This is a genomic window from Streptomyces pseudovenezuelae (genome assembly GCF_029892565.1).
Classification (GTDB): domain Bacteria; phylum Actinomycetota; class Actinomycetes; order Streptomycetales; family Streptomycetaceae; genus Streptomyces; species Streptomyces pseudovenezuelae_A.
In genome coordinates this window covers 1-56,104 of record NZ_JARXVH010000001.1, presented here as the reverse complement: position 1 = coordinate 56,104, position 56,104 = coordinate 1, and the positions used below count along the sequence as shown (strand labels likewise).

The following is a 56,104-nucleotide window of genomic DNA, read 5'->3' as shown; positions in this document are numbered from 1 at the left end:
CCAGGTCGCCCAGGACCCCGCTGCCGCCGCGCTCACGCTCGTAGCGCCAGGTCAGGGCGCCGTCGGGGTGGGCCGCGTAGTCGCTGAAGAGCCGGATGCGGACGTGGGTGACCGTGCCGATCGCGCCGGAGGAGATGAGCTCGCGGGCGGCCTCGACGGCGGGCGCGTTGCGGTAGTTGAAGCCGACCGCACCCTGGACGCCGGCCTTGGCGACCGCGTCGGCCACCGCCCCGGCGTCCGCCGGGGTCAGGCCCACCGGCTTCTCGATCCAGATGTGCTTGCCGGCCTCGGCCATCGCCACACCGATCTCGCGGTGCAGGAAGTTCGGGGCGGTGATGCTGACCGCCTGGACCCTCGGATCCCGCGCGACCTCGCGCCAGTCGCGGGCCGTCGAGGCGAACCCGAACTGCGCGGCGGCCTCCTCGGCCCGGCCGGGCACCTCCTCGGCGACCGTCACCAGCTCCGGACGCAGGGGCAGCCGCGGATAGTGGTGCAGGACGCGGGCGTACGCCTGGGTGTGCACCCGGCCCATCCAGCCGAACCCGACGACGGCGACACCGAGCGAATCCACCATGACAGCCCCTCTTTGGACCGGTCCACAATCTGTCCAGCCCACCCTGAAGCCCCTGCTCCGTCACTGTCAACCCTCGCCGGACCCTTTGACAAGCCGCGACGGCTCATGGAACGGTCCAGAACATGAGACCGCCGACGATCCGCGACGTGGCCGAGCGGGCCGGCGTGTCCAAGTCGCTGGTCTCGCTCGTGCTGCGCGGCTCCGATCAGGTGCGCCCCGAGAGGCGGGAGGCCGTGCTGCGGGCGGTACGGGAACTCGGTTACCGGCCCAACGCCGCCGCGCGCAGCCTCAGCGAACAGCGCACCCGCACGGTCGGCGTGCTCCTCAACGACCTGCGCAACCCGTGGTTCGTCGACCTCCTCGACGGCCTCAACTCCCTGCTGCGCGACAACGGCCTGCACATGCTGCTCGCCGACGCCCGCCTGAATCGCCGCACGGGCGACGACCTCGCCGGCCCCTTCCTGGACCTGGGCGTGGACGGCCTCGTGGTGGTCGGCACCCTCCCGGATCCGGCCGTGCTCGGCACGATCGCCGAGCGGATGCCGGTCGTGGTGGCGGGCGCCCGGGAGCCGGTGCTGCCGGGCGTGGACGTCTGCGCGGGCGACGACGAGAGAGGCGCGCGCCTGGTCACCGAGCACCTCATCGGGCTCGGCCACCGCCGGATCGCGCACATCGCCGGGTACGGCGCCGTCGGCGAGCTGCGGCGGCGCAGCTTCGAGGCGACGATGCGGGCGCACGGCCTCGCGGACGGGGCCCGGGTCGAGGCCGGCGACATGACCGAGGAGGGTGGCTACCGCGCCGCCGTCCGGCTGCTCGGCCGCCAGGACCGGCCCACCGCGCTGCTCGCCGTCAACGACATCGCCTCCGTCGGCGCCCTCTCGGCGGCCGAGGAACTGGGGCTGCGGGTCCCCCGGGACGTGTCCGTGACGGGCTACGACAACACGAGCATCGCGCGGCTGCGCCACGTATGGCTGACCACCGTCGACACGGCTCCGCACGAGGTCGGCCGCCGCGCCGCCCGCTGCCTCCTGGACCGCTTCGAGACGCCCGGGGGAGCGGGCCGGGTCCACCTGGCCGCGCCGACCCTCAAGATCAGGGGCACCACCGCAGCACCCCCGACCACCCTCACAGATTGATCGCGTACGCCTTCCGCAGCGTCTCGTGCACCGTCCACGTCGTACGGTCGCCCGCGTGCAGCACCGCCAGGTCCCCGGGCCCGACCCGCAGCGTTGCCCCGCCCTCGACCTCGATCGTCGCCGACCCGCTGATCACCACGAACAGCTCGTCCGCCTCGGTGTCCGTGACGACCCCCGGCGTGATCTGCCAGACGCCCCGGATCTGCCGCCCGTCCGCCGACTCCCAGACCACCTTGCTGGTCACCTCGGGCGTTCCGGAGACGATCTGCGCGGGGTCGAGGGGCTCGGGTTCGAGCTCGGTGTCGGGGATGTGGAGTACGAAGCTGTCGGTCATACCCGGACCCTAGCGAGCTCGTCCGCCGACCGGGCGTGGACGGTGTGTGCGGTATCGGCCCAGGTGGGAGGAGACTTCGTCGGGCGGGCCCGGACTGGCGGGGCGGCCCGGGCCGGGTGATCGTCGATGGCATGACGGACTCCACGGCGGTCGTCCCCGCGCCGCGCCGGCACGACACGCGCGAGGCGATCCTCTTCGGCGGTGTCTACGGCTCCGTACTGGCCTGCTCGATGGTCGCGGCACTCACCCAGTACGGCCACACCTCCCAGGACAGCCGCCTCTACGACGCCGCCTGGCTGCTGGTGACCGCGGCAGCCTCCGCCCTCGCGCACGGTTACGCCCACTACATCGCCGAGCGCGGCCCGCACCGCCGCTGGGACGCCCTGCGCGTCCTCGGCGACGAGTGGCCCCTGGTCACGGCGGTGCTGCCGACGGTGCTGGTGCTCGCCGGGGCCGGCTGGGGCTGGTGGCCGGCGGACGACGTGGAGTACGCGGCGTTCGCCCTGAACATCGTGCTGCTGTTCACGCTGGGTCTGGTGACGGCCCGCTGGTCGCACCGCTCCTGGCCGGTCGCCGTGGCCATCGGGGCGGTGGACGCGCTGCTGGGCGTGGTCGTGGTGGTGGCCAACGCGGTCATCAAGTAGCCCGTGCCCGGGATGAGTTGTCCGGATACGGCGGACGGCCGCCGCCCGCCGGAGCGGGACGACGGCCGTCTGTACGGCGGTTGTGGTCGAGCGGGTGTCAGGCCTTCGCCGTGACGGCCTCGGGCCGGTCGTCCGACTCGGTCGCCGCCGGGGCCGGTGCCTGTCGGCGCGGGATGAAGGAGGCGACGAGGAAGGCGAGCAGCGCGGCTCCGGCGCCGATGGCCATGACGACCTTGAAGCCGCTCTCCGACGGGAGGGCGTGACCGCCGAAGTCGGTGGTCATCTGGGCCAGGATGACGCCGGCCAGCGCGCTGGCGAAGCTGGTGCCCAAGGAGCGCATCAGGGTGTTGAGGCTGTTGGCGGCGCCGGTCTGGGACGGGTCGACCGCGCCCATGATCAGGGCGGGCAGGGCGCCGTAGGTGAAGCCGACTCCGGCGCCGATGATGCAGGAGACCAGGACGAGGTGCCAGACCTCGCTCATCAAGGCGATGTTGAGGGCGTAGCCCGAGGCGACGATCAGCGCGCCGATCATGAGGGTGACCTTGGGGCCCTTGGCCTTGGTGACCCGCGCGGACACGGCGGACATGGCCATCATGACCAGGCCCTGCGGCGCGAGCACCAGACCGACGGTCAGCATCGACTTGCCCAGGCCGTAGCCGGTCTGCTCGGGCAGCTGCAACAGCTGGGGCAGGACCAGGGACATCGCGAACATCGAGAAACCGAGGGCGATCGAGGCCAGGTTGGTGAACAGCACCTGCGGCTTGGCGGTCGTCCGCAGGTCGACCAGCGGCTGCTTGGATCGCAGCTCCCACCAGCCCCAGGCCAGCAGGATCAGTACGGCGGCGGCGCCCAGGCCGAGGGTGGTGCCGGAGGTCCAGCCCCAGTCGCCGCCCTTGGAGACGGCGAGCAGCAGGGAGAGCAGACCGGCGGACAGTCCGAGCGAACCGACCAGGTCGAAGCGGCCACCGGTACGCACCCTGGACTCGGGCACGATCAGCAGCACCATCACGAAGGCGACGGCACCCAGCACGGCCGAGGCCCAGAACAGGAGGTGCCAGTCCCACTTGTCGGCGATGAACGCCGCCGTGGGCAGCCCCAGCGCACCGCCCACACCCAGTGAGGCACTCATCAGTGCGGTGGACCCCGCCAGCCGGTCCGCGGGCAGCGCGTCCCGCATGATGCTGATGCCCAGCGGCACCACGGCGGCCGACAGACCCTGCAGAGCGCGACCGATGATCATCGGAACGAGCGAGTCGGCGAAAGCGCAGACCACGGAGCCGGACACCAGCAGCACGATGCTGACCAGCAGCATGCGCCGCTTGCCGATCATGTCGCCGAGCCGGCCGACGACCGGCGTGGCCACCGCCGCTGCCAGCAGGGTGGCGGTGACCGCCCAGGCGGTGTTGGACGCGGAGGCGTGCAGCAGGGTGGGCAGCTCCGGGACGATCGGGATGACCAGGGTCTGCATCAGCGAGACGACGATTCCGGCCAGGGCCAGGACCGCCACCACGGCGTTCGGCTTCGGCGGGGCGGCGGTCCCCGCGTCAGCGGGTCGGGTCAGGGCGTCGGACATGGCTGGGCCTCCGGCAAGGGGTCATTGCTTGACTTACGCAAGCATAAACAGAATTGATTGACTTAAGCAAGTGGGTGTTTTGTGGGGCGGCTCCCCGGGCGGCCGGGGCTACATGGAGAGGGGGGCTCAGTCGGCTGAGGTTCGCTCCAACTGGTGGGCGCCAAGGGGAAGTTCGACGATGACCTCGAAGCCGCCGGTGGGTCGTGGGCCCACTCGGATGTGTCCGCCGACGGAACGGGCCCTCTCGTGCATGCCTATGACGCCGTAGCCGCCTGGGGGAGAGCCGGTGCCCGACCTCGCCCCGCCGCCGTTGGCGACCGTCACCGTCAGCCGGTCCCGCGTGTAGACGAGCCGCACCTCGGCCGAGTGGACGCCGGCGTGCTTGGTGACGTTGGTGAGGGCCTCCTGCACGATGCGGTACGCCGTGAGGTCGGCGCCGGTGGAGAGGGGACCGGGTTCGCCTTCGGTGCTGACGGTGACCGCGAGCCCGGCGTTCTCGAACGAGGCTGCCAGCTCCGGGAGTTGGGCCAGCCCCGGGGTGGGCTCAGGGGGCCTGTCCGCGTTGCCCGTGAGCTTGTCGGTGTCGCCCTCGCGGCGCAACAGGCCGACGGTGGACTTGAGTTCGCGTAGCGCCGAGGCGGTCGTCCCGGTCAGATCGGAGGCGATCCGCACGGCCTCGTCCGGCCGTCCCGGCAACTGCCGGGCGACGGCGCCTGCTTGGAGGTTGGCCAGCACCAGGTGGTGGGCGACGACGTCGTGGAGATCGCGGGCGATGCGCATCCGTTCCTCCGTGACCCGGTGCCGTGCCTCCTCCTCCCGGGTGCGCTCGGCGTGTTCGGCGCGGGCCCGCTCCGCATCCAGATAGGCCGCTCGCAGCCGGGTCACCGTGCCCAGGGAGGTCGGCAACAGCAGCCACGCGGCCGGCCCGAGCAGCCTCAGCACCAGCGGCTCGCCGGCCGGGCCGACGAGTACGCCCGTGCCCACCAGCAGCGCGATCCCGGTGACGGTGAACGTGTTGGCGGTCCTGCGGTCGGTGCCGACGGCCAGCGAGTACAGGGCCACCATCAGCGGCGCGAGGAGCAGCACCGTGAGGAGGTAACCGAGCGCGGCCGCGGCCATCGCGCACCCGAGGGTCAGGACGACGGTGGCGCGGGGCCGGTAGCGGCGCCAGAGCAGACCGACACAGGAGACGCCGGCCAACAGCACGCCGGGCCACCACGCCACCCCGAGGTCACGCCCCGGCAGCGTGATCAGGCTGCCGGGGAACGAACAGGCGAAGAGGGCGACGGCGACGACCGCGTCGACGGTACGGGGGCGGCGGGACGGGGGAGGCTGCAGGTTGTCGGTCATGGAGGTGGGGTTCCTGTGCGAGACACCGAGGGTCCTGGGGGTCGGGGGGGCTGAGGAGCGGTGTGGGGGTGGGTGACGTGGACGTCGACACAGGCGTCGGTGGGACCGGCGTACGACCGTCCGCGCCGCTCGCGGATGCCGCTGCCGCGATCTGACGTAGCGCCGACACCGCTGACCTCGGCCTGCGGAGGCACGGCCTCACGGCGCCACTCCGCCTCACTCGCCCCACGAGACGAGACCGTTGCGCCGTCGGGCCACTGCAGGCGTCCGATCCGCGCAGGCCGTCAAGAATCCTCGCGTCCGCGCTGTGGAACCCACCGGACCGGCACATGCGCGTGCCCCCCATGCCGTACGGCGACGGCGCCCCTCCAGGCGAACGGAAGACACCCGCCCCCCCCGGCGGAGCCCTAGGCGTCGAACGTGACGACGACCTTCTCCGCCGCCCCCGGCGTCAACGCGAGTTCGAAGGCGTGCTCGGCCTCCGTGAAGGGGATGCGGTGGCTGATCAGCTGGGCGAAACGCTCGTGGTGCTCGACGAGTTCGGGGGTGACCTCGAAGATCTCGGTCGGATAGCCCTGCGAGGCGATCAGGGTCAACTCGCTGCGGAGCATGCCGCCGAGATCGATGTCCGCGCCCTTCTTCTGTACGGCGACCATGACCAGCTTGGCGCCCCACTTGGCGGAGTCGATCGTGGTGTTGACGACGGCCGCGACACCGGCGGCGTCGATGTAGATGTCCGTGCCGGCCCGGGGCTGTCCGAGCGCGTTGGCCGCCTGGCCGTGCAGCTCCGTCAGCCGGGCGGTGACATCTTCCTCGGCGGAGTTGATGACGGCGTCCGCGCCGACGGCCAGCGCGGTCTCCAGTCGCTCGGGGATCACGTCGGCGACGACCACGTGCTCCACCCCGCGCAGCTTCAGCCAGATCGTCGCACCCAGCCCGATGGGCCCGGCGCCGAAGACCACGACCTTGTCGGCCGGCTTCGCCTCGGAGCGGTTGACGCAGTGCCGGGCGACCGCCATCGGCTCGTTGAGCGCGGCGACGTCGAAGGGCACGGTGTCGGGGAAGAGGGTCACCGTCCTGCCGATCTCGGCGTCCTCCAGGAGCAGGTACTCGCTCAGCGCGCCGTGCTCGCCGCCGCACCCGATGATGCCGGAGGGCACGCCCTGCGGATTGACCACCACCCGGTCGCCGACCTTCAGGTCCGTCACCTCGGCGCCCACCTCCACGATCTCGCCGGCCGGCTCGTGGCCCAGCGGGATGGAGCGCATCGAACCGTCGGCTCCGGCGGGCATGCCACCGATGTGCAGGAAGAAGGTGTCGGTGCCGCAGATGCCGCAGGCGCGCACCTTCATCAGGACGTCCTTCGGGCCCGGCACGGGACGCTCGACGTCCACCACGGCGATGTGGTTCCGGTCGCCGGTCTTGACGGACTTCATGGTGGCCATGGGGAGACTCGCTTTCTGGAGGCACTGATAACGGGACGCACCGAAAAGAGGTGTCGCCGGGCCCGGCGCCGGACGGGGGGAGTGTTCCGGTCGCCGGGCCCGTCGACTGCGCCGTTCCCCGTCCCCACGGGTTCGGCGCACTGGAGCCGCATCCGCTAGATGCGGCCCCGGCCTGGGTGGATGAGGGTGGGCGGGTCAGATGGGCTGGCTTGCTTGACTTAGGCAAGCATAGTTGGATTACTTAAGTCAAGCAACCATTCACTCGTCCTGGATATTGCTTAAGTTAGGCAAGTGGATCTAGTCTGGCCCGTATGCCCGCACCCCGATCCGCCCCGGCACCCGTCTCCGCGACCGTGGTCGAGATCGAGCAAGTCCTCAGCCGGATCACGTACTTGGCCGGCCGGGCCCGGCAGCACGAGCGTCTGATGACGGTGGCGGGGCTGGATCTCGACCGGGCCGCGGTGACGATCCTGCGGAACATCGCCGAGAGTGAGCCGCTGCGGCCCGGGGTGCTGGCGGTGCGGCTGTCCGTCGAGGCGTCCCATGTCACCCGCCAGTTACGGCAGCTGGAGCGGGGCGGCTATGTGGTCCGTGTCGTCGATCCCGACGACCGCCGGGCCCAGCGCGTCCAGCTCACCGACCTCGGTCTCGCCGCCGTCCAGCGGATCCGGGAGGCCAGCAGGCGGGGCATGGCACTGGCCCTGGCCGGCTGGTCCGACGAGGACCTGGAACAACTCGCCACGCTCTTCCACCGGTTGACCGACGATTTCGTCGCCCACGCGGAGGACCCGCTGCCGAAGGTCGTCCCTACCGCCCGCTGACCCGGAGGCCGTACGACGAAGGGCCCGGCGGCCCTGACATACCGCCGGGCCCGCCCGTCAGCTCTTCGACCTGCGCCGCGTGCAGCTCATGTCGCGGCCGTTCGTGCTCTCGCACCACAACTGGGTGCCGGACTTGAACGGCGCGCCCGCCCAACGGAAGGCGTCGTCAGCCGTCTTGCCCTTCGGGGTGTACGCCACGTAGTTGGCGGCGTTGTCCTTGTCGCCGGTGCCGGCGTACTTCACCTGCTGGGGGTAGGGATACACCGGCCGCGTGTAGGCGGCGGAACCGTCGCTGTCGAGCTTCGCCGCCGTGACCGCGCCCGGGGCCTTGTCGGACTCCGTCCAGTCCATCAACGGGGACAGGAAGTCGACGCTGGTCGCCCCGTAGCCGCCGGAGCAGTGGAACATGCCGGGGACGGTGTAGAAGCGGTAGAACCGGTCGGCCGTCGCGCTGCCGACCGTGTCGAGCACCGCCTGGCGGTAGGCGATCGAGCCGGTGGGCGGGATGTAACCGTCGGCGAGGCCGTGCCACATGATCAGCTTGCCGCCCGACTTGTAGAACGGGGTCAGGTCGGGGTCGGTGGCGTCGTAGATGCCGGCGAACTCCTTCATGGTCTTCTCGAAGCTTCGCTTGGTGAACAGGTCGGCGGTCAGCTCCAGTTGAGGCTTCGCCGTCCAGGTGCCCAGCCAGCGCAGGAAGCCCGAGCCGATCCGGTACATGAAGAGGTCCTGTTGCGTCTGACCGTCCTTGGGGATGACCAGCCCCGCCCACTGCGGCTCGGAGCCCTTGGCCTCGCCGCCGCTGTAGAGGTGGGTGCCGTCCGGGGCCGTCACGCCCCGGTAGATCTTCTGTACGACGGTGACCTGCTCGCCGGTCAGGCAGTTCGCGGCGTCCTCGTCGTCCGGGCACCGGAGCGCGGCCGGGTCGAAGTCGCAGGCGTCCGGGTCCTGGATGGTGCCGTTGCCGATCCCCTCGTCCGCGCACTTGGCGATGACCGCCGCGTGCAGCATGTCGAGCTTGGCGGCGGGGAGGATCACCGAGCCGTCGGCGCGGAAGTCGACGGTGCCGAGGTAGGCCTCCTCGAACCCGTTGAGGGCCGTCTGGTTGAAGGCGGGCGCGCCGGCCTGGATCCCGTCGAAGTCGTCGGGGTGGCGCTGCGCCTCCAACAGGGCCTCGCGGCCGCCGTCGGAGCAGCCCGAGTAGTAGGAGTAGGCGGGCCGGGCGCCGTAGAAGGACTTGACGATCGCCTTGGAGGCGACGGCGACGACGTGCTCGGAGCGGTAGCCGAAGTCCACCTTGAGCTGCGGGTCGGTGGCCCAGACGTCGGCGCCGCCGGTGCCGGTGTGCCCCTCGTCGTCCTGGCCGACGACGAAGGTGCCGTCGGTGAGCGGGGCGCAGCCCGCGGTGGCGGCGGGGGAGGTGGTCACGTTGACGTTGCCGCAGTAGCCGCCGCAGCCGAGTTGGAGGTAGCGCCCGCGGTAGGTCTGCGTCGGCAGCCGCAGCTCGAAGTGGATCTGCGGGGCGACGACTCCGGTGACCTTGCAGTACTCGTACTTGTTGGTGGCGCTCTTGGCGACGACGGTGGCCGCGGTGATGCTCGTGGCGGCGCCGTCGAGCCTGCTGAAGTCCTGGGCCGCCAACTGGGCGCAGGTCAGCGTGGGTTGGGTGACGGGCAGGTCCCGGCCCGCGGTGGTCGTCACGGTGGTGGGGCCGGCGGAGCTGGTGGGGGCCACCAGGACCGCCGTGACGGTGAGCGCGGCCGCGGCGACCGCGGCCAGGAGGGCGGCTCTGGCACGGGACGGGCGGTACGACAGGCGTGGTCGCCTCATGCGGGTTCCTTTCCGGAGGGAGGCGGAAGGATCTGACTGGCGGCGCCGCCCAGGGAACGTAGCGCTCCTGTCTTCGTGCGGGCAATACGGCAGACAAAATTGTTGACAATCTTGTTTGGCTAGATTTAGGTTCGACAAGCACTCACTCAGGGAGGGCACGATGCTCAAAGAAGCCCGTCCGAGCACCGGGGAGCAGGCCAAGCAGCATGCGCTCGCGCAGCTGCGGCAGGCGATCCTGCACGGCGAGATGGCACCGGCACAGCGACTGGTGGAGAACGAGCTCGCCGAGCAGTTCGGTGTGACCCGGGCCAGCATTCGTGCGGCACTCATCGACCTGGAGTCCCAGGGACTGGTCGAGCGGATCCGCAACCGGGGTTCGCGGGTGCGGGTGGTGACCGTGGAGGAAGCGGTCGCCATCACCGAGTGCCGCATGGTCCTCGAAGGACTGTGCGCGGCCAAGGCCGCCACTCTGGCCAGCGACGAGCAGCTCGCCGAACTCACGGTGCTGGGCACGGCGATGACCAAGGCCGTGGCCGACGGTGAGCCGGTGACCTACTCCGAGCTCAACCAGGAGCTGCACGCCAAGGTCCGGGAGTACTCGGGCCAGGCGACGGCCGTGGACCTGCTGGAGCGGCTCAACGCCCAACTGGTGCGTCACCGCTTCCAGTTGGCGTTGCGCCCGGGGCGTCCGCAGCACTCCCTGAACGAGCATCTGGCGATGATCGAGACGATCAGGTCCAGGGATCCGCAGGCGGCCGAGGCGGCCGTCCGCGCCCATCTCATCAGCGTGATCGAGGCGTTGCGCGACTGATCCGCGCCGAGGAACGCACGGGGCGGGCGCCCACCTGTCCACAAGGAGACTGCAGCAATGACCCAGGCCAACGCGCCCGCCACCCCACGGTCCACGCTCGTCGTCACGGCGCACGCCGGGGATTTCGTGTGGCGGGCGGGCGGCGCCATAGCCCTGGCCGCCGCCCGCGGGGAGAAGGTCACCGTCGCGTGTCTGACCTTCGGTGAGCGCGGTGAGTCCGCCAAGGCGTGGCGGGAGGGCAGGCAGTTGGCGGAGATCAAGGCGCTCCGCCGGGAGGAGGCCGAGCGCGCCGCCGCCGCCCTGGGCGCCGAGGTCCGCTTCTTCGACGCCGGCGACTACCCGCTGGTCGCCACCGCCGAGTTGACCGACCAACTCGTCGCCGTCTACCGCGAGACCCAGCCGGACGTGGTGCTCACGCACCCGACCGAGGATCCGTACAACGGCGACCATCCGGCCGCCAACCGGATGGCGTTGGAGGCCCGCATCCTCGCGCAGGCCATCGGCTACCCGGGCGAGGGCGACATCATCGGCGCCCCGCCGGTCTTCTTCTTCGAGCCGCACCAGCCGGAGATGAGCGGCTTCAAGCCGGAGGTCCTGCTCGACATCACCGAGGTGTGGGACACCAAGCGCAAGGCGATGGAGTGCCTCGGCGCCCAGCAGCACCTGTGGGCCTACTACACCGACCTCGCCGTCCGCCGCGGTGTCCAGCTCAAGCGCAACGCCGGCCCGAACCTGGGGCTCGCACACACCACCATGGCCGAGGCGTACATGCGGCCGTTCCCGCAGATCGCGAAGGAGTTGGCATAGCCATGGGCGGTGTGATCGTCACCAACCCGCCGAAGGCGGACGCCAAGGACGTCGACGCGCTGGCCGGCTTCGGCGTGGCCACCATCAGCGAGGCGATGGGCCGCACCGGTCTGCTGGGACCGTCAATTCGCCCTGTCCAGCAGGGAGTTCGGGTCGCGGGCACCGCGGTCACCGTGCTCGGCTGGCCCGGCGACAACCTCATGATCCATGCCGCCGTGGAGCAGTGCGGCGAGGGCGACATCCTGGTCGTCACCACCATCTCCCCTTGCACGGACGGCCTGTTCGGCGAGCTGTTCGCCACCGCGCTGCAACACCGCGGGGTGCGCGGCGTCGTCCTCAACACGGGCATCCGCGACACCCAGGAACTGCGCGACATGGGCTTCCCCGGCTGGTCCCGCGCCGTCTCCTCCCAGGGCACCGTCAAGGCCACCGGCGGCTCGGTCAACGTGCCGATCGCCATCGACGGCCAGGTCGTCCGCCCCGGTGACGTGATCGTCGCCGACGACGACGGCGTGGTGGTCGTACCGCGCGAGACGGCCCGCGAGAGCGCCGAGAAGTCGGAGGCCCGCGAGGCCAAGGAGGCCGCCACCCGCGCCGCCTTCCTGGAAGGCCAACTCGGCCTGGACCGCTACGGGTTGAGGGAGACGCTGCAGCGGCTCGGCGTCGAGTACAAGACCTATGAGGAGTACGCGGGGGAGCGGCCGTGACCGGCGGGCCCGAGGAGGTCCGCTGCATGCTGATGCGCGGCGGCACCTCCAAGGGCGCCTACTTCTTGGCCGAGGACCTGCCGGCGGACCCCGCCGAACGCGACGACCTGCTGCTGCGCGTCATGGGCAGCCCCGATCCGCGCCAGATCGACGGACTGGGCGGCGCCCACCCGTTGACCAGCAAGGTGGCGGTCGTCTCCGCATCGGCCGACCCCGAGGCGGACGTCGACTACCTGTTCCTGCAGGTCGCCGTCGACCGCCCCGAGGTCACCGACCGGCAGAACTGCGGCAACATCCTTGCCGGGACAGGCCCGTTCGCCGTGGAGCGGGGGCTCGTGGCCGCCGGTGCCGGCGAGACGTCCGTCCGCATCCGCATGCTCAACACCGGGGAACTCGCCATCGCGACCTTCCCCACCCCGGGCGGGCGGGTCGACTACTCCGGCACCGCGGAGATATCCGGCGTGCCCGGCACCGCGGCGCCCGTGGTGATCGAATTCCCGCAGGGCAGCAGCCCGTTGCTGCCGACGGGACGCATCCGGGACGTGATCGCCGGCACCGAGGTGACCTGCGTCGACAACGGCATGCCGGTCGTCCTGATCCCGGCCGCCGCACTGGACGTCACCGGCTACGAGGCGCCCAAGGACCTGGAAGAGGACCTCAGCCTCGCCGAACGGCTCCGGGAGATCCGCCTGGAGGCCGGCAAGCTGATGGGCCTCGGTGACGTCGAGGGCACCACCGTGCCCAAGCTCAGCCTGCTCGCACCGCCCACGGACGGCGGCGCCGTCATGACCCGCACCTTCATCCCGGTGCGTTGCCACACCTCGATCGGCGTCCTGGGCGCCGCGAGCGTGGCGGCGGGGCTGCTGCTGCCGGGCGGGGTGGGGGAGGACATCGCGGAAATACCCGTACAAACAGAAGTGTCCGCACAAAGTGACCGAATTCGCATCGAACATCCCAGTGGATTCCTGGACATCGAAACTAGCGTGGCCCCCGGGTCCGGTGACGCCGCTCCCGTGGTCCCCAGGACCGCCGTGGTGCGCACCGCACGCAAGATCTTCGACGGCACGGTCTTCCCCCGGCCTGCCGCCACCGCCCCAACTCCCGCACCCGTACGACCCCTTGGAGGCAACGATGGCTCCGCCGCTCGGTGACATCGCCCATATCGGCCACGCCCAGCTCTTCACCCCGGACCTGGACGCCAGTGTCGCCTTCTTCACCGACTACCTCGGGCTGACTGTCAACGGGCAGGACGGCGACACCGTCTACCTGCGGACCTTCGACGACTACGAGCACCACAGCCTGGTCCTCACCGCCCGCGAGCAGCCCGGCCTCGGCCGGCTCGCCCTGCGCACCTCCGGCGAGGAGGCCCTCCAGCGCCGGGTGACGGCGATCGAGGAGGCCGGCGGCAGCGGCAAGTGGGTCGAGGACGAGCCGGGGCTCGGCAGGCTCTACCTGACCACCGACCCGGACGGCCACGAGCACGCCCTGTACTGGGAGAGCGAGTACTACCAGGCCCCCGACGGGCTGAAGCCCGCGCTGAAGAACCAGCCGCAGGCCAAGCCCAACCGGGGCGTGGGTGTACGGCGTCTGGACCACATCAACTTCCTCGCCGCGGACGTGCTGTCCAGTGCCGAGTTCCAGCAACAGGTGCTGGGCGCCCGGCCGACGGAGCAGATCCGGCTCGACAGCGGCCGGATCGCGGCGCGTTGGCTGACGTACACCAACAAGTCGTACGACGTCGTCTACACCGAGGACTGGACTGGTTCGACCGGTCGGCTGCACCACATCGCCTTCGCGACCGACACCCGCGAGGACATCCTGCGCGCGGCCGATCTCGCCATCGACACAGGCGTGTTCATCGAGACGGGCCCGCACAAGCACGCCATCCAGCAGACGTTCTTCCTGTACGTCTACGAGCCGGGCGGCAACCGGATCGAGCTGTGCAACCCGCTCACCCGCCTCGTCCTGGCGCCCGACTGGCCGCTGATCACCTGGACCGAGGAGGAGCGGAAGAAGGGGCAGGCCTGGGGGCTGAAGACCATCGAGTCCTTCCACACGCACGGGACGCCGCCGGTCGGCTGAGCGGTGCGCGAGAGCCACCCCGAGCAACTGTCGATGAGATTGTTGACAAAAACGTTGACTATCCACGGGGTGACTCCTTAGCGTCTGGCGCACCACGCACGAGAGGTAACCAACGATGTCTTCCTCCCCCTCCGCTTCCCCGTCCCCCTCGCCCGCCCTGTCCGTCCGCGGCAGCAGACTGGCGTTGATCGTCGTCGGCCTGTGCTGGCTGGGCGTGCTCTTCGACGGGCTCGACATGTTCATCTACGGCTCGGTGCTGCCGCACCTGCTGGAGACGAAGACCTTCGGGCTCACCGCCGACCAGGCCGGCGACCTCGGCAGCTACGCGACCTTCGGCATGCTGGTGGGCGCGCTGACCGCGGGCACGATCGCGGACCGGATCGGCCGCAAGAAGCTGATGGTCGCCTGTGTGACGCTCTTCTCGCTGGCCTCGGGGATCTGCGCGATCTCCAGCAGCCTTGAGGTCTTCGGCCTGGGCCGGACCCTCGCGGGCGTCGGCCTCGGCGGTCTGCTGCCGACCGCGATCAGCATGGTCTCCGACTACGCCCCGCGCGGCCGCACCGCCATCACCATCGGCATGCTGATGACCGCCCATCACGCCGGCGGCATCCTCTCCGCCTACGTCGCCAAGTGGCTGGTGGATCCGGTCGGTTGGCGCGCCGCCTTCTGGGTGTGCGTGGTCCCGCTGGTCTTCGCGCCGGTGCTCGCCAAGTTCCTGCCCGAGTCGCTGAGCTTCATGGTCGCCAAGGGGCGTACCGAGGAAGCCCGCGAACTCGCCACCCGCTACGACGTCGAACTCCCGGCCGCGGCCGGCAAGAAGACCGCCGCGGACCGCTGGGACGCCCTGGTCGGCCTGTTCCGCGGCGGCGAATGGATCCAGACCCTGCTGTACTGGCTGGCCTCCTTCGGCGGACTGCTGCTGGTCTACGGCGTCGCCACCTGGCTGCCCACCCTGATGCGCGCCGAGGGCTACGAGCTGGCCAACGCCCTGACCTTCGTCGTCGTCTTCAACCTCGGCGGCATCGTGGGCATGCTCGTCGCCGGGCGCGCCGCCGACCGGTTCGGCGCACCGCGCATCTCGGCGATCTGGTTCGCGCTCACCGCCGTGGGCGTCTTCCTGCTCGGTGTCCACATGGCGCAGGCGGTGACGATGCTGGTCGTCTTCCTGACCGGCGTCTTCCTCAACAGCGCCCAGACGATGATCTACGCGACCGTCTCGATCCGCTCCACGCCAGACAACCGTGCCACCGCGGTGGGCTGGACCTCCGGCATGGGCCGCTTCGGCGCCGTCTTCGGCCCGTGGCTGGGCGGCCAGCTGCTCGCCGCAGGCAACGGCGACTGGGGCTTCACCGCCTTCGCGCTCGCCGGTGTCTCGTCCATGGTCTTCATCGGCATCGCGGCGCTGCGCAGCGCCAAGTCGGACACGCCGAGCGGCAGCGAGCGGAAGCTGGTCACCGCGCACTGACGAGGGGACCCGCACCCGCTCGACGGGGACAAGGACGAACGCCGGCCACCCCACGGGATGCGGGGCCGGCGTCCGGCGTTCTCAAGCAGGCGCGGGAGGCGGTCAGTTCGCGCCCATCTGGTCCTCGTCCGACAGGTGCTCCACCGTCTTCCCCGTCTCCGTGAACGTCCGTGTCACATAGCCGGAGGAGTACACCCACAGGATGCGCAGCGGTACGTCGCCGATGTTCCGGAACAGATGCGGGATCGGCGACGGGACATACGTGGTGTCGAACCGCTCCAGCTTGGTCACCTCGCCGTCGACCCACACCTCCGCCTCGCCCTCCAGGACCGTCACGTGCTCGTCGCAGTTGTGCGAGTGCAGCGGGGCACCGGAGCCGACCGGATAGACGCTCATCCCGCTGGTGATCCTGTTCTCCCCGCCGGCCGACGGCGTGGTGATCAGCGGCGTCGAGACGACGGCACCCCCTCGGTCCAGCGGCGGCACCGACGCGACCTTGATGATCGTGGTCATCCGGACTTCCTCTCCGTACCTTCGACGTCCAGCGGCGCTGATCCCAACGCCGCTGTGTCGACCGACGTTAGGTCGCGCGCGCGTGGATGGGTGCCCTCCAGCGTGCAGTTTTACGTTGCAGTCCGGGAGGGGCTGAGCTTCCGGAACCCGGCTGTACGGTCGGCTCGCGTCGGACGGTTTCCCGTTCCGTGCCCGAAATGCGCCGGAAAGAAAAGGCAGGTACGGCCAGATGAGGCTCCCCGTTCTCAGCGAAGAGGAAATGGATCCGCGGCAGCAGGAGCTGGCCGCCCGCATAGCCGGCCGGCGCGGTGCGGTACGCGGTCCCTTCCGGGTCTGGCTGCACAGCCCGGAGATGTGCGAACGGGCCGAGTCCCTCGGTGCGTTCGCCCGGTTCGACTGCAGCCTGCCCAAGCATCTGCGCGAGTTGACGCTGCTGATGGCCGCCCGCAACTGGGATGCCCAGTACTCCTGGAACGCGCATGTGCACCAGGCGGTCGAGGCCGGTGTCCCCGAGGCCGCGGTCAAGGCCATCGCCGAGAAGCGCGAGGCCGTCTTCGACAGCCAAGTCGACCAGGCCTTCTACCAGTTCTGCCGCGAGATCCTCGACGAGCACTTCGTCACCGACGAGACCTTCGCCGCGGCCCTTGAGCACTTCGGCTCCAAGGGACTGGTCGACACCATCGGCGCGCTCGGCAACTTCACCATGCTCGGCATGTGCCTGAACACCTTCCAGGTGGACCTCCAGGCCGACAAGGAGCCGCCCTTCCCGGACATCAGCGGCTACGGACGTGTCGCCGCCGCCGACCGGCCGCAGCCGTGAGTTCCCTGACCGGCCCGAGCACGCAGGGAGGTGCCGCCGTGACCCCGGCCAACAACCCGGCCGTGGAGGACAGGCCCGCGGCCGTGCTCCGCGTCCGGGGCGTCAGCAAGAGCTTCGGCGGGGCCGCCGCCCTCAAAGGCGTCGACCTCGACCTGTACCCCGGCGAGATCCACGCCCTGATGGGCATGAACGGCGCCGGCAAGTCGACGCTGGTCCAGATCCTCTCCGGGATCCACCAGGCCGACGGCGGCACGATCGAGGTCGACGGGCACGTCCAGCACGGACTGACCGTGCGCAAGGCCCGCCGGCTCGGCATCGCCTCGGTCCCGCAGCGCCGCGAGCTGGCTATGGGACTGACCGTCGCCGAGAACGTCATGCTCGGCGACCTGCCCACCCGGGGCCGCACCGTGCGCTGGCGGACCGTCCGGCAGGAGGCCCGCAGGGCCCTGCACGGGCTCGGCATCGACATCGACGTGGAGCGCACCGCCGGTTCGCTCAGCGTCGCCGAACAGACCATGGTCGAGGTGGCTCGCGAGGTCCGCCGCGGCGGCCGGATCCTGATCCTCGACGAACCGACCGCCTGCCTGAGCGCCGAGTCCGCGGACCAGATCCGCGCTCTGGTACGGACGTTGAGGGACGAGGGCGTCGCCGTCGTCTACATCTCGCACTACATCGACGAGGTCATGGCCGTCGCCGACCGCCTCACCGTCCTGCGGGACGGGGGAGTGGTCCGCACGGCGCGCGCGTCGGAGATGGACCACGTCGGCCTCATACGGGCCATGGTCGGCCGCGATGTCGTGTCCACCCGGCCCGAACGGCCCACACCCAAGGACGAAGTTGGCATCTCGGTGCGGGGGTTGACCCACGGCCGGGCCATCCGGGACTTCACCGTCGACGTCCGCAAGGGCGAGATCGTGGCCGTCCTCGGGCCCGCAGGGGACGCCCAGTCCCGGCTGTTCGACCTGTTGTCCGGACGGCAGCGGCCCGACCACGGCCAACTCCAGGTCGAGGGACGCCCGGTGCCCTTCGGCCGGGTGCCCGCCGCGCTCGCCAGCCGCGCCCCCTTCTACCCGCCCTCGCGCCGCCCCGCCAAGGCGCGGATCGTCGTGATCGACGAGGTGCCGCAGCGCCCGCACGTCGTCTACCAAGTCCTGTTCGCCGACCGCTACTTGGAAGGCAACGTCACCAACACCCTGCGCCAGCTGACCAAGCGGGCGAAGGATCTCGACGAGGCAGCGGTCACCGCCCGCCGCACGGCCCAGGAGCAGCGGCACACCGCCGAACTGGCCGCCGTCACCGCCGCTGAGACCAAGGCCGCCGACGGCGAGGGCATCGACCCCGTGCTCGTCGCCGCGACCCTGCGCACACTCCTCGACGGTGAGGATGCCATCGTCGTCGACGAGACCATCACCCACAGCCGCGTCGTCAAGCGCCACATGCAGACCGACGCCCCCGACTCGTACTTCTACGTCCAGGGCGGACTCGGCCAGGGCATCGCGGTCGCGCTCGGCGTCAAACTCGCCGCGCCACAGCGTCCGGTGGTGCTCACCATCGGCGACGGCGCGTTCGCCTACAACCCGGTCATCCAGTCGTACGACGCCTCCAAGGCGTACGAACTCCCGCTGTTGATCGTGGTGTTCAACAACCGTGTCTACAAGTCGATGAATCTCAACCACCGTCGCTTCTACCCCGACGGCGCCGCCGCAGAGACCGGCGAGTGGCTCGGCACCGACCTGCACCGGCTGCCCCGACTCGCCCAGTTCGCCGAGCCGTTCGGCATGCACACCGAGACCGTCGACACCACGGACGCGCTCGTGCCCGCGCTGGAGCGCGCCCTCAAGGCCGTGGCCGAGGGCACCACCGCCGTCGTCGACGTGCTCGTCACCCGCTGATCCAGGAGGCACCCGTCACCATGTCCACCACACCGACGAAGGTCCTGGTCCCCGCCGACGACCTGCGCACCTTCTCCGCGGCCCTCCTGGAGAAGGGCGGCCTCAGCCCCGACCACGCCCGCACCACCGCCGACGTGTTCGTCTGGGCCGCACTGCGCGGGGTCGACTCCCACGGCATCGCCCGCGTCCCCGCCTACCTGGAGCTGCTCGCCAAGGGCGTCGCCAACGCCGACGCCGAGATCACCGTCGAGTCGACCACCCCGGCCGCCGCCGTCCTCGACGCCGACCGCGCCCCCGGCCCGGTGGCCCTCAGCGCCGCCGCCGACGAGGCCGTCCGACGCGCCCGCGAGACCGGCATCGCCTCCGTCGGCGTCCGCCGCACCGTCCACACCGGCGCCATCGGCTACTACGTCTCGAAGATCGCCGAACAGGGCCTGGTCGGCATCGGTTTCGTGGCCGGCATGCCCAACATGGGCTACACCGGCGTCAAGGGCGCCGCGGTCGCCACCAGCCCGCTCGCCATCGCGGTACCGGCCCGCGACCACGCCCCGCTGCTCCTGGACATGGCCACCGCGACCATCGCCCTCGGCAAGATCCGCCAGGCCAAGGCGAGCGGCACCCCGCTGCCCGAGGGCGCGGCCGCCACCGCGGACGGCACCCCCACCACCGACCCCGAACTGGCGGTCATGCCACTGCCGTTGGGCGGCGTCAAGGGCTCCGGCATGTCACTGGCCTTCGAGCTGCTGACCAGCGTCCTGGTGGGGGCGCCGATCTTCGCGTCCTTCCACTCGGACGACCCGGCCGGCCGCAAACACCGCCAGAACGCCCTGCTCATCGCGGTCGACCCGGCCGCCTTCGGCGACGCCGACGCCTTCACGGCGAACGTCGACACGACCCTGGCCACGCTCAAGGACCTCCCGTCGGCCGACGGCTTCGACGCCGTCCACTACCCGGGCGAACGCAGCGCGGCCATAGCCGCGAGGCGCGGTGAGTCGGGCATCCCGGTGCCCCCAAAGGTCTGGCGGGACCTGACGGAACAGGCGGAAAAGCTGGACGTGCCCCTGCCGAAGACGCTCGACTGACACCTCTTGTCGCAGCTCCCCTTAGCGCCCCATGTCTTTGTCTTTTTCTTCTAGGGGCGCGGGGAACTGCGCGACCAGCCCCCAACCACCCGCAGCCGCCCGACAACGGACCGCCCCGATCTCTCAGGCGCCCTCGGCAGCCCGCCGCACCTGACGAGCAATCAACTCATAGACCGCACGGGCCTTTTGGTCATCCTGACCGTCATATCCGTGATCGACCCCACTCACATCCCGGTACTCCACCAACGCCCCCGCCACCCGCAACCGATCGGCATACGCCACAGCCTCGGCCTTCAGCAGATCGAACTCCGCGGTGATGACCACCGCCGGAGCAATCCCCTTCAGGCTCGCCGTGTCCGACGGATGCGCGGGCGACGCCAACCGATCCCGACGCAGCTCCACGTCAGGGATGTACGCCGTGTCGAAGACGTCCGCCATCCAGGGCCGCAACACCGGCTTGGCGACACCCGCCCGCTTCGACCGTGCGTCGGTCGCCAGATCCAGCGGCGGATAGTGCAGCACCTGCAGCGCGATCGACGGCCCGCCCTCCTCCAACGCCTGCCGCGCCACGGCCGCCGCGAGCCCACCTCCCGCGCTCTGCCCACCCACGGTGAGCCGCTCCCCGTCCCACCCGTGCTCCGCTCCGTGCTCGGCGACCCAGCGGACGACCTCGTACGCCTGCCGCGGCGGAGCCGGGAACGGATGCTGCGGGGCGACGGCGTAGTCGACGTTGATCACGACCACCCCCGCCTCGGCGGCGAGGAACCGGCACAGCGGATCGTCGATCTCCGTCACGGACATCACGTATCCGCCGCCGTGGAAGTTGACGTGCACCGGCGGGGGAGCGGCACCCTCAGTCGTCGGCAGGTAGACCACGGCCCGCGCCGGGGCGACCGACGTGGGGATCGTCAACTCGCTGACCGCACGCGGGTATTCGGGAAACCGCGCGTGCGACGCGGCAGCGGAACCGCGTCCGCCGGCACGACGTTCGGCGAGCAGGGTCGCGCGCTGCATCGCCTTGGCGACGAACGCGGCCACCGCCGGCCTGGCCAGGAGGGACATGCGGGCTCCGTTCACTCGAACCGGGGCGGACGGTGAGGGGAGGCCGCACCCTGGGACAAGTAAACTTACTTGAGTCAGGCAAAGAAACGCCAGATCTCAGTGGATCACGCGGACGCCGTCCAGGGCGATGGCCAGGACCCGGTCGCGCTGGGCGTCGTCCATGAAGGTCGTCCCGGTGACGCCCGCGACCATGCGGATCAGATCGCCGAAGTCCATGTCCTTGCGCGCCACGCCCGCCTCCTGTGCACGCTCGAAGAGCGGACCGCCCGCGGCGAACATCGAATCGCGGCAGGCGTTGAGGATCTCCGACTCTCCGTCGAGAGCCTCCCGGATCGCCCGCTTGGTGACCATGTAGTCGGCGAACCGGGCGAGCCAGGAGGTCAGGGCCTCCCAGGGCTCCTGGTAGGCGACCTGCCGGGCGACCCGTACCAGGTCGTTGACCTCGTCCGCGTACACGCTCTCGAAGAGATGGCGGCGGGTCGGGAAGTTCCGGTACAGGGTGCCGATGCCGACGCCCGCACGGCGGGCAATGTCCTCAAGGGAGGCCTCCGCGCCGTTCTCCGCGAACGCCTCGCGTGCCGCGACCAGCAGTGCGTCGTAGTTGCGGGCCGCGTCCTTACGGTGGGGCCGCTGGGACGCGACGATCTCGCTGACGGGGAACGACAGGGCCTCGCTCGCGGGCGACGGCTGAGCGGTCACGGGTGCCTCCCGGGATGGGGCGGGTTGAACCGGAGGTGTGCCTCCGTTACAGTGGAGGGGTACCTCCACTTTACCAGTGTGGGTGGGCTCGGTGTGGATGCGTGCGGCCGCACGCCCTGCCGACGCGACACACCCCCGTATCTCCATCTCTCTCCCTTTCTCCATCTCCCCTCGGTTCGGAGAGGCCTTTCATGCCCCGCAAGTCCACCCGTCTCACCTTCGCGGTGCTCGCGACCGGTGCCGGCGTGTTCGCCATGCTGCAGTCGCTGATCGCGCCGGCCCTGCCGACCGTCCAGCACGCGCTGCACACCTCGCAGTCCACCGCGACCTGGGTGATGACGGCGTATCTGCTGTCCGCCTCGATCTTCACGCCCATACTCGGCCGGGCCGGCGACCTGATCGGCAAGAAGCGCACGCTGGTGTCCGTCCTGGTCGTCGTGGCGCTCGGCTGTCTGCTCGCCGCGCTCGCGCCGAACATCGGCGTGCTCATCGTCGCCCGGGTCGTCCAGGGCATCGGCGGCGCCCTGTTCCCGCTGTCGTTCGGCATCATCCGGGACGAGTTCGACGCCTCCCGGGTCAGCGGCAGCATCAGCAACCTGTCCGCCGTCATCGCCGCGGGCGGTGGCGTCGGCATCGTGGCGGCCGGTCCCATCGTGTCCGCGCTCGACTACCGCTGGCTGTTCTGGATCCCGGTCGCCGTCGTCGCGGTGACCACGCTCATCGCCCTGCGCTATGTGCCCGAGTCGCCCAACAGGGCCGAGGGCAAGGTGAACTGGCTCGGTGCCGGGCTGCTCTCGGCTTGGCTGGTCGCCCTGTTGCTGCCGCTCAGTCAGGCGAGCGTGTGGGGCTGGGGATCGGTCCGCGTGATCGGCCTGTTCGCCGCGGCCGTCGTCCTGTTCGCGCTGTGGCTGCTGGCCGAGGCCCGTTCCCGGACCCCGCTCATCGACCTGCGCGTGATGCGGCTGCCCGCCGTGTGGACCACCAACGCCGCCGCGCTCCTGTTCGGCGCGGGCATGTACGCCCTCTGGTCCTTCCTGCCGGGCTTCGTGCAGACCCCGTCGTCCGCCGGATACGGCTTCGGCGCGAGTGTCACGGCCTCCGGGCTCCTCATGCTCCCGATGCTGGTGGCGATGTTCGTCTCCGGCATTCTCAGCGGTCGGCTGGAACCGGCGGTGGGCGCCAAGTCGCTCCTCACCACCGGTGCCGCGTTCGGCGCGGTCGCCCTGGGCATGCTCGCCCTGTGGCACGACGTGCAGTGGCAAGTCGCCCTGGTCTCCGGCGTGTTCGGCCTCGGCATCGGACTGGCCTTCGCCTCGATGGCCAACCTCATCGTCGGCAGCGTCCCCGCCTCCCAGACCGGCGCGGCCACCGGCATGAACGCCAACATCCGCACCATCGGCGGCTCCATCGGCGCCGCGCTGACCAGCGTCCTGGTCACCGGCCACCTCCAGCCCTCGGGCCTGCCGTACGAATCCGGCTACACCCACGGCTTCGCCCTGCTGGCGGCGCTGTGCCTGGCGGCCGCGCTGGCGGCGCTTCTGGTGCCGACGCGGACCAGGGGGCTCTCGGGTTCGCTCCGCGCCGCCACCGACCTGTCGAAGGACCTGTCGAAGACGGCGGAATCGAACCCGGAGCCGATGGCCTCCGGCCCGCGAGGCTGAACACGCCCCAGTCGACTACGCCCTACTCGCAGCCCACGCCGTCCCCGTCCCGATCGAGGTGTCGCCCGTAGCCGGGGTCACCGACCCGGACGGGGGCGGCACCGGCCGCGCGGGCCGCGGTGCAGTTGGCGTAGTACACGTCCTGCCCGGCGGAATCGTCGCTCCCACCGGCGACTTCGGCGGGCTGCGCCGTGACCGTCGTCTTCACGGTCCTCGTCGCCCGGACGGTGACCGTGGCGGCCGGTTCGGGATCCGCCGTCTCGGTGGCCGTCGCGGTCGCGGTGGCGGTCGCGGTGACCGTGGCGGTGGCCCGAGGCGCGGCGGACGCCGACGCCGGCTCCTTCCCGTCGTCGCCCCCACCGGCCAACAGGCCCACCAGGAAGGCGAATCCGATCGCCGGGATCACGTAGCGCTTTCTCGCCCACCGCGGGGCCGGACCGGCCGACGGTATGCCGGCCGGAGTGGTGGGTGGGATATTGGGCGGCATGTTGGGCGAAGTGTTGTACGGATTGGTCATTTTCGTCCCCCCTGCGTATTTCGTGTGAGGGGACGGTAGTGCTGGGCACCACGCGGCAGGAGACGTTCCGTGTTGCGGTGACCGATCCGTGACCGTGCGGGGTGGCCGTGTGCATGCGGTAGGGTTTACCTGCGTGATCACACGTTTCGACGGGTGAGCCGCACCGGGACGTGGCGCAGCTTGGTAGCGCACTTGACTGGGGGTCAAGGGGTCGCAGGTTCAAATCCTGTCGTCCCGACGGTGTGAAGGGTCTTCACGGGCGAGAGCCTGTGGGGGCCCTTTTGCGTGAGGCTCTTTCGCGTGGGGCCTTGTGCGGGCCTTTGTGCGGGGTGTGGTCGGCGAATGGCTAGAGAGAATGCAGGATCTCGCCAATTTTTTCCGCGACCGTCTCCGCCGAACCCTTCGCGTACGACGAGTCCATTGCCTCGTACGTGATGCGGGCATAACTTCGGGATTCGGTCATGTTCTTGGCGCCGCCCTCCAGCATCGACATGACGGCGGTGTGTTTGAAGGGTGAATGCTTCTTGATGGCCAGGGCGGTGTCGGTGGACAGTTCCGGGGAGACTCCGACGAGGACGCCCTCGCCGAGGCGGAGGATCCAGATCGGTACGGCGGCCGTGCCGGTCGGAGTGAAGTCGTAGGTCTTCGTCGGTGCGGTGGGGTGTCCGCCGGGGACCGTGTCGACCGTGACGGAATCGGTCAGCAGGCGCAGTGGGGACGTGGCACCGCCGGCGGAGGCCTTGATGGTCTCGCTGACGCGGACCACCTCCGTGCCGAGCCGCTCTCCCTGCACCGTGAGCAGGATCCAGCCCGCGTCCCGGGCGTCGACCTGGGTCCAGTTGCGGTCCTTGTCGATGGTGTAGCGCTTGGAGCGGAACGCCGGTGACTGGTCGCCGCACGAGCCGACCAGGAAGAACCCGACGACGTCGTCGCCGTACTGCTCCTCCACGTGCCCCGCCGCCGCGCCCGCGAGGTCGGCCGTGATGGGCAGGTCGCCGCTCGCCATGACCGACTCCATCATCACCGAGGACTGGACGCTGTAGTTGACGAGGACGGCGATCGGCTTGCCGCTGGTGTCGTCCAGGCGCGTCACGCCCACGCTCTTGTCGGACGGGCCGCTCTCGCCGGTGCCCAGCCACCAGCCGTCGGCGGTACGGACGTCCCGGTTGACGTTCACGTCGCACGTGCCGGTGCCGAATCCGACCCGCGCGGGCCTGAGTCCCGCGACCGCCGTCGCGACCGCGGTCGAGGTCGCCTGCTTGATCTGCTCCACGTACCGCGCCGCCCCGCTGCCGCTGCTCGCGGCCTGCACGTGCGGCGCGGAGAAGGTGTGCGTGACGGTCACGACGATGTCGGCCGCGGCCACGCCGGCCGCCGCGGAGATGATCGTCCGCATGGCGGCGATCGCCTCCGTGCTGATCGACGTCAGGTCCAGCACGGCGAGCGCGACGCGACGGGATCCGCTCTCCAGCAGCAGGACGCGCACGTGCAGGTCGTCGTGGACGGTGGTGAACCCGTCGAGGGGGAGGAGCGAGGCCGGAAACGCGATCGCGGCCCGGCCGGCGCCCGCCTTCAACACCGCCGAGGTGTCGCTGCCGTGGCCGGTTTCCCGGTCGGCCGCCCGCGCGGTCGCCGTACCGCCCGTCAGGGACGTGGCCGCCACCGCCGCGGCGAGCGAACCGTTCAGAAACGAGCGGCGACGCAGCGGCTCGTTCTGCTTTTCACCGTTCTCCGCGTTCTCAGGCATGGAATGCACAACTCTCCTTCACGTTCGGCATCCGGAAGACACCCGATGATGCAAGGGCCGATGCCGGGCACATAGCACGCCTTGCGAAATCTGAGCTTGCGCATTCTGACGACAGCGCATGACCAGGAAACCTCTGCGTAACCTGTGAAAAAGAACTGATCCGGCGCACCATGGCGAAATTTCCCACAGATTTCTGAAAGCCGGTGTCCCTAACGTTGCCGCCATCGCCGGTCGATTCGAGACCTCGAAACAAGGAGAGTGTTTTGGTGGAACGACGTACGTTCATCGCCGGATCCGTGGCGGCCGGATCCGCGGCCGTTGTGGGCGCGGGGACCTTCAGCGCGGTGGCCGCACCGGACGAAGAGGCTTCCACGGCCGAGCACGTCCGCGGCGTCACCGCGATCACGAAGGTGTTCGGCGACGGCCAGAAGCTCATAGCCGTGGCCGTCGAGTACGACCGCGGCATCGACAACTCCTCTTTGTCGACGTCGACGTTCACCGTCACCGACAGGACGGTCACCAAGGTCTACGCGAACACGGCGGCCGACCTCGCCGCGCGGGGCCGGGACGGTCGCTACGTCATCGTCGAACTGTCTCCCGACGACACGGCGGCGGCGCTGTGGGTGACGCAGCAGGGCGGCTCCGGCACCCCGACGGGCACGCCCAGCACCAGTGCCAACCCGAGCCCCAGCCCGAGCAGTTCCAGCGGCTCCGGCGGTGGCGCGGGCGGCGGCGGGCCGAAGGTCGGCGACAGCACGCCGGGCGGGACGATCGTGGCGGCGAAGGCCTCACTCGTCCAGAAGGGCACCGTCACCACCAGCCGCGGCGCCCGCTACCCGGCCACCGACGCCACGCTGACGACGAACGCCGTGGTGAACCTGATCGTCGACGACTTCGAGCAGTTCACCTTCGACGACCCCGCCACCGGCCAGACCCTCAGGTACAACCTCTTCATCCCGAAGGGCCACGACCGCCGCAAGCGCTACCCCCTCGTGCTGTTCATGCACGACGCGGGCGTCGTCAACGTCGCCACCGAGGGACCGCTGGTCCAGGGGCTGGGCGCCGTGTGCTGGGCCGGCCCGGAGGACCAGGCCAGGCACGAGTGCTTCGTCCTCGCCCCCGAGTACGGCTCGGTGGTCGTCGACGACACCTACGTGCCCTCGTCGCTGTTCGACGCCACCGCCAACCTCGTCGAGGCGGTGACGGAGAAGTACGCCATCGACGAGAACCGGCGCTACACGACCGGCCAGTCGATGGGCGCGATGATGTCGCTGGGCCTGAACATCAAGTACCCGGACCTGTTCGCGGCCGCGTACATCGTCGCCGGCCAGTGGCCCTCCGACGTGGCCGCACCGCTCGCCGACAAGAAGCTCTGGATCGTCGTCTCCCAGGACGACGACAAGGCCTTCCCCGGCGAGAACGCCATCACCCAGGTCATCAAGGACCAGGGCACCGAGGTCGCCACCGGCGTCTGGGACGGCCAGTCCACGGACGCGCAGTTCGCCGCCGACGTCCGCCACTTGAAGGCGCAGAAGGCCCCGGTCAACTACGCCTCCTTCCAGACCGGCACGACCGTCCCGGCCGGCTCCTCCACCAGCGCGCACATGGGTACTTGGCGCACCGCCTACTCCATCCCGGGCATCCGGGACTGGATCATGCGGCAGTCGAGGTGAGGGTGTTCCCGTAGGTCGCGGTGAGGACCCGGTGCGGTGGGGCCATGCTCCGCCGGACTCTTTCGTTCATCTCTCATCCGGATAACCGCCATCTCCAACCATCTCCGCCGAACGGGAAACAACGACTCCGCCCGCATGTTGGCAACAACAAGCGGTGAACCAGGACCGGTCGGTTCGACCCCGGCCGGTCAGCCGCCGACGGAATCCAACGTCGAGGGATCGGAGTCCTGCCATGTTGTCGACGTCGGCCAAGGGATCGCACACGGACCGCGCGCCCGCCCGGAAGGCCCCGGTTGCCGAGCCGCCGCGTACCGTCCGCCGGTACGGGGCCGGGTTCTGGACGGTCGCCGCGGTGTTCGTGACGGCGATGGCGTTCTCCACCGTCCCCACGCCGCTGTATCCCCTCTACCAGGCCCGCGACGGGTTCTCGACGTTCACGGTGACCGTCGTCTTCGCCGTCTACGCCGTCGGTGTGCTGACGAGCCTGTTGCTCGCCGGGCATGTGTCGGACTGGCTGGGGCGCAAGAAGGTCATGACCTCGGCGCTGGCGCTGGAACTGATCGCCGCCGTCCTGTTCCTGTCCACCGCGTCGCTGCCGGTGCTGATCGTCGCCCGGCTGATCACCGGTCTCGGCGTGGGCATGTTGACGGCGACCGCAACGGCCTATCTGCATGAACTGCACGCCGCGCACCGGCCGGGCGCCTCGACTCGAAGGTTCGAGATCGTGTCGACCGCGGCCAACATCGGTGGCCTCGGTGTGGGGCCCCTCGCGGCGGGCGTGCTCGCCGAGTATTTGAGGGCGCCGCTGCGGCTTCCGTACGTCATCTTCGTCGTACTGCTGCTGATCGGCGTGGTCGCCGTCGCTCTGACCCCCGAGACGGTCCGGAAGCCGGACGTCCGGCCCGCGTACCGTCCGCAGCGGGTCGGCGTGGCGCGCGGTGACCGCGGATATCTCGCCGCCGCGGCGGCCGGATTCACGTCCATGGCCGTGTTCGGCCTGTTCACCTCGGTGGCGCCCGGCTTTGTCGCAGGCACCCTGCACCACCCGTCCCACGCGCTGGCGGGACTGGTCGTGTTCGCCGTGTTCGGTGCCGCGGCGGCGGCCCAGACGGGTACCGGCGGGCTCGGCGAACGGACGCGTTGGTACGTCGGTCTGCTCGCCCAGGCCGCGGGGATGGCCGTACTCGCGGTCGGCGTACACCTCGCGGGCCTGCCCGTGTTCCTGCTGGCCGGCATCCTCGCCGGAGCGGGTGCCGGGGTGCTGTTCAAGTCGGCCGTCGGGCATGTGGCCGCCACGGCTGCCCCGGCCCAGCGCGGTGAGGCCCTCGCCGGTCTGTTCCTCGCGTCCTACCTCGGACTGGCCCTGCTGCCCGTCGGACTCGGCGTCGCCAGCCTCTTCATGAGCCTGGGGGACGCGACGACGTGGTTCACCGCCGTTGTGCTGGCGCTGTTGGCCGCCGTCGCGGTGGGGGCGCGTCACCACGGACCGGCCGCACCTGTTGCCTCCATCCACGACCGTGTGTGATGACAGAACAGCACGAAACCGGAAGGCACAGGTCGCCGACCTCGGCGCCGGCGTCTCCAGGGGGTACAACTGCCGCTCACCGCAACACTGTTGAAGCGGTGGGACGTGGCGCGGCAGGCGGTCAGATCGGGAAGGTCACTCCGGTCAGTTCCTCCGACGCCGTCCACAGGCGGCGCTGCATGGTCGGGTCGTGGGACTGCTCGCTGGACCGCACCCGCACCGGGTAGCCCTTGAGCTCCTGGAACCCGCGCGGGCCGTAGTACTCGCCGCCTCGCACGCCGGGGTCGGTCGCCGCGCGGAGCGTGGGCAGCGCGCCGCGGTCCGCGGGTTGCGAGATCAGGGGATTGAACGCCTTGATGAGCGTGCGTACGACGAACGCCGAGTTGCGGATCAGCTCCGTGGACGCGATGCCCGGGTGGGCGGCGACGGCGATGGTCGAGGCCTTGCCCGCCATTCGGCGCTGGAGTTGGTACGTGAACTCCAGGTTCGCCAGCTTCGACTGGCCGTAGGCGCCCACCCGGCTGTAGGGCCGTCGCTCCCACTGCAGGTCGTCCAGGTCGATCGAGGCCTGGATGCGGTGGGCCATGCTGCTGACGGTCACCACTCGGGAACCCTCGACCGTCAGCATCCGGTCCAACAGCAGCCCGGTGAGCGCGAAGTGGCCCAGATGGTTGGTGCCCAGCTGCAGCTCGAACCCGTCACGGGTGGTGCCCTTGGGCGTATACATCACCCCGGCGTTGTTGATCAGCAGGTCGATCCTGGGGAGCCTCGTCCGCAGCTCGCCCGCCGCGGCGCGGACGGAGTCGAGCGAGGTGAGGTCGAGGTGCTGGACCGTGACATCCGCGCCCGGAGTGGCGGCGGTGATGCGGTTGGCGGCCCGCTTGCCCTTGTCCGTGTCGCGTACCGCCAGCACCACCGAGGCACCGCGCGCGGCGAGGACCTTGGCGGCCTCGAAACCGATCCCGGTGTTGGCGCCGGTGACCACGGCGACCCGGCCCTGCTGGTCGGGCACGTCCTCGGCGGTCCACTTGTCGTTCACGATTCCTCCAGGATGTGGGCCGGGCCGCGACCGCGGGTGCCCACCAAGGTCATTAGAGACCTTCGGTCTATTGTTTTTCGAACGTAAGGGACCGCTGGTCTGATGTCAAGAGACTGCCAGTCTGTAACATGTCGGACATGACTTTCCAGCGCGCGCGAAGTGCGGAGCAGCGAGAGATCCGGCGCCGGGCGATCCTCGACACCGCCGCCGCGATGCTCGTCGAGATGCCGGTCGCGGAGGTCAGTCTCAACGAGCTGAGTCGTCGCGTGGGGCTGGCCAAGTCCAACGTGCTGCGCTACTTCGAATCCCGCGAGGCGATCCTGCTGGAGCTGCTGGACCGGGCCGTGAAGGAGTGGCTCGACGAACTGCCCGGGCATCTGGACACCGCCGTACGACCCGACGCGTCCGCCCGGGAGCGTGGCGACCAGCTCGCCGCCGTCGTCGCCGGCTCCCTGGCGAAGCGCGCCGTCCTGTGCGATCTGCTCAGCGCCCAGGCCGGGGTCCTGGAGCACAACGTCTCCGTGGCGGTCGCCGCCCGCTACAAGCGCGCGACCCTCGACAACATCACCGCCACGTCGGAACTGGTCCGCCGTCATCTGCCGGAAGTGGGCGACGAGGCGTTCCTGCTCTGTGGCGGGATCTTCGTGCTGGTGGGCGCGATGTGGCCGTACAGCCGGCCGTCGTCCAGCATGCTCGCCGCCTTCGAGGCCGACCCCGCCCTGGCCGTGCTCCGCCTCGACTTCCCCGCCACCGCGGAGTACGCGCTGGCCACCTTCGTCGCCGGAACCATCGCCCGTACGGCATCCAGCGCGGACGTCGACTGAGTTCGGGCCGGCAGGGACTCCGGCGGTCCTATCCGACGCCGTGAAGGAGTGAGGTCACCACGAGGTCGGCGGCCGGGCCTGGTTCGATGTCGACGAACACATGGGCCATGGAGTCGACCATGCTGCCCAGCAGCGCCATCGCCCACCCCGGGGGCAGGTCCTGTCGGAGCAGCCCCTCGTCGGCCGCCCGTCGGAGAAACGCCTCCAGCCGCCCGCGCTGCTCCTTGGCCCGCTCTTCGGCCTCGGGGTCTTCCTTCATCATCCGCCGGATGTCCAACGGCCAGCGCCGGCTGACCGGGATGATCGACTCGACGTATCCGTGCAGCGCGACCGCGACCGGTGCCTCCGTCAGGCGGGCTGCGTCCAGGACCACCTCGGAGGCGTCGAGCTTCGCCGCGTAGACGGCGGACAGCAGCGCCTCCCTGCTCGCGAACCGGCGGTAGACCGTGCGCCGGTCGACTCCGGCCTCCGCGGCGATCGCGGCCATGGTCGTCGCCGGGTCCCGCGCGAGCAACCGTGCCCCCGTCAGCAGGACGGCGTCCAGGTTGCGGGCCGCGTCGGCTCTCATGACGGCGAGCACCTTCCGTTGTTCCGGGATGCCCCGGATGCATTGTCCGGGGCGGCTGTGGAGGAAGGCGGTGGTCTGTCACGCGCTTCCTGTAGCGACACATTAGCATCGCGCTTGTTGCGTTAACTGTCACATCGACGTAGCGTTTATCATGGGAGCGCGAGGAGGACATGGGTCATCGCTGGTGCTGCCGGAGGTTTCGGACGGCACAGGGTCGGCACCGCAGAGCTCGACCTGACCAGCCCTGATCGGCTGCAGCCCCCCACATACACGACAGGACCAGAAAGAAGACAGCACCATGATCGTGCGCGACAAGCTCTACATAGGCGGGCTCTGGACCGACCCGAGCGACACCACCCCGCTCGACATCCGTTCCCCTCACGACCAGTCACTCGTCGGGCAGTCCGTGCAGGCACTGCCGGCCGACGTCGACCGCGCGGTCACGGCGGCGCGGGCGGCCTTCGACGAGGGGCCCTGGCGGCAGACGACCCCGGAACAGCGCCAGGACCTGATCGTGCGCCTCAACAAGCTGCGCGAGGCGCGGGGCGAGGAGATCGCGAGGCTGATCACCGGTGAGCGCGGCAATCCGCTGTGGTTCAACAGGGCGGGCCAGGGCGGACTGACGCGGCAGGCGCTCGGTTACCTCAAGGCCGCCCGCGAGATCGGCTGGGAGGAGACGCTCGAACCCTCCGTCCCCGACGCCGGCTTCCGCAGCGTCGTACGCCGCGAGGCCATCGGAGTCGTGGCCGCCGTCATCCCGTGGAACTCACCGTTCTCGGCGGCGCTGGCGAAGATGATCCCGGCGCTGCTCGCGGGCAACACCGTCGTCCTGAAGGCCTCGCCCGAGAACTCCCTCAGCATGATGCTGCTGGCCGACCTCTTCGACGAACTGGGGCTTCCCGAGGGCGTGGTAAGCATCCTCCCGGCCGATCGGGAGACCAGCGAGTACCTGGTCGCGCATCCCGGCGTCGACAAGGTGGCCTTCACCGGCTCGACCGGCGCGGGCCGTTCCATCGCGGCCGTCGCGGGACGCCAACTCAAGCACGTCAGCCTGGAGTTGGGCGGCAAGTCCGCGGCGATCATCCTGCCCGACGCGGACCTGACCGAGGCCGTGCCCGCGTTGCGGTTCTCCTCGCTGATGAACAACGGCGAGGCATGCATCGCGCAGACCCGGGTGCTGGCGCCGCGCAGCCGGTACGAGGACGTGGTGACCGCCCTCAAGGAACTGCTCGACGGACTGAAGGTCGGCGATCCGACCGAGGAGGACACCTTCATCGGCCCGCTGGTCCGCGCCGAACAGCAGGAGCGCGTGCGGTCCTACATCCGGCTCGCCATCGAGGAGGGCGCCCGCCTGGTCACCGGGGGACCCGAGTCACCGGCCGGCCTCGAACAGGGCAACTACGTCAAGCCGACCCTGTTCGCCGACGTCGACAACAGCATGCGGATCGCGCGCGAGGAGATCTTCGGCCCCGTCCTGGTGGTGATCCCCTTCGACGACGAGGACGACGCCGTACGCATCGCCAATGACTCCGACTACGGCCTCAGCGGCGGCGTCTGGACGGCGGACGTGGAGCACGGGCTGGAGATCGCCCGCCGGATCCGGACCGGCACCTTCACCGTCAACAGCGCGCCCATCGGCTTCGACGGCCCGTTCGGCGGCTACAAGACGAGCGGCACCGGGCGCGAGTACGGAGCCGTCGGCCTGACCGAGTACGTCGAGCACAAGACGATCACGGTCCCGGCCTGACGGCGGTCCCGCGTAGGGGCACTTCGACATCCGTGAAGAGAGAAGAAGGAAGACGACGATGACTGCCGAGACCAAGACCTGGCTCATCACCGGTGCGTCCGCCGGACTGGGACGCGAACTGGTGGTGGCCGCCCTGAACCGCGGGGACCGCGTGGTGGCGACCTCGCGCCGACCGGAACGCCTCGACGACCTCGCCCTAGAGTACGGCGACCGGCTGTTCGCCGTGGCGCTCGACGTGAACGATCCCGGCGACGCCCGCGCGGTGGTGGTGGCGGCCACCGAGCGCTTCGGCACGGTGGACGTCGTGGTGAACAACGCCGGTTACGCCACCAGCGCGGCGATCGAGGACATCCCGGACGCCGAGTTCCGGGCACAGCTGGAGATCAACCTGTTCGGCGTGGTCAACGTGACCAAGGCGGTACTTCCCCTCATGCGTAGGCAGCGCTCCGGGCACATCGTCCAGATCTCGTCGATCGGCGGACGGGTGGGCGGCACACCCGGCCTGAGCGCCTACCAGACCGCGAAGTTCGCGGTTGAGGGGTTCTCAGAGGTGCTCGCCAACGAGGTGGCGCCCCTCGGCGTCAAGGTGATCATCGTCGAGCCCGGCGGACTGCGTACCAACTGGGCGGCCGGCGCGGCCGTCGCCCCCGTTCCGGTCGGCGAGGACTACGAGCAGACCGTCGGCCAGTGGACGCGCAGGTTCGCCGAGTACACCGGCAACGAACCCGGCGACCCGGCCAGGGCGGCGCAGGTCCTCACGGAGATCGTCGACGCCGAAGAGCCGCCGCGGCGCCTGCTGCTCGGCTCGGACGCGCTGGGAATCGCGCTGGAGGCAGGTGCCGAGCGCACCGCGGAAGCCGGGAAGTGGGCCGACGTCAGCCGGTCCATCGATTTCCCCGCACCCGCCAAGCGGTAGGCGATCAGCGTGGAACCAACTCGCCGTCGAGGTCGGTGCGTTGGCGCAGCACGCGCAGGTCCGGGCCGTCCAACTCCATCTCGTACAGCTTGCCCCGTGCGTTCTCGAAGGGGCGGTGCAGGATCATCATCAACTGCCCCTCGAAGGTGTGGAACAGCATGCCGTGACCGCTGTCCTGCCGGACCAGTGGTCGCCGTTGTCGCCATGGTCCGGTGAGGTCGCCGGACTCCGAGACGGCGTACGTCTGCACGTAGCCGCCGCTGATCGTGCCGTCCTCGGCGGCGACGTTCTTCTCGTACGTCGACCACAGCATGAGCAGGGCACCGTCGGGTGTGCGGTGGAGCTGGGGGCCGTCGGTGACGTAGGGCGCGAGCTGGTGCGGGACGCCGGCGGGGATCTGCTCGGTGATCCAGGAGGCGTCCGAGGCCTTGAACAGGAGCACCGGGTCCCCGACGGTCCGGGTGAGGTCCGGGGCCAGCCGGATCGCCTCCATGGTGCCGTCGATCGTCTGCAGCCACTCGTGCGCGTACACCATCCAGGGCTGTCCGGACGGGTCGACGTACAGCGTGCCGTCCAGGGTCATGAGGTGGCCGGGCGGGGTGGGGCCGGACGGGTCCACGACGGTGAAGGGGCCCAGCAGGGAGTCGGAGACGGCCGTGATCGTGCCCCGCATGTGGTTCGGGAGCCGGAACGGTGTGCCCCACCGGCCGGGCGGCGGGACCGGGAGCGGTCTGTCCGTGTTGTGGAGTGTGGTGAACAGGTAGTACCTGCCGTCCCGTTGGTGCACCTCCGGGGCCCAGGCGCCGTCGGTGGCCCAGATGCCCTGCTGGTCCTCGGTGCGGAAGACGACGGCCGGGCGTGTCCAGTCGCGCAGGTCGTGGCTGCGGTAGACCATCGTGCCGGTGCCGTCCACGCCCGACACGGACGGGTCGTTGGACGTGTAGAGGTGGTAGGTGCGGGTCAGGTCGTCGGCGACCACGAACGGGTCGTGCAACGGCATGTCGGGCAGGCGCATCGGCTCGGTCTCGGTCACCTTTCCAGCGTACGGATCACTACTGACACCTCCTGAGCCGCGTACGCGCCACGCCGTCCCACACCCGTCGGCGGCCGGAAAAAACGCGTGGACCGGGTCGTACCGGGCGCAGGACACTGCCAAGTCTGGCCGCACTCGGCGACAAGACGACAGGGTGGCAATGGGATCGCCTGCATCGCACGACGGAGTACCGGGCCGGGGCTCGGTTCTGCTCGCACTTCGGTACTACGGACGGGAGTTGGCGCGGCTGCGGCGGCTGACGCTGCCCGCCATGCTGCTGCCCGCGCTGGGGAACGTCGGCATCGCCTACATCGCGCCGCTGATCGTCGCCAAGCTCGTCGGGCGCATCGCCGACGACGACGGCATCGGCCTGCGCGCGACACTGCCGTACGTCCTCGCCTTCACCGTCGTCCTGCTGCTCGCGGAGACGCTCTGGCGGATCGGACTGCACTGCCTCAACCGCCTGGACGCCCTCGGGATCGAGCACCTCTATGTGATCGGTCTGGACGAACTGTTCGCCAAGGACGCGTCGTTCTTCCACGACAACTTCGCCGGCTCGCTGACCAAGCGGGTCCTCAGTTTCGCCTCGCGGTTCGAGGAGTTCGTCGACACGCTGACGTTCAACATCATGGGCAGCCTGATTCCGCTGCTGTTCGGGTCCGTCGTGCTGTGGCGCTACGAACCCCTGCTGGTCGTCGGCCTGTTGACGATGATCACCGTGACGGCGTTGTGCGTGGCGCCGCTCATCCGGCGCCGCCAGGCGCTGGTGGACCAGCGTGAGGCGGCGATCGCGCGGGTGTCGGGGCATGTCGCCGACAGCCTGATGAACATGGACACGGTGCGGGCGTTCGCCGCCGAGGAGCGCGAGGCCGCCGAGCACCGCTCCCGGGTCGCCGTGTCCCGGCGGCTGACGCTGCTCTCCTGGGACTACGGCAATCTGCGCATCGACACGCTGGTCGCGCCGCTGTCCGTAGCGACCAACGCGCTCGGGCTGCTGCTCGCGGTGACGCTGAGTCGTGGCGGGCACGGCGTGGAGGCGGTCGTGGTCGCGTTCACGTACTACACCAACGCCACCCGGATCATGTTCGAGTTCAACCAGATCTACCGTCGGCTGGAGAGCTCGATGACGGAGGCCGCGCAGTTCACCGAGCTGCTGCGGTCGCCCCCGACTGTGCTCGACCCGGCGTCGCCGGACCCGCTGCCGGCGCGGGCCGCGTCGGTCCGCTTCGAGCGGATCACCTTCGCCCACGGCCCGGGCGCCCCGCTCTTCCAGGAGCTCGACCTGGCCGTGCCCGGCGGGGCGAAGATCGGCCTCGTCGGCCGGTCCGGTGGCGGCAAGACCACGCTCACCCGGCTGCTGCTGCGGATGACGGACCTGGACGGCGGCCGGATCCTGATCGGCGGCCAGGACATCAGCCGGCTGCGCCAGGCCGACCTGCGCGGTCTGATCGCCTACGTGCCCCAGGACCCGGCCATGTTCCACCGCACCCTGCGGGACAACATCGCCTTCGCCCGCCCTGACGCCACCGACGCCGAGATCCGCCGCGCGGCCGAGGCGGCGCACGTGACGGAGTTCGCCGACGCGCTGCCCGAGGGCTTCGAGACCATGGTCGGCGAGCGCGGCATCAAGCTGTCCGGCGGCCAGCGCCAGCGGGTCGCGCTGGCCAGGGCGATCCTGCGCGACGCGCCGATCCTGCTGCTGGACGAGGCGACCAGCGCTCTGGACTCGGAGAGCGAACTCCTCGTCCAGGAGGCGCTGTGGCGGCTCATGGAGGAGCGGACGGCGCTCGTGGTCGCCCATCGGCTGAGCACGGTCGCCGGCATGGACCGGCTCGTCGTCCTGGACCGCGGGCGGATCGTCGAGCAGGGCACGCACGAGGAACTGCTCGCCTCCCAGGGCGCCTACGCGAAGCTGTGGCGCCACCAGTCCGGCGGCTTCCTCACCGACAGCCCGACGGACGACGGTGCCGACGCCCTGGACGACGGCGTCGCCCGGGCCGACGTGAACTGAACGCGACACCGACCGGTCGGTGGACGCCCTCTTGACGCCGCAGCCAGGGGGATCGACACTCCAGAAGGGAATCCTAGTGAACAGGTAGGGAATGACATGAGGCGCCTTGGACCGGTCACCGTACGCGTGCGCCGCTCGCCTCTCCTGACCTCCCGCCGCCACATCGATCTGCTGCGCGTCTGCAGCGCGATCAGCCGCCTCGGCTGAGCCGCGCCCCCTCCCGTGCCCGCGACGCCCAGGCGTCGTCCCGCGGACGGACGCCACCGGCGTCGTCCGTCCGCCCCGCACGGCTGAGCCCGGCCCCTTCCCGTCCGACGTCGCTTCCGCCGCGCGTACGTCCGCGCCCGCTCCCGGGGAGAGTCATGTCCGTAACACCGCTGGCCGCCCACATCTCCGCTCCGTCCACGCCCGCCTTCCGGGGCCGCATCGGCGGCGATCCGCGCAGCGGCCACTACGCCGTTCCGCGTCGCTACCGCCTCCATCTGTCCACCGCGTGTCCCGACGGTCTGCGTATCGCCGTCACCCACAGCCTGCTCGGCCTGGACAAGGTCTGTCCGGCGACCTTCCTGCCCGCCGTCCCCGACTCCCCGCAGGGCGGCCACTCCGCGCTGCGCCCGCTGTACGAGGCGAGCGCGCACCGTTACTCCGGTCCGGCCGTCGGACCGGTGCTCAGCGACGACTGGTCCGGGCGGATCGTCAGCACCCACGCCCCGGACATCATGCGCGATCTCGCCCGCCGCTTCGGCGCCGACCGGCTCTCGCTGTACCCGTGCGGCGCGGAGTCGGAGATCGACGCCGTCGAGCGGATGTGCGCGCAGGACATCGAGGGAGCCGCCCAGCGCGCCGGACAGTCCGGCGGCGAGCAGGCGGAGCGCGACGCGGCGCTCGAGACGCTGCTGGCGGCGCTGGGCGCGCTGGAGCGGTGGCTCGTCGGCCGCGAGTACATGATCCGGGATCAGATCACCGCCGCCGACGTCGAGTTGTGGGTCACGCTGGTCCAACTCGACACCGTGCACCGCGACCACCTCGACGCCTGCGCGGTCCAGCGCATCGCCGACCACCCCACCCTGTGGGCGTACGCCCGTCGCCTGGCCGCCCACCCGGCCTTCGGCACCCACCTCGACCTGGACGGCATCGCCCGCCGTCATCACGCCCGCTGCCGGGGTCTGGAGGCGGCCGGCGCGGCCGTGCAGATCCTCGACTGGGCGGCCCACGCGGCCCGATAGCCGGGCCACGGCAGCTCCACCACCGCTCCACCGCCGTTCCAGTTCGTGGACCGGCGTTGACATTCGTTCGGGCAAGTGTCTTAAATACCGCCCAGAACGGTCATGAGTGTCAGCGACAAGCCCTGGCTTGCTGACCGGCAACCCTCGCACCGCGGTGGGGTGCCCCAGGTGACGACCGGACCGGATGACGTTCGGTAAGCGCGAGGGCCCCAGGGCCGGAACAGTGACAGGTGACGCCATGTACGCAGCTCCCAGGACGGCCGCATGCCGCCCGCAGGGCTGCGTACTGTCGTACGCGAACCTGTTCGTCGCCGACCGCGCCGTCGATCTGCTCCGGGTCAGCAGCGCACTGTGTACCGCACCGGGCCGCGCCCGCTGTCGGGGCTGACGAACCCCCGCAGTCCGCGCACCTGTGACGCACACCCGCCCATGCCGGTGTGCCGTTCCCCTCCTCGCCCCCGGTCCCGTGCGCCGTGCGTGACGCTCGCCGTCGCGTGTCCTTCGCCGCGGTCCGGGGTGTCCGAACCTGCCGGAGCCCACCATGAGTGAACCCCCTGGCGCCGCCGTGTCCCTCGCCGAGGCACCGCCTGCCGACGAACCGTCAAAACCCCTCACCGCACAGCGAGTTCAGCCTCTGAGACGGCCATGGCGCTGGATCGCCACCGCGGTCGTGCTGGTCCTCGCGGTCCAGTTCGTGCACGGCCTGGCGACCAACCCGTTCTACCAGTGGGACCGCTTCGGGTACTGGTTCCTGCGGCCGACCATCCTCGACGGGCTGCTCATCACCCTCGAAGTGGCCGCCTACAGCGCGGTGTTGGGCCTCATCGGCGGCATCCTGCTCGCCCTGGCCAGACTCTCGAAGTCCCCGGTGCTGCGCGCGGTGAGCTGGACCTACGTCTGGGCCCTGCGCTCGATACCGCTGATCGTGGTGCTGCTCTTCCTCTACAACTTCAGCGCCCTGTACCGGACGTTGAGCGTCGGCGTCCCCTTCGGACCGGCCTTCTTCTCCTTCGACGAGTCGAAACTGGCCACCGACATGGTCGTCGCCGTCGTCGGCCTCAGCCTCAACGAGGCGGCGTACGCGGCCGAAGTGGTCCGCGGCGGCATCCTCTCCGTCGACCAGGGCCAGCACGAGGCGGCCTCCGCGCTCGGCCTGCCGAAGAGCTACCAGTTCCGCCGGATCGTCTTCCCGCAGGCACTGCGCTCCATCACCCCGAACTACGTCAACCAGCTGATCGGCCTGATCAAGAGCACCTCACTGGTCTTCTACGTCTCCCTGCTCGACCTGTTCGGCTCCGCGCAGACGATGGGCTCCACCTACCCCGGCGACATCGTGCCGCTGCTGCTGGTCGTCACCGTCTGGTACCTGATCCTGACCAGCGTGGTGTCCGTCATCCAGTTCTACGTCGAGCGGTACTACGCCCGGGGTGCCACGCGCTCCCTGCCGCCGACCCCGATCCAGAGACTCCGTACCGGCCTGACCGATCTGCGGGCCCGCATCCGCCGGGAGGCCGCCGTATGAGTGCCAAGACCCTCGAACCGTCGACGGACATCACGCCCGCCGCCGTAGAAGTGCACGACGTGCACAAGTGGTACGGCGCGAACCGGGTGCTGGACGGCGTCGACCTGACCGTGCGGCCCGGTGAAGTGACCGTCATCCTCGGCCCGTCCGGCTCCGGCAAGTCCACGCTGCTGCGGGTCATCAACCACCTGGAGAAGCCGGAGATCGGCTACGTCAGCGTCAACGGCGAACTGATCGGCGTGAAGCGGCGGGGAGAGCGCAGCGAGGTGGGGGTCCCCCCGGCCGAAGGCCGGGGGAGGCTGAAGGAGCTGAGTGAGCGGGCCATCCTCGCCCAGCGCAGTCGGATCGGCTTCGTCTTCCAGAACTTCAACCTGTTCCCGCACCTGACCGTCCTCGACAACGTGGCCGCGGCCCCGGTCGCCACCGGCCGGCTCGCCAAGCCCGAAGCCCTGGAACTGGCCCGCGAGTTGCTCGACCGCGTCGGTCTCGGCGAGAAGACCGGCGCGTATCCGCGGCAGCTGTCCGGCGGCCAGCAGCAGCGCGTCGCCATCGCCCGCGCCCTCGCCCTGCGCCCCGGCGTCATCCTCTTCGACGAGCCGACCTCCGCCCTCGACCCCGAACTCGTCGGCGAAGTCCTCGCCGTCATCAAGGACTTGGCGACCAGCGGCACCACCCTCGTCATCGTGACCCACGAGATCGGTTTCGCCCGCGAGGTCGCCGACCGGGTCGTCTTCATCGACGCCGGAAAGATCGTCGAACAGGGCCCGCCCCACGAGGTCCTCGACAAGCCACAGCACGAACGGACCCGCGACTTCCTCAGCAAGGTCCTCTGAGTCACCCCGTCGTCTTCCGTCACCTCCCGCCATTCTCCTCAGTCCCGAACACCGAACCTAGGAACAGCCATGTCTCCCCTCAGCCTTCGCAGCAGACTCACTCGCGGCCTCACCGCAGGCACCGTCGTCGCCGCCCTCGCCGGCGGGCTCGCCGCCTGCGGAGGCGACAGCGACGCGGCCACCACGACGGACAGCGCCGCCGCCGGCTCGGTCACCGTGGGTGCCCTGTCCCTCGGCGCCGCCAAGGAGACCACGCTCAAGGTCTCCGAAGTGAAGTCGATCAGCGCCGAGTTGCCCAAGGACATAGCCAAGAGCGGCAAGTTGGAGATCGGCGTCGGCTTCCTGCCCGCCGGCTCCCCGCCGCTCGGCTACGTCGGCTCGGACCAGAAGACCCTCACCGGTTCGGAGACCGACATCGGCCGGCTGGTCGCCGCCGTCCTCGGTCTCAAGCCCGAGCTGAAGAACTCCACTTGGGAGAACCTCTTCATCGGCCTGGACAGCGGCAAGGTCCAGGTCGCCTTCTCCAACGTGACCGACACCGAGGAGCGCAAGCAGAAGTACGAGTTCGCCTCCTACCGGGAGGACAACCTCGGCTTCGCGGCGTCGGCGAGCAGCAAGTGGAACTTCGACGGGAACTACGAGAACCTCGCCGGCAAGACCGTCGCCGTGGGCGCGGGCACCAACCAGGAGCGGATCCTCCTGGAGTGGAAGAAGAAGCTCGCCGCCGAGGGCAAGAAGCTCACCATCAAGTACTTCCAGGACAACAACAGCACCTACCTCGCGCTGGCCGCAGGCAAGATCGACGCCTACCTCGCCCCGAACCCCTCGGTCTCCTACCAGGTCACCCAGACCAAGGGCACGGCCAAGGCGGTCCGCGACGCCGGCACGTACTCCGGCGCAGGGTCCTCCCTCCAGGGCCTCATCGCGGCCACCGCGAAGAAGGACAGCGGCCTCGCCAAGCCGCTCGCCGCCGCCATCAACTACCTGATCGAGAACGGGCAGTACGCCAAGTGGCTGGCCGCCTGGAACCTCTCCAACGAGGCCGTCGCCAAGTCCGAGGTCAACCCGCCCGGCCTGCCGCTCGACAACTCCTGACCCACCCTCTCGGCAAGAGGACCCCGCCGCGTCCCGGCGGGGTCCCCGACCCGTGCGATCAGTACCGGAGCCGTCACCCGATGTCTTCCACCTTCACTCTCGAAACCACCACGTCCCACGTCCTGGACAACCCGGCCTGGGCGGCGCTCACCGGCCCGCACGCCCGCTTCGCCGAGCGCGTGGGCCGCGCCGCCCGCTACCCCGCCGACGTGGCCGGCTTCCACGCCCTCACCGACAACGACGACCCGCGCGCCTGGGCCGACCTGGCCACTCTCGTCGGCCCCGGCGGCACCGCCGCGGTACGCGGTGTGGGCGAGGCCCGGGACGGCTGGGAGATCGTCCGCTCCGGCCAGGGCGTCCAGCTCGTCGACACGGGGCTGTGGGCCGAACCCGACCCCGAGGCCGTACGCCTCGGCCCCGACGACGTACCCGAGATCCTCGACCTGGTCGCCCGCACCGAACCCGGCCCCTACCTGCCCCGCACCGTCGAACTGGGCACCTACCTGGGCATTCGCCACGAGGGCCGGCTGGTCGCCCTGGCGGGCGAACGCCTCCACCCGCCGGGCTGGACCGAGATCAGCGCCGTGTGCACCGACCCCGCCCACCGCGGCCGGGGCCTGGCCACCCGCCTGGTCCGCGCGGTCGCCGCCGGCATCAAGGAACGCGGCGAGCAGCCCTTCCTGCATGCCGCGGCAGGCAACACCAACGCGATTCGGCTGTACGAATCGATCGGCTTCACGCTGCGCGCCCGTACGGTCTTCTCGCTCGTACGGTTCACCGGGCCGACTGCCGCCGCCGATCCGGAAGAAACGGCATAGCCGTGCGGTTGCCCCCTATGAAGTCGGATTTCGTGGAGGTGGAGCACATGTGTGGCGCGTCCATCGTTCACGTGTGTCTCACCACGCGGCAGCACATCGATCTGCTGCGCGTGGCCGGCGCGCTCTGTCGCCCCTGACCCCGTTGCCCCAGCCGCCGTGCGCCCGTATCCATGGGCCGGCGATCTCGTACGGACCTCCAGGAAGGCACCCACTCGTGTCATCGACCTCCCCTTCCCACCTGCATCTGGCCGTGGCCCTCGACGGCACCGGCTGGCACCCCGCCTCCTGGCGCGAGCAGGTGGCCCGCCCCCGGGACCTGTTCACCGCCGGCTACTGGGCCGACCTGGTCGCCGAGGCCGAGCGCGGCCTGCTCGACTTCGTCACCTTCGAGGACGGCCTCGGCCTGCAGTCCTCGCACTACGGAGAGCTGGACGGCCGCACCGACCAGGTCCGCGGCCGCCTGGACGCCGTACTGACCGCGTCCCGCATCGCGCCCCTGACCCGGCACATCGGCCTGGTGCCGACCGTGATCGCCACGCACACGGAGCCGTTCCACCTCTCCAAGGCGATCGCCACCCTCGACTACGTGAGCACAGGCCGCGCGGGCCTGCGCGTGCAGATCAGCGCCCGCCCGCACGAGGCCGACCACTTCGGCCGCCGCACCCTCCCGCCGCTGAGCCTGGAGGAGCTGCGGACCCCGGCAGGACAGGAGCGGGTCGCCGACCTCTTCGACGAGGCCGCCGACTACGTCGAGGTCGTGCGCCGGCTCTGGGACAGCTGGGAGGACGACGCGGAGATCCGGGATGTCGCCACCGGCCGCTTCGTCGACCGCGACAAGCTGCACTACATCGACTTCGAGGGCGCGCACTTCAGCGTCAAGGGCCCCTCCATCACCCCGCGCCCGCCGCAGGGCCAGCCGCTCGTCACCTCCCTCGCGCACCAGACCGTCCCCTACCGGCTGGTGGCCCGCCAGGCCGACATCGGCTACGTCACTCCGCACGACGCCGATGAGGCCCGCGCGATCGTCGCGGAGATCCGGGCCGAACAGGAGGCGGCCGGACGCGCCGACGAACTGGTCCACGTCTTCGGCGACTTGGTGGTCTTCCTCGACGACGTCCAGGCCGCCGCGGAGGACCGACGCGCACGCCTGGACGCCCTCGCGGGCGAGCCGTACGAGAGCGACGCACGCATCTTCGCCGGTACGCCCGCTCAACTCGCCGACCTGCTCCAGGAGTTGGCGGCCGAGGGCCTGACCGGCTTCCGGCTGCGCCCCGCCGTACTCGGCCACGACCTGCCCGCCATCACCGGCGGCCTGGTCCCCGAACTCCAGCGCCGCGGCGCCTTCCGCACCGCCTACGAGGCCGACACCCTGCGCGGCCTGCTGGGCCTCGCCCGCCCCGCCAACCGCTATGCCGCCGCCTGAGCCGGAAGGACCGACCGCACCCATGAGCAAGCCGCTGAAGCAGATCCACCTGGCCGCGCACTTCCCGGGCGTCAACAACACCACCGTGTGGAGCGACCCCAAGGCCGGCAGCCACATCGAGTTCAGCTCCTTCGTCCACTTCGCGCAGACAGCCGAACGCGCCAAGTTCGACTTCCTGTTCCTCGCCGAAGGGCTCCGCCTGCGCGAACAGGGCGGCAAGATCTACGACTTGGACGTCGTCGGCCGCCCCGACACGTTCACCGTGCTGGCCGCGCTCGCCGCCGTCACCGAGCACCTGGGCCTCACCGGCACCATCAACTCCACCTTCAACGAGCCCTACGAGGTGGCCCGCCAGTTCGCCAGCCTCGACCACCTCTCCGGCGGCCGGTCCGCGTGGAACGTCGTCACCTCCTGGGACGCCTTCACCGGCGAGAACTTCCGGCGCGGCGGCTTTTTGCCGCAGGACGAGCGGTACTCCCGCGCCAAGGAGTTCCTCGCCACGACGAACGAACTCTTCGACTCGTGGCACGGTGACGAGATCGTCGCCGACCAGGCGAGCGGCACCTTCCTGCGGGACGCGAAGGCCGGCGCCTTCGTGCACAGCGGGCAACACTTCGACATCCAGGGCCAGTTCAACGTCCCGCGCTCCCCGCAGGGCCGCCCGGTCATCTTCCAGGCCGGCGACTCCGACGAGGGCCGCGAGTTCGCCGCCTCCTCCGCCGACGCCATCTTCAGCCGGTACGCCCAGCTGAAGGAGGGCCGGGCCTTCTACACCGACGTCAAGAACCGTCTCGCCAAGTACGGCCGCCGCCATGACGAGTTGCTGATCCTGCCCGCCGCGAGCTTCGTCCTCGCCGACACCGACGCCGAGGCGGAGGTACTGGCGAAGGAGGTGCGCCGCCAGCAGGTCAGCGGCGCCACCGCCATCAAGCACCTGGAGTTCGTCTGGAACCGGGACCTGTCCTCGTACGACCCGGAAGGTCCGCTGCCCGACATCGATCCCGACCTCGGCGACAACCACATCTCCAAGGGCCGTGCCCAGGTACGGATGTACCGGGACCCGCTGGCCACCGCCCGTGAGTGGCGCGAGCTGGCCGCCGCCAACAACTGGTCCATCCGCGACCTCGTCATCGAGACCGGCAACCGGCAGAACTTCATCGGCTCCCCGGAGACGGTCGCCAGGACCATCAACGAGTACGTGCAGACCGACGCCAGCGACGGCTTCATCCTCGTCCCGCACATCACCCCGAGCGGCCTCGACATCTTCGCCGACAAGGTCGTCCCGCTCCTCCAGGAACAGGGCGTGTTCCGCACGGAGTACGAGGGTCCGACCCTCCGTCACCAGCTCGGTCTCGCCCACCCGGACGAGGCGGCGGGCGAGCGGGTGGCCTCGTGAAGTTCCTCGCGATCACGCTGATCGTGCACCGCCCCGACCCGGTCACCGGGGTGCTGAAACCAACGCATGAGCGGTTCCGCGAGGTACTCGACAACGCGCTGCTCGCCGAGGAGTTGGGCTTCGACGGCTTCGGGGTGGGGGAGCGGCACGAGCGCCCGTTCATCTCGTCGTCCCCGACCGTCGTACTCAGCCATGTGGCCGCACTGACCAAGCGGATCCGCCTGTTCACAGCAGTCACGACCCTCAGCCTGCTGGATCCGGTCCGGGCCTACGAGGACTACGCGACCCTCGACCACCTCTCCAACGGCCGCCTGGACCTGATCATCGGCAAGGGCAACGGCGCCGCCCAGCGAGACCTGTTCCAGGTCACGCCCGAGGACCAGTGGGACCGCAACGCCGAGAGCTACGAGGTGTTCCGGCAGATCTGGCGGCAGGACAGGGTGACGGCGGCGACCCGCTTCCGCCCGCCGCTCCAGGACGCCGAGGTGTGGCCGCGGCCGTACCAGCGGCCGGTCCGGGTCTGGCACGGCAGCGCGACCAGCAAGGAGTCGGTGGACCTCGCCGCCCGCTACGGCGACCCACTGTTCTCGGCGAACGTCACCAACCCCATTGAGCCGTATGCCGAGTTGATCCGCCACTACCGCGAGCGCTGGGAGCACTACGGCCACGATCCGGCGGACATCGCGATCGGCGCCGGCACGGCGGGCGTCCATGTCGCGCCCACCTCGCAGGAGGCGTTGGCCGCGTACCGGCCGATCTTCGAGTCCAACCTGGCCTTCTTCAGGCAGGCGGGCCTGCCCGTGGTCTTCGAGACCCTGGAGGACTACGTCGAGCGCAGTTCGGCCCTGATCGGCAGCCCGCAGCAGGTCATCGACAAAGTGCACCGCTATCACGAGCAGTTCGGGCACACGGTGGTCCACCTGCACGCGGACGCGAGCGGTCTGTCCGACGCCCGGCACCGGGACTCGCTCGAACTCTTCCAGTCGGCGGTCGCCCCGGTCCTGCGCAAGGACATCCCCGACCCGCCGTTCGACTGGGGCCCGGTCCTCCCGACGCGGCCGGCCAGCAGCGAGGAGCCGGCCCGTGTCTGACATCCCCCTCGGCGTCCTCGACCTGGTCCCGATCTCATCCGGTTCGACCGCCGCCGACGCCCTGCGCAACTCCATCGACCTGGCCGGGCACGCCGAACGCCTCGGCTACGCCCGCTACTGGTTCGCCGAGCACCACCTCAACCCCGGCGTCGCGGGCACCTCCCCGGCGGTGGTCCTGGCCCTGACCGCCGCAGCCACCTCCACGATCCGTCTCGGCTCCGGCGCCGTACAACTCGGGCACCGCACCGCGCTGTCGACGGTGGAGGAGTTCGGGCTGATCGACGCGCTGCACCCGGGCCGCTTCGACCTGGGCCTGGGCCGCTCGGGCGGCCGTCCGCCGGGGGAGCGGCCCACCGGCCCGACGGTCACGCCCGTAGTCGACGGGCGCGCCCCCAACGGCCTGCTCATCCCGCCCCGCTTCTCCTTCGAACGACTCCTCGGCTCACCCCGCATCGCCCTGCAACGCAAGCTGCTCCTGCTGCCGGGCGCCGAATCCCAGGACTACGCCGAGCAGATCGACGACATCCTCGCCCTGCTGGCCGGCACCTACCGTTCCCCGGAGGGCGTCGAGGCGCACGTCGTGCCGGGCGAGGGTGCCGACGTGGAGCTGTGGATCCTGGGCAGCAGCGGCGGCCAGAGCGCCGAGGTCGCGGGCGCCCGGGGCCTGCGCTTCGCCGCGAACTACCACGTCAGCCCCGCCACGGTCCTGGAGGCGGTGGACGGCTACCGCGCCCACTTCCAGCCCTCCGACCACCTCGACAAACCCCACATCAGCGTCTCCGCGGACGTCGTCGTCGCCGAGGACGACGCCACCGCCCGCGAACTCGCCACCGGCTACGGCCTCTGGGTCCGCAGCATCCGTTCCGCCGAGGGCGCCATCGAGTTCCCGACTTCGGAGGAAGCCCGCACGCACGCGTGGACGGAGGAGGACCGCGAACTGGTCCAGGACCGCCTCGACACCCAGTTCGTCGGCTCGCCCGGCCGGGTGGCCGACCAACTGGAACAGCTCCAAGAGGCCACCGGCGCCGACGAGTTGCTCATCACGACGATCACCCACGACCACGCGGACCGGGTGCGGTCGTACGAGCTGCTGGCGGAGGAGTGGCGCCGGCGTTGAGCCGCAAGGCACGGTCTGTGGACTAACGGTCTGTGGACTAGTGGACCAGCGAGTCAGCCGGTCGGCCCGACGGGCGCGCTGCTGCGCCCGTCGCGCCGACCGCTGAGCTCGGCGTCCAGCGTCTCCTGGGCCACGCGCATGATCTCGGCGTAGCCCGGGTCCCGCAGCCGCTTCCACATCTCGTCCTCGGACACGTCCTCGACAAGGCTGACCACCCACCAGATGTTGCCGAAGGGGTCCTTGACCCGCCCGCCGCGCGTCCCGAAGGCATCGTCGGCCACAGGCGTCACCACGCTGCCGCCGGCTGCGACGGCCCCGGAGAACGCCTCGTCCGCGTCGGTGACGAACACGCGCAGCAGGCTGGGCATGACCGGCCAGTTCGCACGCCGGTCGAAGGCCAGCACCACGGTGTCGCCGACGCGGATCTCACCGTGTCCGATCAGCCCGTCCTCGGTCGCGACCCGCGCGAGCTCCACACCCCCGAAGGCCTCGGCGACGAAGTCGAGGAAGGACCCGGTGTCGTCGGTGACGACCCAGGGCGCAACGGTGGTGTATCCCTGCGGCGTGACGCCGGCCTGCTCGGACATATCGCGGTCCCTCCACTCGTACTGGCTGTCGTCGGGAACGATAGGAGCGGAGTAGGTCGGTTCCTGTCCTATATCGGCAGGCCCCGTTGAACTGCGGGGCGGACGGCGGAGGCGACGACGTCGAGAAGCCGCCGGCCATCCGCACCGGCGAACCACTCCGCGTGGCCGACGTAATAGTCGTACGCCAGACGGGAGTTCTCCGCGGACCGGGTGACGCCGTGGAAGTAGCCCAGCTCGGAGAGGGCGAACTCGGCGTGCACGAGCGGCAGTAGCTCCGGCAGTGCTGCCGACTCGGCGGGAGTGAGCGGCCGTACGGACTGGTAGCCGTCGAGGAGGGCGACGGCGTCGGCCTCGCGGACCGGGCGGTCGGGCCGCAGCCACTGGACGGTGTTGCGTTCGATCGCCGTGGCCAGGTCGTGCACGGCGGTCGTGCGGTCGCTCATGCCGAAGTCCAGGACGGTGGAGACCCGACCGGCCTCGTCCCAGAGGAGGTTGGAGGCGTGCCAGTCGTTGTGGGTCCAGAGCGGGGTGAGTCCCGTGAGGTGGGGAGACAGGCGTTCGTAGAGGGGGAGCAGGGCGCGGCGCGTGTCCTCGCGCCAGGGGAAGTCCCTTAGCGCGACGGCAAGTTGGGGACGCTCGGACACATACCGGTCCAGTGCCGCCGTCGGGTCGTCGGCCGCGAACACCGTGAACGACGCGACGAGCGGCTGCACTTGACGGCGAGGTGCGTCGAAGCCCGCCGCCGAGAGGTGGAGTCGGGCCAACGCCTCGCCGGCCGCACGCGCGTGCGCGGCGGACCGGAACGGCGACCAGGACAGCGCGTCCCGATACAGATCGATACCGACTCCGGCCGAGTGCACCTCGTAGGTCCACTCACCGCGCGCCACCGTGTCCAGCACCTCGACCACCGGCACACCCCGCTCTCGCAGATGGCCGAGGAACGCGTGCTCCTCCGCGAGCCCGTCGAGCGTGCGTACGCAGACGTGGTGCCGTTTCACGAACAGGCGGCGCCCGTCCCGTTCCACGACGGCCGCCGCCGACAGGGGGCGCGGGCTGCGCCACACCACCCGCGCCGGGCCGACGACATCGGTGACCTCCGCGTCCGTCAGCGGCGCCCAGTCGGGGCGGACCGGCTCGGTGCCCAGGCCGTGCGCCAGATGTGAACTCACGCTGTCGTCACCGCCGTTGTGCCCCGCAGGGCGTCCAGGATCCGGCGCTCGGTCGCCGCGAACTCGGGTGCCGTGAAGTCGTCCGCGCCGCGTGGGCGGGGGAGCGGCACCTCTACGCGCTCGACGACCGTGGCGGGGCGCGGGGACAGGACGTGCACGGTGTCCGCGAGCAGGACCGCCTCCCGGATGTCGTGGGTGACCAGGACGACCGTCCAGCGGTGGCGCTGCCACATGTCGGACAGCCACAGCTGCATCTCGGTCCGGGTGAGCGAGTCGAGCGCGCCGAACGGCTCGTCCAGCAGGAGGACCGGCCGCCCCACACGACCGTGCGCAGCAGCGCCGCCCGCTGCCGCATACCGCCGCTGAGCTGGGCGGGGTACGCCTTCTGGAAGCCGTCGAGCCCGAAGTCGGCGAAGAGCGCGTCGGCCCGCGCCCGCGCCTCCTTCTTCCGCACCCCTTGCGCCTCCAGCCCCAGCGCCGTGTTGTCCAGCACCGTGCGCCACGGGAAGAGCAGGTCCTTCTGCGGCATGTAGGCGACCTTGCCGGACCGCACGCCGGCCGGCTCGCCCTCCACCAGCACCTCCCCGGACGTGGGCCGGTCGAGCCCGGAGACCAGGTTGAACAGCGTGCTCTTGCCGCTGCCGCTCGGGCCGATCACGGCGGCGAACTCGCCGGGTTCCACGGCGAGTTCGAGGTCCCTCAGCACCTCCAGCGGGCCGAAGGACTTGCCTGCACCCGCGATGCGCACACTGCTCACGACTTCGCCTCCTTGAGTGACCGCTCCCACGGCAGCACCAGCCGCTGCAAGAGGTACGTGGCCCCGAACAGCGCGATGCTCAGCGCCGCCGTCACCCCCACCGCCGCGAACACCAGATCCGTACGGCGGTGCATGGCAGGGTCCTTCATACGGAGGTGAGTCGGGCGTGGCGGGGCGGTAGAGCCCGACACAGCGCGCTGCCCACCCGCATGAAGTCGACGGCGAGACGCCGGGTCAGCGTCCCCGCCTGGCAGGTCCTGACGCTCACGCGGCCACGTCCAGCAGGCCGTTGGTGAAGGACCGGTCCCAGTCCCGGTCGTGCGCGAGGGCGCCGTTCTCCGCGAGCCAGTGCGCGTAGGGGCCCATGCGGTGCGGGTCGATCACGCCCCAACGGCCGTCCTGGTCCGTCCAGGTGGGGGCGATCAGTGCGAGCGAACGGGCGATCAGCGGGCGCGGGAAGTAGGGGATGACGCGCTCCAGCAACTCCAGGGTCTGCTCGGGTCGCCGGGCGGCGGACGCGTAGCCGCGGGCCGTGACGGCGAGGAAGTCCCGTACCAGGGAAGGCCGTTCGGTGAGCAGCCGTTCGCTCGTGCCCAGCAGATAGCTGTGGTAGCGCGGTGCGCCTATCTCGTCGACCGGCCAGGTCAGGCGCCGCTCCTCGGGCAGGTCGCCGCGCAGGGCGTCCCAGGACCAGTAGTTGCCGAAGGTGGCGTCGGCCTCGCCCGCCTCGATGTCGTCCACGGTCAGCTCGCGGGCGCCCGCGTCGACGGTGATGACGGCGTCCGGGTCGCCGCCGTCGGCCGCGACCAGATGCCGGACCATGGCCCGGCCGCGCGGGGTCGGGTTGTAGGCGAGCCGGCGGCCCGCGAGGTCGCGGGGGCGGGTGATGCCGGTGGAGGTCGTGGTCTGCACCGCCTCCAGGCCGCGGTGGTTCACGGCCGCCACCGCGATCAGCGGCTGCGCGTGCTCTGCCCGGCGGGCCAGCAGCCGGTTCGGCGGGAAGATCCCGAAGTCGACCTCGCCCCGCGCCAGGTACTCCAAGGTGTCGCCGCGTCCCGGATCCTGCACCACCAGCTCCACGTCCAGACCGGCCTCGGCGTACCAGTCGCGGGCACGGGAGACGTACAGACCGGCGGAATTCGGCCACGGGTGGAAATAGTCGAGCATGACCCGGATGTGCGGCATGGGGGTACTCCGAAGGCGGCGCGAGAGGGCGCGGTGGAAGGTGAGGGAGGCGCGGAGGTGTCAGCGGGATCCGGGACAGCAAGATCCGTGGCGACGAGATCCCGGACGACAACAGGAGCGGCGCACCGGGGCGTTGACCGCCGGAGGCATCGACTCGACTGCTGCGTACACGTGAACTCCTACGCGGGGCGCCAAAGGCGCGACAGGTGCGGTCGGCGTCCCCATGGGGATCGTGCTCGACGAGCCGATCCCAGACGCCCTCTCAGCCCAACCGGGTAGGGGCTCCCGCGTAGATGGCCGAAACCATAACCGCAGGTCCCGGATCCTGTGCAAGCGCGGTCCGGAATGTGGGACGCCGCTGCCCGAGACGTAAGACGCCCAGCTCACAGGGGTGGCCGCACGGGCGTAGCATCGGCCGCCATGACCTCCCTGCTGCCCGGCCCCCTGGTCGACGACGCCTGGCTGGCCGACCGACTCGACGACCCGCGGCTGGTCGTCGTCGACGCCACCTGCCTGCTGCCCTCACCGCGCCACGACGGCGACTACCGGTACGTGAGCGGACGAGAGGGCTGGGCGGAGCGCCACCTCCCCGGCTCACGCCACGCCGACCTGACCGGGGACTTCTCCGACCACGACGCGTCGTACCACTTCGCCGTGCCCGCGCCCGACGCCCTCGCCGCAGCGCTGGCCCGGCTCGGCGTGGGGCGGGGGAGCGCGGTCGTGACGTACGACACGGGCGGGGGGATCTGGGCGGCCCGGCTGTGGTGGATGCTCCGCGCGATCTCCGTACCGGTGGCGGTGTTGGACGGCGGCCTGGCGGCCTGGGAGGCGGCGGGCCGTCCGCTCGCGACCGGCGACGACACACCGCCGGTGCCGGACGTCGGGCCCGTCACCCCAGACCCGCGCCCCGGCCTGTGGACCGGCATCGACGAGGTGGCCGCGATCAGCCGCGGCGAACGCCCCGGCACCCTGGTCTGCGCCCTGCCCACCGGCGGCTACGACGGCTCGGTGCCGACCCGCTACAGCCGCCGCGGACACATCCCCGCCAGCCGCAGCCTCCCCGGCCGCGAACTCCTCGGCGCTGACGCCCGGGTTCTCCCGCCCGCCGAACTCGCCGCCAAGGTCGACGCGGTGCTCGACACCGCCGAGTCACCCGTCGTCCTCTACTGCGGTGGCGGCATCGCGGCGGCGGGCGCGGCCCTGGCACTCACCCTGCTCGGCCGCACGGACGTGTCGCTCTACGACGGTTCCCTGGAGGAATGGTCGAAGGACCCTGCGCGGCCAGTGGAGTTGGGTGGTTGAGGAGGTTGTTCAGGGGGACATGTGGCGAGGCCGGGCAACGGTCTCCCTCCCCCGAAGGTGACCGTTGCCCGACCGCTCCCCCGGCGCCGGACAGGTGGTCCAGCACGCCCGAGTGTCGCGGTGCTGTGCTGTTACCAGCACATGACCGCTGTCTGTCCCGGTCCCCAAGCCGAGTACAGACGCACACGGACGTAGTAGCGGCGGCCCTTGACGAGACGGGCCCTGATGGTGGCGTTGTGCGGTGTTCCGCCGTCGTCCCGGCCGGCCAGGTAGCGGGGCTCCTCGTCCCGCTCCTCGAAGACCACGACGACGGTGTCACTGTCGCCGAAGGTGCCCACGGTGTACTCGCGGGTCTCCGGCGGATCGATCACGAAGTCCGCCTGCTCGCCCGGTCCCAGACCGAGCGGCGCGGAGCGGAAGGGCACCAGCGCGGGCGGCTGCGGCGGATCGGCCGGCGGGTACCAGCGCAGCACGAACTCCTTGTCGGCCGGCGACAGCGAACCCGGCGGATTCAGGCCCGCCCGGAACTGCTCCGGCTCCAGGATCAGCCCGCCCGAGAACGGGTACTCCATGATCGACTGCGGGTCCCAGACGGAGCCGTTGACCTCGTCCGGGTCCAGCTTGCGCAGGATGTTGAAGAACGTCTTGTCCCGGCTCCAGAAGTTGGGCGAGCCCGCCAGATCGGTGTAGACGGCCTCGTCGTCCCAGTGGATCCCGGCGAACGGGCTCTGGTGCTCGTGCAGCATCCCGAGCGCGTGCCCGATCTCGTGCAGGGCCGTTCCGCGCTCCCCGGGCGCGGTCAGGTCCCAGCCGAAGTTCATCGTGCGGTCGTTCACGCCGACCTGCAGCGCGTCCCGGCCCACCGTCGACCACGAGCCGTCGCCGAGCTGGAACCCGATGCGCACCTCGGCCTCCGTGCGGTCCGCGACCTCGACGAAGGACACGCCGAGCCCGAGATCCCGCCACTCCTGGAAGCACTCGCGCACCACGTCCCGCTGCTCCTTGGCGCCGACCCACGACACCCGCCGCACCGCCCCGGTGCCCGGGACGGGGATGACGGAGGCGTCGCTGTCGCCGTCGAAGAAGCAGTAGTGCAGGACCGTGCCGTTTACCCACATCCGGTTGCCCGAGATGAGCGCACTGCGCCTCTCGGCGGTCAGCCCTGCCGCGAAGGCGGGGGCCGACTGCTGCGCGAGAGAGCAGTAGCGTCCGGTCATGCGCACAGCCTGCCCCGGCCAGGTCACAGGCGCCTGAGTCGGGGTCTACTCAAGTCGCCCTGTATCAGGACTGAGTACTCGCGCTCATACTCCCGTGACGACCTTCGAACGCGACGCGAAGACCCTTGAACTGCCCTGGCAGTTCACCGGACGAGAGGACGAGCTCGAGCTGATCCGCCGGTCCCTGACCGTGGGCCACCACGGCATCGTGGTCACCGGCCCCGCGGGCTCGGGCAGGACCCGGCTGGTCACCGAGGCGCTGCGGGGCAGTGACCGGGCCCGGGCGGCCGGCACACCGGAGACCCGTCACCTCTCCTTCGCCGCGTTCGCGCACCTCCTGCCCGAGACGGTCTCCCTGCACCGGGCAGTCCAACTACTGTCCGGCATACGGCTGTTGCTGGTCGACGACGCCCACCTGCTCGACGAGGCCTCGGCCGCCCTCGTGCACCAGCTCGCCGTGCACGGACGCACCCGCCTGGTCGTCGTCGCGGCCGACGACGCCTCGGTGGCCAGCGCGATCTCCCGCCTGTGGACCGGTGAGCTGCTGCCGCGCCTCGCCCTGGAGCCGCTGCCCCGCGAGGACACCGAACAGCTCCTCGCGGCCGGCGTCGGCGCGGACCTGGAGCCGCTCACCCTCAACCGACTGCTCCGCCTGTGCGGGGGTGATCTGCGCCTGCTGCGCGACCTGGTGGACGCGGTGCGCGAACGCGGGCTGCTCAACCGGCAGGCGGACACGGACAGTTGGTCCTGGCGCGGCCCGCTGCCGATCACGACCACCGTCCGCGACCGTGCCGCGCGAGTGCTCGCCCGCCCGCGCGCGGACGAGCGCGAGACCCTCCAACGCCTCGCTTTCGGGGAGCCGTTGGAGCAGGACATGGACGACTTCGACCTCCAGGTTCTCGAACAACTGGAGGCCGACGGCCTCGTTCACATCGACGACCATCCGGAAGCTCCCGCAGGCCCCACCACCGTCCGCCTCGCGCACCCCCTGTACGGCCCGGTGCTGCGCGCCGCGGCCGGCCGGCTGCGGGCGCGGCGACTGGCCCGGCGCCCGGAGCAGTGGCGGCCGGCCCTCGACGCCGAGGCGGCCGAGCTGACGAGGGCGATCGAGCGGGCGGACGTCAGGACCACGGCCACGCCGGTGGGGGAGTGGCTGGTCGAAGAGGGCGCGGCGGTGCCGACGGGGTACGCCGCCGTGCGCGCCCGGTATGCGCGGCTCCGGGGGGAGCTGCGCGAGGCGGCGGCCTGGGCGAGGGAGGGACTGCGGGGCGACGGGGGAAGCCTGCCCTGCCGTACCGAACTCGCCCTGGCCGCCGCCCAGTCGGGGGAGACGGGCATCGCTCACACGGCCGCCGGGGGACCGCTCGGGGGCGGCGCGGCCGTGTGGTCGGCGGTGTCCGGGGGGGACGTCGACGGGGCGCTCGAGACGATCGGAGCGGGAGATTCGTACGATCTGTACGAGGCCGTTCGTCTCGGCGCCCCGGAGGCGGTCGTCGACCGGCTGCCCGCCGGTGGTGTCCTCGCCCTGCACGCCGAAGCGCTCGCCCGCGGTGACGGTCCCGAACTGGACCGGGCCGCCGTGGAGTTGGAGCAGCGCGGCTTCCTGCTCTTCGCCGCCGAGGCACATGCCCAGGCGGTACGGGCGCACCGCGACCCGCGCGCCGCCCGCACCTCACGCACCCGTGCCGTCGCCCTCGCCCGGCGCTGCCAGGGCGCCCGCACCCCGGCCCTGTCCGGCCTGGTCCTCGGCGAACTCACCGCCCGCCAGCGGCAGATCGTCACCCTGGCGGCCGCGGGCCTCAGCAACCGGCAGATCGCGGAACAGCTCACCCTGTCCATCCGCACCGTGGGCAACCACCTGTACAGCGCGTACGCCCGGCTCGGCGCGAGCGACCGCGGAGCCCTGCCCTGGCTCATGGCGGTACCGGACGCCCAGCCGGCCTGAGCCACACACCGAACCGGCGGTCTGACCCCCAGTATTCGGGGGAGGGGTCAGGCCGCCCTCAGCCGTCAGCCGACGGGGAAGGTGTCCGTGCCGACGACGTTCAACAGGGCCAGCTTCTCGTGGCTCTCGGTGCCGGGTGTCGCGGTGAAGATGAGCAGGGACTGGGACTGGTCGGGGTCCAGCAGGTTCTGGCAGAACAGGTCGATGCGCCCGACCTGCGGATGGACGAACCGTTTGGCGTCGCTCCAGCGCAGGCCGACCTCCTGCTGGTTCCACAGGGACGCGAACTCCGTGCTGCGGCGCAGCAGTTCGGCCACCAGTCGGGCGGCCTGCGACCGGGGTCCCTCCCGCGTGGACGCCGCCCGCAGGAGGGTGACGTTCACCCGGCTGTTGAGGCCGTGGTCGTCGGGGAGGTAGCGCTCATTAGAGGACCATCCTTTCTGCAGCCCTCACGAGTAGGGTTGTGACCTCTCGGTCCCGGTGGGTGCATGGCCAGTAGTGCGAGCCGTTCGT

Annotated in this window: 53 protein-coding genes, 1 tRNA gene and 1 riboswitch (1 of these 55 cut by a window edge); of the genes, 33 read left to right on the top strand and 21 right to left on the bottom strand. The window is 70.7% G+C overall.

Annotated elements, in window-relative coordinates:
• A protein-coding gene (locus M2283_RS00265) for a Gfo/Idh/MocA family protein (protein WP_280873838.1) crosses the window boundary here: on the bottom strand, window positions 1-574 show its beginning. 584 nt of this gene lie to the left of the window's left edge; the window shows 574 of its 1,158 coding nt (coding positions 1-574); it begins with the start codon at window positions 572-574; the stop codon falls past the left edge of the window.
• Between the two features lie 122 nt (window positions 575-696).
• On the opposite strand from M2283_RS00265, the gene M2283_RS00260 reads away from it, so the two are divergent.
• Complete coding sequence (locus M2283_RS00260; protein WP_280873837.1) at window positions 697-1,710, top strand: LacI family DNA-binding transcriptional regulator; 1,014 nt, start codon at window positions 697-699, stop codon at window positions 1,708-1,710.
• Here the strand turns inward: M2283_RS00260 and M2283_RS00255 are convergent.
• Entirely contained in the window at window positions 1,700-2,044 is a 345-nt protein-coding gene (locus M2283_RS00255) for a cupin domain-containing protein (RefSeq protein WP_280873836.1), read from the bottom strand. The two genes, M2283_RS00260 and M2283_RS00255, sit on opposite strands and share 11 nt — an antisense overlap.
• A 131-nt stretch (window positions 2,045-2,175) precedes the next feature.
• Here M2283_RS00255 and M2283_RS00250 point away from each other — a divergent pair, with 131 nt between their 5' ends.
• Window positions 2,176-2,688: a hypothetical protein gene (locus M2283_RS00250; protein WP_280873835.1), complete on the top strand. Its 513-nt coding sequence runs from the start codon at window positions 2,176-2,178 to the stop codon at window positions 2,686-2,688.
• A gap of 97 nt (window positions 2,689-2,785) precedes the next feature.
• On the opposite strand, the gene M2283_RS00245 is transcribed toward M2283_RS00250, so the two are convergent.
• From M2283_RS00245 to M2283_RS00235, 3 genes are all read right to left on the bottom strand, one after another.
• Window positions 2,786-4,261, bottom strand: coding sequence for an MFS transporter (locus tag M2283_RS00245; RefSeq protein WP_280873834.1), 1,476 nt, complete (start codon window positions 4,259-4,261; stop codon window positions 2,786-2,788).
• Between the two features lie 126 nt (window positions 4,262-4,387).
• Window positions 4,388-5,611, bottom strand: coding sequence for a sensor histidine kinase (locus M2283_RS00240; protein ID WP_280873833.1), 1,224 nt, complete (start codon window positions 5,609-5,611; stop codon window positions 4,388-4,390).
• A gap of 407 nt (window positions 5,612-6,018) precedes the next feature.
• Window positions 6,019-7,056: a zinc-dependent alcohol dehydrogenase gene (locus M2283_RS00235; protein ID WP_280873832.1), complete on the bottom strand. Its 1,038-nt coding sequence runs from the start codon at window positions 7,054-7,056 to the stop codon at window positions 6,019-6,021.
• A 311-nt stretch (window positions 7,057-7,367) separates the two neighbouring features.
• Here M2283_RS00235 and M2283_RS00230 point away from each other — a divergent pair, with 311 nt between their 5' ends.
• On the top strand, window positions 7,368-7,877 hold the full coding sequence (locus M2283_RS00230) for a MarR family winged helix-turn-helix transcriptional regulator (protein ID WP_280873831.1): 510 nt from the start codon (window positions 7,368-7,370) through the stop codon (window positions 7,875-7,877).
• 57 nt (window positions 7,878-7,934) lie between these two features.
• On the opposite strand, the gene M2283_RS00225 is transcribed toward M2283_RS00230, so the two are convergent.
• Entirely contained in the window at window positions 7,935-9,707 is a 1,773-nt protein-coding gene (locus M2283_RS00225) for a tannase/feruloyl esterase family alpha/beta hydrolase (RefSeq protein WP_280873830.1), read from the bottom strand.
• A gap of 160 nt (window positions 9,708-9,867) precedes the next feature.
• Here M2283_RS00225 and M2283_RS00220 point away from each other — a divergent pair, with 160 nt between their 5' ends.
• The 6 genes from M2283_RS00220 to M2283_RS00195 all read left to right on the top strand — a co-directional run bounded on the left by M2283_RS00220 (window position 9,868) and on the right by M2283_RS00195 (window position 15,579).
• On the top strand, window positions 9,868-10,518 hold the full coding sequence (locus tag M2283_RS00220; protein WP_280873829.1) for a GntR family transcriptional regulator: 651 nt from the start codon (window positions 9,868-9,870) through the stop codon (window positions 10,516-10,518).
• Window positions 10,519-10,575: 57 nt separating this feature from the next.
• The gene (locus M2283_RS00215; protein ID WP_280873828.1) at window positions 10,576-11,325 is read left to right on the top strand and encodes a PIG-L deacetylase family protein; all 750 of its coding nucleotides are present in this window, start codon (window positions 10,576-10,578) and stop codon (window positions 11,323-11,325) included.
• 2 nt (window positions 11,326-11,327) lie between these two features.
• Complete coding sequence (locus tag M2283_RS00210) at window positions 11,328-12,032, top strand: 4-carboxy-4-hydroxy-2-oxoadipate aldolase/oxaloacetate decarboxylase (protein WP_280873827.1); 705 nt, start codon at window positions 11,328-11,330, stop codon at window positions 12,030-12,032.
• 26 nt (window positions 12,033-12,058) lie between these two features.
• Window positions 12,059-13,183, top strand: a complete 1,125-nt coding sequence (locus M2283_RS00205) for a 4-oxalomesaconate tautomerase (protein WP_280874665.1) — start codon at window positions 12,059-12,061, stop codon at window positions 13,181-13,183.
• Entirely contained in the window at window positions 13,164-14,114 is a 951-nt protein-coding gene (locus tag M2283_RS00200) for a catechol 2,3-dioxygenase (protein ID WP_280873826.1), read from the top strand. The genes M2283_RS00205 and M2283_RS00200 overlap by 20 nt, the downstream gene beginning before the upstream one ends.
• A gap of 115 nt (window positions 14,115-14,229) precedes the next feature.
• Entirely contained in the window at window positions 14,230-15,579 is a 1,350-nt protein-coding gene (locus tag M2283_RS00195; RefSeq protein ID WP_280873825.1) for an MFS transporter, read from the top strand.
• Window positions 15,580-15,681: 102 nt separating this feature from the next.
• Here the strand turns inward: M2283_RS00195 and M2283_RS00190 are convergent, their stop codons facing one another.
• Window positions 15,682-16,092, bottom strand: a complete 411-nt coding sequence (locus M2283_RS00190; RefSeq protein ID WP_280873824.1) for a cupin domain-containing protein — start codon at window positions 16,090-16,092, stop codon at window positions 15,682-15,684.
• Window positions 16,093-16,351: 259 nt separating this feature from the next.
• Between M2283_RS00190 and M2283_RS00185 the strand changes: the two genes are divergently transcribed.
• Genes M2283_RS00185 through M2283_RS00175 form a run of 3 tightly spaced genes read left to right on the top strand, consistent with a single transcriptional unit; the run spans window position 16,352 to window position 19,886 of the window.
• On the top strand, window positions 16,352-16,912 hold the full coding sequence (locus M2283_RS00185; RefSeq protein WP_280874664.1) for a carboxymuconolactone decarboxylase family protein: 561 nt from the start codon (window positions 16,352-16,354) through the stop codon (window positions 16,910-16,912).
• A 38-nt stretch (window positions 16,913-16,950) separates the two neighbouring features.
• Window positions 16,951-18,804: an ATP-binding cassette domain-containing protein gene (locus M2283_RS00180; protein ID WP_280873823.1), complete on the top strand. Its 1,854-nt coding sequence runs from the start codon at window positions 16,951-16,953 to the stop codon at window positions 18,802-18,804.
• A 20-nt stretch (window positions 18,805-18,824) separates the two neighbouring features.
• Window positions 18,825-19,886: an Ldh family oxidoreductase gene (locus M2283_RS00175; protein WP_280873822.1), complete on the top strand. Its 1,062-nt coding sequence runs from the start codon at window positions 18,825-18,827 to the stop codon at window positions 19,884-19,886.
• A 123-nt stretch (window positions 19,887-20,009) separates the two neighbouring features.
• Here M2283_RS00175 and M2283_RS00170 read toward each other — a convergent pair whose 3' ends face one another.
• Together M2283_RS00170 and M2283_RS00165 are read right to left on the bottom strand one after the other, a co-directional pair.
• The gene (locus M2283_RS00170; protein WP_280873821.1) at window positions 20,010-20,948 is read right to left on the bottom strand and encodes an alpha/beta hydrolase; all 939 of its coding nucleotides are present in this window, start codon (window positions 20,946-20,948) and stop codon (window positions 20,010-20,012) included.
• 96 nt (window positions 20,949-21,044) lie between these two features.
• Window positions 21,045-21,647, bottom strand: coding sequence for a TetR/AcrR family transcriptional regulator (locus M2283_RS00165; protein WP_280873820.1), 603 nt, complete (start codon window positions 21,645-21,647; stop codon window positions 21,045-21,047).
• A 191-nt stretch (window positions 21,648-21,838) separates the two neighbouring features.
• Between M2283_RS00165 and M2283_RS00160 the strand changes: the two genes are divergently transcribed.
• Window positions 21,839-23,308: an MFS transporter gene (locus M2283_RS00160; RefSeq protein ID WP_280873819.1), complete on the top strand. Its 1,470-nt coding sequence runs from the start codon at window positions 21,839-21,841 to the stop codon at window positions 23,306-23,308.
• Window positions 23,309-23,330: 22 nt separating this feature from the next.
• Here M2283_RS00160 and M2283_RS00155 read toward each other — a convergent pair whose 3' ends face one another.
• Complete coding sequence (locus M2283_RS00155; RefSeq protein WP_280873818.1) at window positions 23,331-23,825, bottom strand: excalibur calcium-binding domain-containing protein; 495 nt, start codon at window positions 23,823-23,825, stop codon at window positions 23,331-23,333.
• 164 nt (window positions 23,826-23,989) lie between these two features.
• On the opposite strand from M2283_RS00155, the gene M2283_RS00150 reads away from it, so the two are divergent.
• Window positions 23,990-24,063 (top strand) — tRNA-Pro (locus M2283_RS00150).
• Window positions 24,064-24,171: 108 nt separating this feature from the next.
• On the opposite strand, the gene M2283_RS00145 is transcribed toward M2283_RS00150, so the two are convergent.
• Entirely contained in the window at window positions 24,172-25,572 is a 1,401-nt protein-coding gene (locus M2283_RS00145) for a hypothetical protein (protein WP_280873817.1), read from the bottom strand.
• A gap of 266 nt (window positions 25,573-25,838) precedes the next feature.
• Here M2283_RS00145 and M2283_RS00140 point away from each other — a divergent pair, with 266 nt between their 5' ends.
• Together M2283_RS00140 and M2283_RS00135 are read left to right on the top strand one after the other, a co-directional pair.
• Complete coding sequence (locus M2283_RS00140; RefSeq protein WP_280873816.1) at window positions 25,839-27,245, top strand: alpha/beta hydrolase-fold protein; 1,407 nt, start codon at window positions 25,839-25,841, stop codon at window positions 27,243-27,245.
• A gap of 232 nt (window positions 27,246-27,477) precedes the next feature.
• A complete protein-coding gene (locus M2283_RS00135) occupies window positions 27,478-28,770 on the top strand; it encodes an MFS transporter (RefSeq protein ID WP_280873815.1) in 1,293 nt (430 codons plus the stop codon).
• A gap of 121 nt (window positions 28,771-28,891) precedes the next feature.
• Here M2283_RS00135 and M2283_RS00130 read toward each other — a convergent pair whose 3' ends face one another.
• On the bottom strand, window positions 28,892-29,809 hold the full coding sequence (locus M2283_RS00130) for an SDR family NAD(P)-dependent oxidoreductase (protein WP_280873814.1): 918 nt from the start codon (window positions 29,807-29,809) through the stop codon (window positions 28,892-28,894).
• 137 nt (window positions 29,810-29,946) lie between these two features.
• On the opposite strand from M2283_RS00130, the gene M2283_RS00125 reads away from it, so the two are divergent.
• The gene (locus M2283_RS00125; RefSeq protein ID WP_280873813.1) at window positions 29,947-30,633 is read left to right on the top strand and encodes a TetR/AcrR family transcriptional regulator; all 687 of its coding nucleotides are present in this window, start codon (window positions 29,947-29,949) and stop codon (window positions 30,631-30,633) included.
• Window positions 30,634-30,661: 28 nt separating this feature from the next.
• On the opposite strand, the gene M2283_RS00120 is transcribed toward M2283_RS00125, so the two are convergent.
• On the bottom strand, window positions 30,662-31,201 hold the full coding sequence (locus M2283_RS00120; RefSeq protein WP_280873812.1) for a TetR/AcrR family transcriptional regulator: 540 nt from the start codon (window positions 31,199-31,201) through the stop codon (window positions 30,662-30,664).
• Between the two features lie 298 nt (window positions 31,202-31,499).
• Between M2283_RS00120 and M2283_RS00115 the strand changes: the two genes are divergently transcribed.
• Complete coding sequence (locus tag M2283_RS00115; RefSeq protein WP_280873811.1) at window positions 31,500-32,948, top strand: aldehyde dehydrogenase; 1,449 nt, start codon at window positions 31,500-31,502, stop codon at window positions 32,946-32,948.
• Window positions 32,949-33,006: 58 nt separating this feature from the next.
• Entirely contained in the window at window positions 33,007-33,864 is an 858-nt protein-coding gene (locus M2283_RS00110) for an oxidoreductase (protein ID WP_280873810.1), read from the top strand.
• Between the two features lie 4 nt (window positions 33,865-33,868).
• Here M2283_RS00110 and M2283_RS00105 read toward each other — a convergent pair whose 3' ends face one another.
• Complete coding sequence (locus M2283_RS00105; RefSeq protein WP_280874663.1) at window positions 33,869-34,879, bottom strand: glycoside hydrolase family 43 protein; 1,011 nt, start codon at window positions 34,877-34,879, stop codon at window positions 33,869-33,871.
• Between the two features lie 178 nt (window positions 34,880-35,057).
• On the opposite strand from M2283_RS00105, the gene M2283_RS00100 reads away from it, so the two are divergent.
• The 12 genes from M2283_RS00100 (at window position 35,058) to M2283_RS00050 (ending at window position 47,429) form a co-directional block, all read left to right on the top strand.
• Complete coding sequence (locus tag M2283_RS00100; protein ID WP_280873809.1) at window positions 35,058-36,908, top strand: ABC transporter ATP-binding protein; 1,851 nt, start codon at window positions 35,058-35,060, stop codon at window positions 36,906-36,908.
• A gap of 96 nt (window positions 36,909-37,004) precedes the next feature.
• Window positions 37,005-37,115 (top strand): putative leader peptide, encoded by a 111-nt coding sequence (locus M2283_RS51590; protein WP_348538888.1) that lies wholly within the window; start codon window positions 37,005-37,007, stop codon window positions 37,113-37,115.
• A 155-nt stretch (window positions 37,116-37,270) separates the two neighbouring features.
• Window positions 37,271-38,134: a glutathione S-transferase C-terminal domain-containing protein gene (locus M2283_RS00095; RefSeq protein WP_280873808.1), complete on the top strand. Its 864-nt coding sequence runs from the start codon at window positions 37,271-37,273 to the stop codon at window positions 38,132-38,134.
• A 98-nt stretch (window positions 38,135-38,232) separates the two neighbouring features.
• A riboswitch (SAM riboswitch) is annotated at window positions 38,233-38,341 on the top strand.
• Window positions 38,342-38,372: 31 nt separating this feature from the next.
• Window positions 38,373-38,522: a hypothetical protein gene (locus tag M2283_RS00090; RefSeq protein ID WP_280873807.1), complete on the top strand. Its 150-nt coding sequence runs from the start codon at window positions 38,373-38,375 to the stop codon at window positions 38,520-38,522.
• A gap of 153 nt (window positions 38,523-38,675) precedes the next feature.
• Window positions 38,676-39,656 (top strand): amino acid ABC transporter permease, encoded by a 981-nt coding sequence (locus tag M2283_RS00085; protein WP_280873806.1) that lies wholly within the window; start codon window positions 38,676-38,678, stop codon window positions 39,654-39,656.
• Entirely contained in the window at window positions 39,653-40,489 is an 837-nt protein-coding gene (locus tag M2283_RS00080; protein WP_280873805.1) for an amino acid ABC transporter ATP-binding protein, read from the top strand. Before M2283_RS00085 ends, M2283_RS00080 begins: the two co-directional genes overlap by 4 nt.
• Window positions 40,490-40,558: 69 nt before the next feature.
• Window positions 40,559-41,584: an ABC transporter substrate-binding protein gene (locus M2283_RS00075; protein WP_280873804.1), complete on the top strand. Its 1,026-nt coding sequence runs from the start codon at window positions 40,559-40,561 to the stop codon at window positions 41,582-41,584.
• 80 nt (window positions 41,585-41,664) lie between these two features.
• Window positions 41,665-42,402, top strand: coding sequence for a GNAT family N-acetyltransferase (locus M2283_RS00070; RefSeq protein WP_280873803.1), 738 nt, complete (start codon window positions 41,665-41,667; stop codon window positions 42,400-42,402).
• Between the two features lie 214 nt (window positions 42,403-42,616).
• Complete coding sequence (locus tag M2283_RS00065) at window positions 42,617-43,825, top strand: LLM class flavin-dependent oxidoreductase (protein WP_280873802.1); 1,209 nt, start codon at window positions 42,617-42,619, stop codon at window positions 43,823-43,825.
• A gap of 22 nt (window positions 43,826-43,847) precedes the next feature.
• Window positions 43,848-45,221 (top strand): NtaA/DmoA family FMN-dependent monooxygenase, encoded by a 1,374-nt coding sequence (locus tag M2283_RS00060; RefSeq protein ID WP_280873801.1) that lies wholly within the window; start codon window positions 43,848-43,850, stop codon window positions 45,219-45,221.
• A complete protein-coding gene (locus tag M2283_RS00055) occupies window positions 45,218-46,312 on the top strand; it encodes an LLM class flavin-dependent oxidoreductase (RefSeq protein WP_280873800.1) in 1,095 nt (364 codons plus the stop codon). The genes M2283_RS00060 and M2283_RS00055 overlap by 4 nt, the downstream gene beginning before the upstream one ends.
• Window positions 46,305-47,429 (top strand): LLM class flavin-dependent oxidoreductase, encoded by a 1,125-nt coding sequence (locus M2283_RS00050; RefSeq protein WP_280873799.1) that lies wholly within the window; start codon window positions 46,305-46,307, stop codon window positions 47,427-47,429. Before M2283_RS00055 ends, M2283_RS00050 begins: the two co-directional genes overlap by 8 nt.
• Before the next feature lie 53 nt (window positions 47,430-47,482).
• Here M2283_RS00050 and M2283_RS00045 read toward each other — a convergent pair whose 3' ends face one another.
• From M2283_RS00045 to M2283_RS00025, 5 genes are all read right to left on the bottom strand, one after another.
• Window positions 47,483-48,016: a VOC family protein gene (locus M2283_RS00045; RefSeq protein WP_280873798.1), complete on the bottom strand. Its 534-nt coding sequence runs from the start codon at window positions 48,014-48,016 to the stop codon at window positions 47,483-47,485.
• 68 nt (window positions 48,017-48,084) lie between these two features.
• On the bottom strand, window positions 48,085-49,185 hold the full coding sequence (locus tag M2283_RS00040) for a phosphotransferase enzyme family protein (RefSeq protein WP_280873797.1): 1,101 nt from the start codon (window positions 49,183-49,185) through the stop codon (window positions 48,085-48,087).
• A 112-nt stretch (window positions 49,186-49,297) separates the two neighbouring features.
• A complete protein-coding gene (locus M2283_RS00035; protein ID WP_280873796.1) occupies window positions 49,298-49,942 on the bottom strand; it encodes an ABC transporter ATP-binding protein in 645 nt (214 codons plus the stop codon).
• A complete protein-coding gene (locus tag M2283_RS00030) occupies window positions 49,939-50,076 on the bottom strand; it encodes a hypothetical protein (protein ID WP_280873795.1) in 138 nt (45 codons plus the stop codon). The genes M2283_RS00035 and M2283_RS00030 overlap by 4 nt, the downstream gene beginning before the upstream one ends.
• A gap of 130 nt (window positions 50,077-50,206) precedes the next feature.
• Entirely contained in the window at window positions 50,207-51,127 is a 921-nt protein-coding gene (locus M2283_RS00025) for an ABC transporter substrate-binding protein (protein ID WP_280873794.1), read from the bottom strand.
• A 420-nt stretch (window positions 51,128-51,547) separates the two neighbouring features.
• On the opposite strand from M2283_RS00025, the gene M2283_RS00020 reads away from it, so the two are divergent.
• On the top strand, window positions 51,548-52,429 hold the full coding sequence (locus M2283_RS00020) for a sulfurtransferase (protein WP_280873793.1): 882 nt from the start codon (window positions 51,548-51,550) through the stop codon (window positions 52,427-52,429).
• A gap of 131 nt (window positions 52,430-52,560) precedes the next feature.
• On the opposite strand, the gene absR1 is transcribed toward M2283_RS00020, so the two are convergent.
• Window positions 52,561-53,646, bottom strand: a complete 1,086-nt coding sequence (gene absR1 / locus M2283_RS00015) for a beta-glucuronidase AbsR1 (RefSeq protein WP_280873792.1) — start codon at window positions 53,644-53,646, stop codon at window positions 52,561-52,563.
• Window positions 53,647-53,740: 94 nt separating this feature from the next.
• Between absR1 and M2283_RS00010 the strand changes: the two genes are divergently transcribed.
• Complete coding sequence (locus M2283_RS00010; protein WP_280873791.1) at window positions 53,741-55,591, top strand: LuxR family transcriptional regulator AbsR2; 1,851 nt, start codon at window positions 53,741-53,743, stop codon at window positions 55,589-55,591.
• 65 nt (window positions 55,592-55,656) lie between these two features.
• Here the strand turns inward: M2283_RS00010 and M2283_RS00005 are convergent, their stop codons facing one another.
• Window positions 55,657-56,037, bottom strand: a complete 381-nt coding sequence (locus M2283_RS00005) for a hypothetical protein (protein ID WP_348538892.1) — start codon at window positions 56,035-56,037, stop codon at window positions 55,657-55,659.
• Window positions 56,038-56,104: the final 67 nt, after the last annotated feature.

Bases quoted from the DNA above. Each gene is read 5' to 3' on its own strand.
- M2283_RS00085 (WP_280873806.1), top strand. From the start codon at position 38,676: ATGAGTGAACCCCCTGGCGCCGCCGTGTCCCTCGCCGAGGCACCGCCT.
- M2283_RS00120 (WP_280873812.1), bottom strand. From the start codon at position 31,201: ATGAGAGCCGACGCGGCCCGCAACCTGGACGCCGTCCTGCTGACGGGG.
- M2283_RS00020 (WP_280873793.1), top strand. From the start codon at position 51,548: ATGACCTCCCTGCTGCCCGGCCCCCTGGTCGACGACGCCTGGCTGGCC.
- M2283_RS00110 (WP_280873810.1), top strand. From the start codon at position 33,007: ATGACTGCCGAGACCAAGACCTGGCTCATCACCGGTGCGTCCGCCGGA.
- M2283_RS00095 (WP_280873808.1), top strand. From the start codon at position 37,271: ATGTCCGTAACACCGCTGGCCGCCCACATCTCCGCTCCGTCCACGCCC.
- M2283_RS00245 (WP_280873834.1), bottom strand. From the start codon at position 4,261: ATGTCCGACGCCCTGACCCGACCCGCTGACGCGGGGACCGCCGCCCCG.
- M2283_RS00060 (WP_280873801.1), top strand. From the start codon at position 43,848: ATGAGCAAGCCGCTGAAGCAGATCCACCTGGCCGCGCACTTCCCGGGC.
- M2283_RS00030 (WP_280873795.1), bottom strand. From the start codon at position 50,076: ATGCACCGCCGTACGGATCTGGTGTTCGCGGCGGTGGGGGTGACGGCG.
- M2283_RS00105 (WP_280874663.1), bottom strand. From the start codon at position 34,879: ATGCGCCTGCCCGACATGCCGTTGCACGACCCGTTCGTGGTCGCCGAC.
- M2283_RS00255 (WP_280873836.1), bottom strand. From the start codon at position 2,044: ATGACCGACAGCTTCGTACTCCACATCCCCGACACCGAGCTCGAACCC.
- M2283_RS00260 (WP_280873837.1), top strand. From the start codon at position 697: ATGAGACCGCCGACGATCCGCGACGTGGCCGAGCGGGCCGGCGTGTCC.
- M2283_RS00220 (WP_280873829.1), top strand. From the start codon at position 9,868: ATGCTCAAAGAAGCCCGTCCGAGCACCGGGGAGCAGGCCAAGCAGCAT.
- M2283_RS00115 (WP_280873811.1), top strand. From the start codon at position 31,500: ATGATCGTGCGCGACAAGCTCTACATAGGCGGGCTCTGGACCGACCCG.
- M2283_RS00160 (WP_280873819.1), top strand. From the start codon at position 21,839: ATGCCCCGCAAGTCCACCCGTCTCACCTTCGCGGTGCTCGCGACCGGT.
- M2283_RS00075 (WP_280873804.1), top strand. From the start codon at position 40,559: ATGTCTCCCCTCAGCCTTCGCAGCAGACTCACTCGCGGCCTCACCGCA.
- M2283_RS00240 (WP_280873833.1), bottom strand. From the start codon at position 5,611: ATGACCGACAACCTGCAGCCTCCCCCGTCCCGCCGCCCCCGTACCGTC.
- M2283_RS00125 (WP_280873813.1), top strand. From the start codon at position 29,947: ATGACTTTCCAGCGCGCGCGAAGTGCGGAGCAGCGAGAGATCCGGCGC.
- M2283_RS51590 (WP_348538888.1), top strand. From the start codon at position 37,005: ATGAGGCGCCTTGGACCGGTCACCGTACGCGTGCGCCGCTCGCCTCTC.
- absR1 (WP_280873792.1), bottom strand. From the start codon at position 53,646: ATGACCGGACGCTACTGCTCTCTCGCGCAGCAGTCGGCCCCCGCCTTC.
- M2283_RS00195 (WP_280873825.1), top strand. From the start codon at position 14,230: ATGTCTTCCTCCCCCTCCGCTTCCCCGTCCCCCTCGCCCGCCCTGTCC.
- M2283_RS00190 (WP_280873824.1), bottom strand. From the start codon at position 16,092: ATGACCACGATCATCAAGGTCGCGTCGGTGCCGCCGCTGGACCGAGGG.
- M2283_RS00080 (WP_280873805.1), top strand. From the start codon at position 39,653: ATGAGTGCCAAGACCCTCGAACCGTCGACGGACATCACGCCCGCCGCC.
- M2283_RS00025 (WP_280873794.1), bottom strand. From the start codon at position 51,127: ATGCCGCACATCCGGGTCATGCTCGACTATTTCCACCCGTGGCCGAAT.
- M2283_RS00185 (WP_280874664.1), top strand. From the start codon at position 16,352: ATGGATCCGCGGCAGCAGGAGCTGGCCGCCCGCATAGCCGGCCGGCGC.
- M2283_RS00100 (WP_280873809.1), top strand. From the start codon at position 35,058: ATGGGATCGCCTGCATCGCACGACGGAGTACCGGGCCGGGGCTCGGTT.
- M2283_RS00225 (WP_280873830.1), bottom strand. From the start codon at position 9,707: ATGAGGCGACCACGCCTGTCGTACCGCCCGTCCCGTGCCAGAGCCGCC.
- M2283_RS00155 (WP_280873818.1), bottom strand. From the start codon at position 23,825: ATGACCAATCCGTACAACACTTCGCCCAACATGCCGCCCAATATCCCA.
- M2283_RS00230 (WP_280873831.1), top strand. From the start codon at position 7,368: ATGCCCGCACCCCGATCCGCCCCGGCACCCGTCTCCGCGACCGTGGTC.
- M2283_RS00045 (WP_280873798.1), bottom strand. From the start codon at position 48,016: ATGTCCGAGCAGGCCGGCGTCACGCCGCAGGGATACACCACCGTTGCG.
- M2283_RS00090 (WP_280873807.1), top strand. From the start codon at position 38,373: ATGTACGCAGCTCCCAGGACGGCCGCATGCCGCCCGCAGGGCTGCGTA.
- M2283_RS00170 (WP_280873821.1), bottom strand. From the start codon at position 20,948: ATGTCCCTCCTGGCCAGGCCGGCGGTGGCCGCGTTCGTCGCCAAGGCG.
- M2283_RS00250 (WP_280873835.1), top strand. From the start codon at position 2,176: ATGACGGACTCCACGGCGGTCGTCCCCGCGCCGCGCCGGCACGACACG.
- M2283_RS00205 (WP_280874665.1), top strand. From the start codon at position 12,059: ATGCTGATGCGCGGCGGCACCTCCAAGGGCGCCTACTTCTTGGCCGAG.
- M2283_RS00145 (WP_280873817.1), bottom strand. From the start codon at position 25,572: ATGCCTGAGAACGCGGAGAACGGTGAAAAGCAGAACGAGCCGCTGCGT.
- M2283_RS00215 (WP_280873828.1), top strand. From the start codon at position 10,576: ATGACCCAGGCCAACGCGCCCGCCACCCCACGGTCCACGCTCGTCGTC.
- M2283_RS00235 (WP_280873832.1), bottom strand. From the start codon at position 7,056: ATGGCCACCATGAAGTCCGTCAAGACCGGCGACCGGAACCACATCGCC.
- M2283_RS00135 (WP_280873815.1), top strand. From the start codon at position 27,478: ATGTTGTCGACGTCGGCCAAGGGATCGCACACGGACCGCGCGCCCGCC.
- M2283_RS00070 (WP_280873803.1), top strand. From the start codon at position 41,665: ATGTCTTCCACCTTCACTCTCGAAACCACCACGTCCCACGTCCTGGAC.
- M2283_RS00175 (WP_280873822.1), top strand. From the start codon at position 18,825: ATGTCCACCACACCGACGAAGGTCCTGGTCCCCGCCGACGACCTGCGC.
- M2283_RS00210 (WP_280873827.1), top strand. From the start codon at position 11,328: ATGGGCGGTGTGATCGTCACCAACCCGCCGAAGGCGGACGCCAAGGAC.
- M2283_RS00200 (WP_280873826.1), top strand. From the start codon at position 13,164: ATGGCTCCGCCGCTCGGTGACATCGCCCATATCGGCCACGCCCAGCTC.